Genomic DNA, 57,671 nt, shown 5'->3' on the forward strand with positions numbered 1-57,671 from the left:
CACGCCATGATTATCCGTAACGATACCATCAAAGTCACTATCCAAAGTAAACACAGCCTTCCCTCTCCTTTGTGCAGTAACATCAATCGGACATACAGAAGTCGTTGTCTCGTCGGCAAACACACCATACAAAGTTGCCTCGACGTCGGGAACTTCAGCAAAAGTTATATCTCCCAACTCGTATGATTTCCCACCTTGCAACAAAATAACTTTACATTTACCGTCCACATCCGCCGATACCTTAAAAGTTATCCCGGCATCAGTAACTTCCACGATCGTGGCATCAATAGCCTCGGCAGCTCCTTCCGGTTTCACCTGTATCTTACAATCCTGGGCGAACCCCTTACCCGCAATAGTCACATTATCCCCGGCAACAGGATTTACCGTCGGCAGTTGTAAATCCGTAATCGGCATCTCGGGCTCCTCCGGATTATCCTTATCATCGGAACAAGCAATAAAACTCGCCAACAAACAAAATAATAACATTAATCTTTTCATAGTCTTTCATTTTTTTCACCTTGTACCCCAAAAGGTTCTGTTAGTGTTAATATTGACAAAGAGGTAGGGTCTGAATAAACCTCTTTCTATAATTATTCTTCTAACTTCCTGACATACTCCTGCACTGCCGCCGACAAACCAGGATTATTAAATTGCAGGGAAATCACGTAAGCTTGGTCATAGCATTTCTTCGCATCCTCCTTGCTCCCCGAAGCCTTATAACAATCGCCTAACATTAACAAACAACGCATCTGCGTTTCCGGCTGCAACTTGCTTTTCAGAGCTTCGTTCAACCAACTGATTCCCTGACGAGCCACTTCCGGCGTGATCTTTTCCCCTAGCACCTCGTACAGCGACTCCAACGCCCCGATATAATCTTGGGAACGAATACCCTCACCCAAACCCGCGAAATATTTCTCCATGTACAAACAGTACTTTTCGACATCTTTCTTGTTGTACAAATAATACTCCGCATCCAACAGCAACTTTAAACCGGAATACACGTCCATCTCTCCAAAATTCATTACAGAATCGTACACCACCTTCAAATCCCCCCGCACACGTTCCAACTCCATCTCGTAACTTGTATCTCCTTTTTTCGCCAACTCCTCCATCCGTGAATAACTCAACATAAACAGAAAATTGGAAACCTCGTTTCGATCAATTACCCGTGTATAATCATCAAAATGTGACAACACAAATTCAAACACCTCATCTTTCTTCTCCATCCCCGTATGATACATAGAGAAAATCTTCAAATCATTCGCCGTGATACAATCTTCCAACCGCATTTGTTTCCGGTAATCGGCATACAACCTCTCGATCCGATACTCCCATTTGTCATGATCTTGACCGGACAAGCGAGCGATATATTCCGGGCCCTCCAACAAGATCTCCTGCATCAGCAATTGATTCTTTTTATCCTTCTTTAATTTCTCGTAAAGCTGGTCCACGGGCAACACTTCTTTCAACGCCAACTTGGCAAAACGAAGAAAACCATTCTTGTCAGTAGCCCCCAATTGCCGCCCTAACACGTTGCCTTCCGTATCCAAAATCAACATATTCGGATATGCAGCAACTCCGTATCGTTTCACCTCTGGCAAGAAAGCCTTATCCTCGGCATTAATCTGGTAATTAACAAAATACTTGTTAAAATATTCCCCAACCTCAGCATCCGGGAATATATTCTTGGACATCAGTTGACAAGGTCCGCACCAAGTGGTGTAAAAATCGACAAACACTTTCTTGTGCTCGGCCTTCGCCTGTTTCAAAGCATCCTGAAAAGAGCCTTTGAAAAAACGAATCCCCTCACCTCTTGTCCCGATAGTAAAAACGCATATAATCATTAATAACACAATCTTTCTCATAGCCATTTATTTTACTATTCCACGATAAAAGTGAACACGTCCGGGATTACCTCGGAATATCCTTCGTTCGATACCCTCACCGAAACCAAGTAATGCCCCACGGGCACACTTACTTTTAAAGGAAATTCCATCCTTCCGCCTCCCCGGATTTTCAGAAAACTCTTAAACATGGCAGCGTCACCGTCCACGGACGTCACGTCCACGATCTCGAACAGAAGGGGAGCCGTACCATCAACCCCTTGACATTTCGGGGACACCCATGGAGCATTGTTCATCTTCCGGTAAGCATCTTTCAGCGGGTCCAATTCCTTGCGAATAATCATCGTGTCAGGAACGTACTGTGCATTACCCATCTCCAAGTACCCCGGCGTGGGGTTGTGACATCCCCACCAAACCAATATCAACCCGATCAAAACAAAATACTTTTTCATCTCTCCCATACTATTAATAATTAACTATTGCCCAATATTTATCCCTGTACATCTCTCCCAAATTATAACTGTACGGTAACGAATGTACCATCCCGTTCGTCGGCCTCACACCAATTGTTGCCGTACCAATTTCCTTGATCTTCTGCCCATCGTTATCAACCGATGCCATATTCACGATAACCGGTCCCATCTCGGGAATATGCATGTAGGGTTCCTGTATCGTCCACAACCACACCCGATTACCCCAACGAGTGGTAAAAACATCACCCCCGCCATCTATCTTTCCTTCCTCATTATAAGTAACTCTCGCAATATCATCACGGGAAACAATCCCTTCTATCACGTGACTCAACACGATTTTCCGGCATATCTCGACCGGTACCCGTTGTATACTTTTGTAACCATGAACCACGTATTCTTTATCCGTGTTTCCCACTCCACCAACCTTATCCCAGACAAACCATTTGCGAATAGTGATATTCGTGGGGCCCAGAAAAGTGAAATCCTCCTTTTCGAACATCTCCCGTAACCCCGCACGATCAATAATCTTCACGATAGAATCCCAATCATAATGATTACTTTGTAAATATTCATACATATTACCCCGGAACTCCTCCTCGCAAACACCCGTATCGATATAGTCGTATTTTGTACCGCAAGCCATAAACACACCTGCCACGACCAGTATAAACAATATCTTTCTCATAACTTATTTCATTTTTGACGCCCAAAACGCATTCTGGATCATTAAATCATTTTGTGAAAAGGCAGTCTGGGGCACAGGCATATAAAGCGCCCCGTCTTTCACGTCATCCACTGACAACTCGCTAAAATTACCCTGCAATTCCGTTTTCCAATACCCATTACGAACCACGTCATAATAACGGTGTCCCTCGTACAATAACTCCTTCTCCCGCTCCCTGAAAATATCATATTTCAAATCCCCGCTATCATTCTTTGCGGGCCACATCTCGGCTCCCGCCCTCTGGCGAATCACGTTCAAATCAGCCTCCGCTCCCGTCCGGTCATCCATCTTCACCCGGCACTCCGCACGCAACAAGTACATATCCGCCAACCGGAAAATAACCCGATTCACATCCATCCCACTAAGCCAAACTTCCCCTGCAACCGATGAACCATAACGAGCATACCGCCATTTATAGAGATAAGCTAATCCCGCCTCTTGCCATTCCGGATCATCCAACTTATAGAAATAAGCCTCTCGACGGGCATCCCCTACCGGGAACAAGGAATTCACCCCCGCTATCGTTATTCCCAAATCCTTACTTTTAATCTTCATCTTTTCCTCCGTCTTCACTACTGGAGCTCCAATCATGGAATAAGCGGGTAAAAAAGTAAAATAAGAACTGATATCCTGATAATTGATTTCCAACTCGAAAATACTTTCCGCACTTTTCCTGTGCATCACCTCGGAACAAACCTCTTCCGGGTTTGCCGCAAGAGTATAAACACCCACCTCATCACGATACTTTTCCTCTATCAACTTGCTCGCCCACTTCTCCGATTCTTTCAAATCTTCCTGACCACCAACCACGTGGGCTTTCCACGCGTACAAGTGAGCCAACAGGGCGGCAGCACTTCCCTTGCACCCGTATTGCTTTGAAGTCAACGCTTTGTTATTCGAATTTTTCAGATTACCGTACTTGGGTAACATATCGTACGCCTGCAATGCAGCATGAATAGCCGTGTCCAAAACGACAGAGGCCGGACTTTTAGCGTATTTATCAATGTAATTGCTCCCCTTCGTGATAACGGCATCTCCCCACATCCGTACGAGATAAAAATAACACATGGCCTTCACGAATTCTCCCTGACCACAATAAAAACGAACTCGTTCGGGAGCCACATCCTTGGCTTTCTTGTAATTATCAAAAAATAAATCCACGATAGCAAGCGTATTATAATAAGCTCTCCATTGCTGTTGAGTGGAATGATTCAAAAAATAATCGGTATTCAATCCGCGTATTTTATTCATTTCAGACCCTTGTTTCACGACATCAACCCGGAGTCCAATAAGCTCTTGTTTGGTAACCATGGCCAAGGCCGTCCTCAAATTCCCGTGCATTTGTGTCACCAACGCTTCCAAATCCTGTTCCGTCGCAAAATAATGTTCAAACGTCACCCCGTTCTTCGGTTCCAGATCGAGAAGTGATTCACAAGACGTGCATAACAGCAAGACCAGTACACTATATAAAAATCTTTTCATAATCAACCTCTTTTAAAAATTTACAGTCAAACCAAAAGTCCATTTCCGCGCCAAAGGATACGTACGGCCATCATCAAACCCTGTCCCGATATTCGTCACCTCGGGATCAAGTCCCGAATAATTTGACAACAGGAACAAATCCTCCCCCGTCACGAAAACTCGGATGCCATCCAACCACAACTTCTTCATGATCCGTTTCGGAAGATTATACCCTATCGTTAATTGTTTCAACCTGCAATAATGCACGTTTTCTAGGGCAGCCGTCGTTTGTCCGGTGATATTGATCAACGTGGAATTACCATATAAACCAAGTGTCTGGTACTTACTCCCGTCACCGGCAGACTGCCAGAAATCGGACAACGACACATTCGAAAAAACAGGATAAACCCCCAACCTTCCCTGAAGAGTACTATACTTGAACGAATTCACCATCTTACGCCCAAGCGTGTAAGTCAACAAAACATTCACGTCAAAATTCTTCCACCTGATCTCGTTGACCAATCCTCCGTAAGCCTGTGGCAACGTGGTCCCGGCATAAACCAAATCATCATCCGTGAGTTGTCCGTCACCATTAATATCCGCAATCCTACGCATTCCCTTCGTGAAAAAATACTCTTCGTCTCCCTCCGGTGACAACATTTGCTTTTTACCGGACTGGTCGAACACGTACGGGACATCGGCATCACTCTCGATCATTCCCAAATCCTTGAAAAGATAGATCCCGCTCAACGGTTTACCAATCACCTTCTCTTGAAAATCCCTCCCCGAGTAACTCTTTCGGAAACGATTCCAATTCCGAGATACATTGAACCGTGTACGCCATTTCACTTCCGTGTCCCTCAGTATATCGATTTTTGCATCCAACTCCAACCCCTCGTTTGAAATTGCCATGGTATTTCGCCACTGTACCCCATTAAACCCGTACATGTCTCCGGGCAACACCTCTTTATTTATCAAAGCACGCGTGTACTTGTAATAATAATCTATGGTTAGGTTCAGACGGTAATTAAAAAAATCCATATCCAACCCGAAATCATATTGGTCCGACTCTTCCCATTTCAGCTTCCGGTTTATCACCCCCTCGGGTTGCATCCCCTGTACCCCGTCAAAGATCGTTCCCGGGGACATTAGCCCTTGTGCCAAATACGGGACCGCAAACTGGCTACCGGAACGTCCCCAGCTTGCCCGCACTTTTCCGTAATTCAACCACCATGCCCACTTCATGAAACGCTCGGTTGAAAAGGCCCACCCGGCCGCCACGGACGGAAAGGTAGCCCAACGTACATCTGCACCGAACAGCGAAGACCCGTCCCGCCTCACCGTGACTTCCAACAAATACTTCTTGTCATAATTGTAAGCCAATCGACCGAAATAACTCACCATGGCCGTTTCCGAAAAACTGGAACTATAATCTTTCATCGCACGATAGTCATCGACTTTCGGATCGTAAACCAAATCCGGGAACCCACTCCCGACATACTCAATCCGGTCACTCGGCCCGCGTAACCCGTGACCGCCATTACTCCAACTTTTACTACCATCATACGCCAACCCGAACAACAAGTCAAAATTATGCATCTCGTCAAGCGAGAACCCGTAACTCAACAAATTCTCGTTGGACAACAACATATCCCGGGCAATCTCACCCGATGATTTACTTTCATTATAACCACTCGCATCCAAATAACTGGGAGTAAATTGATTCTGGTTCGCCTGCGTGTAATCCAACGCCAAGGAAGTCGTGATCGACAATCCTTTTAAAATCTCGTACCCCAATTGCAAGTTAGCTCTTAAACGATAAGAAGTGTTATTTTCAACCTGTCCGTTCAGCATCTGCAACATTTTCTTCTCTACCGCTCCACCCTTCAAAAGTAACGAAGAGGTATAATTAGGATCGACCGTGAATCCCTCGTATTTAAAGGCATCTCCCGATGTCGCCCCCCGACTTCTGTCCGTGTATGCCAAATAGAAACGACTATCCACGGTCAACTTCTTCACGGGATTGAAAGAAAGATTCGTCAACAAATTCACGCGTGAAAAGTCACTTCCCGGCATAATCCCCGTTTCCTTGTAATATCCAGCCCCAACCATATACGTCATCCTCTCCGTACCGCCACTCGCTTGGATATTGGCATTCAGAATCTTTCCCGTGCGAAAAATATACTTGTACCAATTCGTGGAATTATTGAAAAAAGGATTCAAAGAATCTTGAATTATATTTTTAGCTTCCAACCCCAAGCCACGATCCCAAAATGCATCATATATCGCCTCGTTATTAGCAGCCTCCTCGTATGAAGTCGGGTATTTGTAATATCCCTTCCCCTTCACCTCGTAGGCTCCTTTTTGTGCCCGCATGACGGCTATGTGATAAAGGCGTTCTGCCCGCCCACCCAACTGTGTCGGGGCCTCCGGCAACACGGACGCCGAATAGGACAGGTTCACGGAAAACTTTCCCTCACCTGCACGTCCTTTTTTCGTGGTAATCAAAATCACCCCGTTTGCGGCACGTGAACCGTAAATGGCTGCCGAGGCGGCATCCTTCAACACTTCCACCGACTCAATCGTCGAGGGATCAATTTCCGCTATCGTGTTCGTTCCCGTCACCGGGGAAGTAAACGAATGAACGGGTACCCCGTCTATCACGTATAACGGAGAACCATCACCACCGCCCGCTTCATCCAACCACAAGGAATTATACCCGCGTACCGCCACGTTCGTACCCCCGCCACCGGGAGAACCCGACTGGATATTCACCCCGACTCCCGACATACGTCCTTGTAGCAAAGTTTCCAAACTCGCCGCCGGAATCTCTTTTATATCATCCGCCTTGATCGACGACACGGAAGTTATCAACTCCCGTTTCTTTCTCGCCCCGTAAGCAATAACGGTCACTTGATCCAAGTCGGAAACCTCTTCTTCCAATTTCACGATCATATCTTTATCGGGAGTAATGGCTACTTTCTTTGCCTTAAAACCGATAAACGAGAAAACCAAATTCCCCTTGGGCTTGTCAACCACAAGTGTAAAAGCCCCGTCAACAGCCGTAGCGGTCCCTATCGAAGTGCTATCCAAACGTACCGTCACGCCAATCATAGGTTCTCCTTTCACGTCCACCACCACACCTTTTAATACATATTTTTTAACCGTACTATCGGCTTGTTTAGGCCTGATAACCACCATAATTCCATCTACCCTGTAAGTAAATGGCATATCCTTCAATACTATATCTAATATTTCCAGTACTTTTTTATTCTTCACATCCAAACTCACCTTTTTCCCCTTCACGTCATCGTAATTGAACATGAATTTGTACACATCTGCCTTCTCCAACTCTTTGAACACGGAAGATAACTCTTGATTCACGAACTTAAAAGAAACTTTATTCTCCTGCGAGAAACCGGAAAAACCCAGTAATATAAAAAACACCCACAATACCATCCCACGCCACCTTTGTCCCGGTCTTAAACAAAACAATTTTCGCTTTCTTTTCATGATTTTATCTGTTTTAGTATTTCAAATATGACATACAATATCCTGTTTGAGAAAATATTTTTCTCAAAACCCCTATATTTCAAAACATTAATTTTCTATCTACAAACTACTATACAATTACCCTGATCCTCTATCTTCAATTTTTTCATCTCATTCAAATGCTCCAGAACTTTCCGGAATGCATCTTTCCGATCCGCCCAAAACTGAAAACGTAACTCTTTCAATTCTAAATCTTCATAAATTACCGTGAAATTATACCAGCGTCCCAATTCTGTCAAAATATCCTCCAACCGCTCGTTATCATAGTAAAAATACCCTTCTTTCCAAGAAATAAACTTCATCACATCCACTTTCGACACCCTCACTTTCCCCTGACTATACAAGGCGTTTTCGTTCGGTTTCAGTAATATCTCCCTTGAATCTTCCGGAACTTTCACGGCCACCCGCCCGTTCACCAAAGTAACATTCACCTTGTCTGTCAGGTAAGCCTGCACGTTAAACTCCGTTCCCAGAACACGGGTTTGCAAACCCCGTGTTTTCACGATAAACGGACGCTTTTCATCCCGAACCACTTGAAAATAAGCCTCCCCGGACAATTCCACCACCCGCCTCTCATCCTCGAAAGTAACCGGATAACGAAACTCCGTTTCCGAATTTAACCACACTTTCGTCCCGTCATCCAGAATCACGAAATATTCCCCGCCACGAGGCACTTTCAACGTGTGTAACTCTTCCGATTTCCCCATTAATTGCTGCGGTGTATAAACCAGTCCTCCCAAAGAATCCGTGGACAACACTTTAAATGTTTGTGGCAAACGTTGCATCAACAAAGCCTCATTCTCCCGGTTCAGACGAATCTCCTCCCCATCATTTAAAACAAGTGTCACCCCTTCACTCTCGACATGATCCTCTTCCACCGGCACCATCACTAAAGCCTCCTGCATCACAGGAGACGGGCGGCTCCACAACCAACCCACCGAAATAAGTATCCCGATACAAGCCGTTGCCATCGCGATCCGGTAAACCCGTAACATTCTTTTTCGGAAAAGTTTCCGACTCAACTTTTCCCACTCCAAATTCACATCCGGCCGTAGCCCGTCAACAGTTCTCAGACTCCCCTCCCGTACCCGGCGCAACTCTTCCAGCAGCCGGCAATGCCCTTCATCCCGCAACCATAGCCTCATTTCCTCATTATCAATCAGCTCCGGATGATTTAGTACCCGAACGGCAAAGTCAATATCTACATAGTTATACTTTCGTCCCATTTTATCTTGTTCATATATCCATACACGTAGACACTGGCAAAATGGGTAATGCCGAAAACCACTTTTTTTATCTTTTTTCAGCTCTTTTTTTCATGCACAAGAAAAATAGAATAAAATCCTCTCCGGAAAACTGTTCTCTTAACAATCGTAACGCTTTCATTACATGAGCTTTCACCGTATTCACCGTGATCCCGAATTCAACCCCGACCTCCTGGTATTTTTTCCCTTCCAAAAAACACATTTTAAACACATTTCTAGTCTGGACAGGTAATTCTTCCACGGCATGATGTATGCGTTCTATCAACAATTCGTACTCCTGCAGTTCCCTCTCATCAAACGCCTCCGGTTGCTCCTTCATGTACGCCACGAAACGTTCCGTCGTCTTCTGATGCCTCAACTCGTCCAAACAAGCATTACGAACGAGCCGATATACAAAAGGAACCAGAGAACTGGAAAATTCCAACCGATCCCGTCCCGCCCACACGGCCTCAAACGCATTACTCACCACATCTCTAGCAAGTTCGCTATCATTCAGAAAACTAAGGGCATAATAATACAACCGGGTATAATTTTCCCGGAACAATTGTTCGAAATAACGTTTTTTATCCAATATAGTAAACATATGCCCCACGTTAAACGTTGGCAAATATAGGGCAAAAAATAAAAATATGAAACTATACCAAAATAATAACATTCAAATATTTCATTCCCGTATCCTGTCAATCCGACATCCGAAACCGCCAACTCGTCTCTTCGTGTCACTGACAGGCCGTTTGGCACACCCTTTGTTAATCCAGCCCGTGAATAGGACCAGCTATTTTTTAATAACCGATCTCTACTCATTTAATCACTTAAATATTTAACACTTAAATTATAGGAGATTTTATCATGGGTGCAGCCGGAAACAAAAAACCGAAGAAAAGCAAGAACAAAAAAGATGTTCCGTCTTATTTAGTCGAAGAAACGATACACGAAACACCTCTAAAAAACAAAAAGCACAAATAAAATATGCTTACGGGAAAACAGAAGAGGGGATCTTGGGATTTTCCCTCTTCTTTGCTATAATCACGTCCTAAGTTTCGCGATAGCTCTATCAAAAAAATTATCACTCGCCCGTGACCTTTCGTGTCACAATTATGCGTATATTTGTCATATATTCAAATAAAATACTTATCTGCCATGGCACGAGAAAATTATGTACGATTCGACTGGGCAACCAAACGATTGTTAAGACAAAAATCAAACTTCGTGATTCTCGAGGGATTCCTCTCCACGTTACTGGGAGAACGTATCAAAATTGATCGTATGCTGGAAAGCGAGGGCAACCAGCAACATGCTGAAGATAAATTCAACAGGGTCGACATGCTGGCTGAAAACAGTAAAGGTGAACTCGTTATTATCGAAGTACAGAACAACCGGGAGCTGGACTATTTTCATCGTATGTTGTATGGAGTATCAAAGGCTATTACCGAATACATCACGAAAGGAGAACCCTACTCGCAAGTTAAAAAAGTATACTCCATAAACATCGTGTACTTTGACCTAGGACAAGGGGAAGACTACGTATATCACGGGAACACTTCTTTTGAAGGAATTCATAAACATGATACACTTAAACTATCTTTACGACAACGAGAACAGTTCATCAGAGAGAATGCCGGAGATCTTTTTCCTGAATACTACGTGCTACGTGTCAACGAATTTGATAAACTGGCTAAAACTCCCCTTGACGAATGGATAGCTTTCTTGAAAACAGGTGAAATTGCCGACAACACAAAGACTAGCGGATTATCCGAAGCCCGAGAATTACTACGTCTTGACAATCTTAGTCCCAAAGAACGTGCCAGCTATGAAGCACATTTGAGCGCCCTACAATATCAACGCAGCGTGATCCAATCCGGCTGGATTGAAGGAAAAGCAGAAGGGAAGGCAGAAGGATGGGCGGAAGGAAAAGCAGAAGGAAAAGCGGAAGGGAAGGTTGAAGGATTGGCTGAAGGAGAAAAAAAGAAGGCTTTGACGATAGCGAAACAAGCAAAAGAAATGGGTATGTCCATCGAAAATATTCTTTTACTAACAGGATTAAAAAAAGAAGAACTCCCATTTTAAACCAGAAATTTCACCCTCATTTCAAAGAACAACAACCAAAAAACACGAATAACCAGCATATTAAAATCCCCGGACAAATAGATTCCGAGGATTTTCTACTTGATACGCCAAAGCTCCCACGATCTAAAACATTTAATCCCCTATTCTATAAAATATATGATATTTTACATGAATTTTTATCGTATTTTTAATATCCCAACTCCCATTTAACTCCCATTCATTTCCTATTCAACGCTATTTATAATAAAAAATAAGTTATTATTTTATTGTTTTTATAAATATAATGTATTATCTTTACATCGATTTATATACATATATAAATTACAATAAAGATTGAATCACCTTGTGAACCGGGTTTGGTCACGTTTATAAACCGAACTTGAAAAATAAAAAAGTATGGCATCATTGAAAGACTCTCTACTGGACGGTATGTCGGGAAAGCTGGATAAATACATCATTTACCGGGTGGGAAACGAAACGTTTATCCGGAAAAGGCCCAAAAAGGTAAGCAATCCTAAAAGCGAGAAACAACAGATGCAACGGGCAAAACTTCCGGGAGCGCAAACCATGTATAAAGCTCTGGAAGGTAACCTGTTAAAAGAAATCTGCAATCTAGCAGCCCGGTATAACGAGAAACGTTCAGGGTATCACTGGTTCCTAGGTAAAAACATGAACCTGTTCGGGGCGAACAATTACATCGACTATTCCCGTCTGGAGTTTTCGGACGGTAGCCAACAATTGCCTTTCGGAACCACGATGAAACAGACCCAACCCAATGCCGTGGAACTGCATTGGACGGACAACTCCAGCTCGATCACTGCACAATCCACCGATCGGTTAATGGTAGCCGTAATATTTGACAACGAACCTTATACCCCAGTATTACTGGAAGATACGAATACCCTACGAAAAGATGGTTACGCACGAGTTACTCTACCAGAAGGCGAATGGCAAACTGCACATCTATACTGTTTCTTCGGACGGGATGATTTGAAAAACTTCTCTCCCGGAATTCATTTTCAAGTGACGAAATCTTAACACGAAAGTATTATGGCAATTTTTGAATCTACTATATTCGAGAACCTATCGGGAACCGTGGGTAACGTGACCAGCTACAAGCTGAAAGACAAACAAGTGGCAAGAGCGAAAATTTTCTCCCGGAAAGACGCGAAGACTCTTCAACAATTAAAGCAAAGAACTCGCATGAAAACCATATCGCTCTTCAAACACCATCTGACCCCGATCTTACCCTCCGGATTCTGCACCTCTTCAAGAAAGGAGGCATCTAACCGTTTTTTGGCTCTAAACATGGGGAAAGTTGAAGTCGATGACGAGTTAAACGTAACGATTGACCCGCTACAACTAGCCATTTCCGACGGTCCCTTGGCTTTACCGGCAATCGAGGCAGAAATTGACCATGCCGGGCACCGGATCATCTTCCGGTGGAAAAAACAGCCGTTAATGCCTTATATGTATAAAAACGATTGTTTACACGGGGCCATCTATGAAACCCAGATGGGGCGGAGCCGGAAAGTGATATTGGGAACCAGAGCCGAGGCCGGAGAAACAACCTGGGAGCTGCCTAAAGATTGGGATTCCCATCATCTGGTAATTTATGGTTTCGCAACCACCGCAGACGGTCAAAAGTCCTCTCCTACCTTGGGTGTATTGAATAGTGAAGAGTAGTAACGATATAACCTTCCTGTAAGACCCACTTTATAAAATTAATCTTTTTTAAAGACATAAGGATAACCCTGCCCGATTTCGTGACGTATACGCCATAGAATTTGAATATTCTATTAGTCATTCTTTCAAGGACTAGCAGAAGATGGTGAGGGGATATGTCAATTCGTAAACTAAACTAATCAGAATAAAATAAAAAAGAGACGCTATGAAAAAAATTATTTTTTTATTGGCAATGACTACATTCCTGTTCAGTGACTTTGCAATGCAAGCACAAACAAAAAAAGAACTACGGGCTAAAAGAAAAGCTCACAGGGAATGCATGAGGATGCACAACAGAATGGTTCGCGAGCAACAAAACATGATCGCCTACCAAGATGCGGTTAAAGCACTTAAAAGTAACAGTTGGGTATTACAGGCCAACACATTGTTTAACAATTTCGGGGCAGCTATTCCCGTAACGAACAATTTGAACTTCGTGGCCATGGACAACAATCAGGTTTCATTGCAATTGGCATTCAACGGATTTAATCCCGGACCGAACGGTTTAGGTGGAATCACGCTCACCGGCTGGCCTTCCAGCATTAACGAAAGAGTTGACAAAAACGGAAATATCACTTACACGTTCAACGTGATGGGCGCCGCTTTATTCGCTCAAGTTACCGTTCGCCTCGGCTACGGGAGTAATTACTCGACAGTAACCGTAAGCTCAAACACAAATGGAAGAGAGTTGACTTTCTCCGGGAATTTAGTTCCTTACAGCCAGTCCAACATTTTCCAGAGTGGATTCAGTTTTTAAGTAAGCAATTAAAAAAACTCTCGTTTAATATTCAATTACTCAGTCACACTGATGTGAAAAAAGGTTCCCTTGGGAACCCTTTTTCTTTAGAAAAAATACAAACTTTATGAACATGCAGGGCAAAAGCCCGTTTTTTATTTTAATCGAGTCAGCACATTTCGTATCTTATCGCCTGAAGAAGGACGATCCGCCTTGTACTGCATCAAAGTCCCGTCTTTACTATAAAGCAGGAAATGAGGTATTCCTTTGATGTTCATCATCGTGGCGAATTGATCTCCGGTCACGATATATTGATGACCATGCATCTTTAATTGTTTCATCTTGTTCTTCCACGCCTCTTTATTCGTATCAAGCGAGATACTGATAAATTCTACCGCAGGATTCTTCAATTGTTTTTCCAACTTCTGCAAATAGGGAACTTCCTGACAACACGGGGCACACCACGAGGCCCACAGGTCGATATAAAGATATTTTCCTCGAAAATCCGTTAGCCTGTGAATTTTACCATCCACGTCTTCCAACGTCACGTCGGGCAAAGCGGCTCCTTCCATGGAATATTTTTTGGATTCGAAGTCTTTTACCAATTTTTGCCCTTCATCCCCTAAATCGGCTGTCATATTTTTCAAACGCAGCAAGCCTTCTTCAAAACCATTTTTGTAATTATAGTTTGTCACGAAATTTTGCACAATCAGCCGACTTACAGAGGCCACTATAGACGGAACGGTAAAACGTTCTTTCAATAGTTGAAGTTGTTCCTCCGGAGTCTCCCGTTCCCTTTTCAGGTAATTGAATACGAAAGTATTTGTGTTATAAAAAAACAAGGCGATCGGATTATCCAAGATTTCGTAAACTGGGGGTAAAAATTCATCCATTCCATCGGGTAACGTTTCTCCGTTACGGGAATACATATAAGTCACGCCATCCAAAGCCTGCATAAAAGATAAATATGCCTGTATCCGTAGATAGTTTTCCACCATATTCGCAGGGCGAAATTCTTCCATCACGTCATTTACACGAGTATAAATTTCACTCATGCTATTTTTCAATTCATTCGCCACGGGTGGATTTTCCCATATAGACCGACTTTTATCCAGGTAAAAACAATTATAAGTTATCAATGCCGCATTGTTCCGGTCCTTCTTATCAACCTCGATTTTCGCCCGTCTACTCTTAAATCGAATATCAAGCTTTACTTTTCCGCCCGGTTCAATATACAACGCCTGTTCAAACGGCCACTTGTTTTGCTCGGTTCCCACAACTCCCATCAAGGTTACCATCCGAGGAGCATCACCATCCAGTTGAAGCGAAAAAAGTCCTGTTTGGCTATCAACCAACAAAGAATCCCTCTTATCCCCATCAACAATAAACAATTGAAACCCCGAGTATTCACCTCGATCCACCGATCCGGTGATCTCAGTGGGTCCTTTTTGCTTGCAACCGATAGCTGCAAGCAAAAGGAGGATACTGATTATATGTTTCATTTTACTTTATACATTATTTTGACTGGCTTGTAGGCTACGTTTTTATAAGAATCGATCAACTGACCCGTTCTCGTATCGTAGATATAGATATACCCGTTCTCTCCGGATTCATTCGAGCGGTAAGCCCCCACGTATATCTGGGATTCATCCGGACTGATCGCCATCGTCGTGATCTCTGCATTCGAGATATCGTCAATCACTGTCCACGATTCTGTCGGGAATGAAGTGGACGAATAGTACCAGCGATAAATCTTGTTACCCTGTGCATAGAACAAACACTGGTAAGAAGAACTGGCAACTTTCGGGTCTTCTTTCTTGAGTACCGGATTAGCAATCACTCGTTGTACATCACGATAATCAACACCAATTTTTTGATAATTCTCGTTAAGCTTATAAATCGTATTACTCAAAGAAGTTTTCCATATCTCTCCATTCAATTCGGTCAACACGGTAAAAGATGATTTTTTTTCGTTTTCAAAAATAGCGATCACCTCATGTGCCCCGTTCCAGATCGGTCCGAATTCTTGACAATAATTAGCCGTATAGCCATTGTAATAACAAATCGTATGCTGATTCACATCCCACAGATAATAATAGGGTTGATATCCCCCGAAGTAACTGTGTTGAACAGAGGAATAAGTCGAGGTCAACGTGGTATGGGTAAGGATCAAACCTTCCATACTGGCCAGATTATAAACCTTGCCATTCTCAGATATGGCAACTGCCGTACGAGCCGTGTTATCCGGTAACATCATAGCCACTGGAAGGAAATCCGAAAACTCGGGAGCCTTCACGATATTCTCCAATTCAAACGTTTTGGCATTGATCACGTAAACGGAAGGATCATTTTTATAACTGATAAACAACTGAGATAATCTTTTTGCCATGTCCGTGGGAGATTTCGGGAATACTTCTCCGGGATTATTCATTGTCAAACAATGCGTTTCAAAGTTTCCCATGGTTCCGTCTGCCATCTGACGCATGAAAGAGAGCATTCCCGTCCCATCGCCGCTTTCACTTAACACCGTAATTCCTTCTTCATAAGGAGAATTTATATGCAACTTGAACTCATAGAACGCACTACTATGCTCGTTACTCACTTTCACCCGCATCGGGAAGGTTCCCAAATCCTGACAGTCCACGTACAGGACGGACGAATCCGAATAAAACTTGTAATCCATGTCCCACTGGAACGTCAACGGAAGGTCTTTTTCCTTCTGGGTCACATAAGGAGTGATGTCAATCACCAGAGTTTGATTTTTGTCCCTGTTATACTCTTTCTGTAAACTATTGGTATCAATGGCGATCTCGGAGATCCGAACCGTGTCAACAGCCGTGTCATCATCAAAACAACCGATTGCTAATAAGCCTATTAGCCATATATATAGATATTTCCACTTCATAATAATCTGTTTTTACTACATGAATAATTCATTTCATCAATACGGTTTCGGAATATCATTTTTCCCGCTTTGCAATAATTCCGGGTTCGCGGCAAAGAAGTCATACATCGGGGTCAATATGTACTTGGTCGCGGCGTAATTATACTCGTCCATCCACCCGTATTGTACATTTTCCAGATTCGGCCCGTACATATCCACCATTCCTTTGTAAGTAGCCGGAACGGTCTCTTCCATTGCCCGGAAATATTCCATGAATTTAACCCATTTCACGGGATCCCATACCCCCAATTTATAATCCGGCCACGTGACCTTACCAGACCAATCTTTCCATTGCGGAGGTTCCACGACATTATTGAAAGAAGCGATAGACACGGTTCCGACCTCTGTCTCCGGTTCAAAATCATCCGTTGCCAGTAAACGGAAAGCCACCTGCCAATACCCGTCACTTCCCAAATGTTCACGCAATACCGTTACCGGTAACACACCATTCACGGAATCCGGTTCGATAATCAATTCGGCTGGCAAGGTATAATGTACACCTGCCTCTGCCGTGGTCTTGGCTGCCACGACTTCCACCTTGAAAGAACGCACTTCTTTAACCGGAGCCCCCATGATTTTCATGGGGAGTTTCATCTCGTAGGAAGTAACTTCCAGTTTCGTCACCCCGAAAGAATACACCACGCTGTCTTCCGTGAAGTAAATTCCCGTACGGGAAGAATCGAACAACTTGTAATCCTGTTCATTGCAGGAGATCAATCCCATGCCGAATATCACGAACAGGCAACCGGTGAATATATATGTTATGTTTCTCATATGTTTTCTATTTACCATTTCATCTTCTAAATTCGAACTCTTGTGACGGGATGTCCACCACGTAGATTTTCTTGTCGGCAGTTACGGTCTGTCCCTCGACATTAAGAATATTCAGGTTCAATCGTTTCATGTGGTAGAAGGATTGTCCTTCCCCGACAAATTCTTTATAACGATCATCCGTGATCTTGTCGATAGTCAGAGTTTCGGCCGGAAGTCTCTCGTCCAAAGCAACTAATCCCCGACTTTCCAACAACTCGTTAAAATAATCAAGAGCTTGATCGTAATTACCCAACCTCAAGGCACTCTCGGCCGCGATATAATACATTTCGGGTAAGCGTATCATGTTGATTCCGCGGATCTCACCTGCCGGACGGTTATATTCCGTGTTATTCAGCACGTAAGTATCTGTCAGTTTATCCAGTTTCCAGTATTTTCCCGTGTTGTTATACGTGTACCATGCACCCCAGCGGTAATCATTCCCGGCCCCGTCAATCTGGTATAATTGTTGAATATTATAACGCATTTCAAAAGAATACGCAGACTGGGAGTTGTGCAATATCTTAATCACCGGTTCGGCAAAATTCTTTGAATAAATTCCGAATACCGTTTCCTTGGATGACAATTTTCCCGCCAGATCTCCGGCAATATCCGTGTAATCCAACAGGGAAAGACCGGGAGCTTGTATCACTTGCTGCGCGTAATACAAGGCACTATCGAGTGTTCCTTCCGTCAAGTAAACCCTTGCCAGAGTCGCTTGCACGGCCTGCAAGTTAAAATGGATATTCTGGTCTTTCAGGAAATTAGCGTTCGAAGAGACTGACGCATACAGTTCCTCGTCATCCAATAATTGCTCTGCCGACCTCAAATCAGAAATAATCCGCTTGTACACGTCTTTAGATTTCAGAATGTCCGGGGCAAACAAGGAGAACCGGGTTGAATAAGGAATCCCGTCAGCACTTTCGTTCTCCGTGATTTGCTCGCTGAAAATACGCAACAGGTCAAAATGCATGAAGGCACGCAGCCCCAAAGCCTCTCCTTTATAGATATTGTAAAATTGCATATCCGAAGGGGAGAATTTGTCCAGATGTTCCAACACGTTATTCGCATAGGCGATATTGGAATACATATCACACCAGATATTATAAAAAAGATCTTCCGCTTTCGTATTCTTATAGTCATATTTTATAAGTGGTTCAACCTCTTCGTTATTTGTAGAGGTATAATATTGAGCCATCAAATCCAAGGCGGAATAACTCAGATTCTGCCCGTACAAGTTAGTTGCCCCCATCTTGGCATAGACCCCGTAAAGGGCATTCTCAAATCCCTTCGCATCTTTCAGTAAATCACCTTCCAGTACCTCACCTTTAGGTTGCACGTCCAAAAAACTGTCACAGGAACTTCCCCCAAGGAGTAAGGCTAAAAGTACCATTATATTTTTAAATCCTATCTTCATAATCTTTCCTTTTAAAATGTTGTACTAAGCGTGAATTCAAACCCGTTACTATATAGATAAGTGGTTCCCCGTTCTATTTTCACGTTTGACCAACGCACGATGTCCGTCAAGTTCACTCCGACACGTAAATTTCGTACCCCAATCTTGGAACAAATGTTCGGTCTGAATTCGTAACCGAAATTCACGGTTCCCAGCGTGAACACATTTTCTTTTTCCACGAAACGGTCTGTATGTTTCGGGTTCGACCCCCATCCTTCAGAATCTGCGATGTCCTTGTAGAAAGCAATATCGCCCGGATTTTTCCAACGACTGCTGAAAACTCGTTTATCTGCATTCTTTTTCGGGTCCGCACCCTCCACTTTCGTGGCACGAGTCGTGTTATACAAGTAAGCACCACATTCATACCGACCTAACAGATACAAGCTGAATCCCTTGTAAAACAAATTAGTTGAAACGGTTCCCCGGAATCTCGGTTCAGTATCCCCGATCACGAATTTATCATCCGCGGAGTACTCGAAGGTTCTCTCCCCGTTCAATTTAATAAATACTTCCTGTCCTGTCGCCGGATCAATTCCCGCTGATTTAACCACTTTCAATGCCGAGGTAGATTCACCTTCCTCATATTGTGCCAGCGGGGTCTTCGAATCTACCTTGTTAGCATCTTCATTCGCTTTCTTCAAGGCGCTGTTTATTTTCAAGATCCGGTTCCGGTTCATACTTCCGGTAGCCGCAACCTGCCAGTAAAAATCATTTCTCTGCACGAGCATACCATCCACCTGGAATTCCAGTCCCTTGTTTTCCATCTCCCCGATATTTTCTTTGGCAGAAGTCGTTCCGGTAGACGGCGCACGAGAGGCATCCAATACCAAGTCGGTTGTCTTTTTCAAGTAAACATCAAACGTGAAATTCAATCGACGATTAAAAAGACTGATGTCTGTTCCCACGTTATAGGAAAGTTCCCGTTCCCAACCTAAATCTTTATTACCGATTCCCTGCGGGATAGCTCCGATACCGTTCAAATATTCCAGATCACCGGAATATTGATACATGGTCATTGCTTGGAAAGGAGAGAAATTCACCTTACCCGTGTATCCCAAGCTACCCCGGATTTTCAGAATATCAATCTTACTTGAACTAATGAAACTTTCGTTATGTATGTTCCATCCTAACCCGGCAGACCAGAAACTACCGTAACGGTTGTTTGCCCCAAATTTCGACGATCCGGTCACACGGTATACCACGTCAGCATAATAACGATTGTTATACATATAGTTTCCATTCACGAAAAATCCCAATTCCGTACTGACGGCCTGTGTTCCCGTCGGTTTTTGATCAGAATAACCAGCAGCCTGCCCCATGAAATTCAACGCGTCATCATAAAAGCCCACTCCTGTCATGGTGGAGGACTCGCTGGTTTCCTTCCGGATTTCCACACCCGCATTCACACTATACAAACTGTTATTATCGGTCATCAGGTTAAATGCCCCTGTCAAGGTTCCGGCGTATGACACGCCACTACCATTTTTCTGGGTCAAAGAACCTTTTTTAGAAAGTTCTGTCTCGTCTTTAAAATCTTGAGAATCGGGAGATTTAAACACCTCGTTATTAGAATCTGTTACCGTGATATTAAAGTTTCCCGACAAACGGAACATTTTGTTGATTTCCCAACGAAAATCCGTGGTATTCGAGATGGATTTATCCTTTGAAATATCATAATTACCCAAGCTCGCCTCATACAAAGGATTGTCCAAGTTCCAAGAAAGATTTTTATTATATTCCCCGTACTGGTCATAAATCCGGTCATAAGGATTCATTTCCACGTATTTAGAAAAAGCACCGTAAGGTGATTGCTTGTAATTCACCTCGCTATAAGTGGTACGATTCGCCATCGTCAACTTGTTCTGCACGTGATATTCCAATTTGAACCCCAAGTTATAACGACGACGGTAGTCCTCTTTCATAACTCCCTGCACGTTATTGAAACGTCCGGACAGTTCATAACGAATATTGGAGGCTCCACCATACAAACGCAAAGAATGATCGTGAGAAAAAGCCGTTCTGGCAGGTTGTGACAACCAATCTGTGTCTACTCCTCGCTGCACTTCTTGATAACGCTCGTTATATAATTTATCTAACGCATATTGCTCTCCTTCATTCGTGATATTTCCCCAAGCATCTTTTTTTACTTCCGACGTGTACAAGCCTGCTAAACGCTCGTATTCCAATTTCTGAGCCGCATTCAGCATATCATAATCTTTCAAATAAGGGAATTGCACGTTACCCGTAAAATTATAGGCTACTCGCATACTGCCTTCCGTCAGTTTCTTTCTTTCCACCACGATAACTCCACTGGCAGCACGAGAACCGTAAAGAGCCGTTGCCGATGCATCTTTTAACACCGTGATATTTTCGATCTCGTTAATATCCAAATCGTACAATTCCTGCATACTGATTTCAACTCCATCCAGCACGATCGTCGGTTGATTCACTTGAGTCGTCCCATCAGAGAAAGAACTCATTCCGCGTAATAATAATTCCGGAACGTGATTCGGGTTAGACCCTAACTCACTTCTTTCTACCAGATTCAAACCGGGCGTTAAGGCTGCCAGAGCGGCAACCACGTTCGTACCGGAGATGGTTTTCAACTGCTCGGCAGTCACGCTCTTCACGGCTCCCGTGTAACTGGACTTTGATTTCGTGAAATAACCGGTCACAACAACCTCATCCACCTCACTCACTTCTTCTTCCATACGTATGGTCATTTCCTTATCCAATTCTACCGGAACAATGGCCGTTTTATACCCTACAAAAGTAAACGTCAAGTCACGTATATCTGCAGGAACCACGATCTCGAACTTACCGCTCCCGTCGGAAGCCGCTCCCGTCACCAGAATTTCTCCCCGTTTGGCCACAACGGTTACTCCCGGAAGAGGTTCCCCGTGAGCATCCACGATGACACCTTTTATTTTATTCGTTTTTACCACACTGTCCCGCACGGCAACCGGACGGGCCGGACGGATTATCACGTAATTCTGTTCCAAGTCGAAATCCATGTTCGTACCTTCCAACACCTTACGAAATAATTCATTCAAAGTATATTTACGAACATCAAGAGTTATTTTACGATTCACATCTAATTCGTTATTACTGAACATGATCAACAAACCGGTCTGTGATTCGACTTGTTCAAATACAGTTTCCAAGGTCTGGTGCTGTTTTTCGATCTTCACGCTTTGTGCCACACCCGTTGCTGATAGCTGAAACACAAAACCGATCATAAGTAGTAATGTTAATCTCATGATACATAAACTTTTTTTACATGGTATTTTCCCGTAGCGATACCAAGTGTTTCTCTTTTTTTTCATACTTTTGTATTTGAAATTAGTACTCTCATGCTCTTGAAAAAAAGCATGAATCTTATTTAAACAAAGCGGGGAGTATGGCCGTACTTCCTGCTTTTTATTTTTCTTGTATTATTATATCCTTCTGATTTATAATAAATTTCACATTTGTCGTCCGTTCTATCAGACGGATAAATTCGTTAAAGTCCACGTCTTTACGGATTGCCCCGGTGAAACGATAATTTTTACAAACTTCATTCGAGAAAACAAAATGTACATCATACCAACGTTCCAATTTCACCGTCAATAAGTCCAACGGCATATTATGGAAACGGAACATTCCGTCAATCCATGAGGTATATAGTTTCACGTTTACAGGTTTCACTTCAATCTCTTCATTTGTCGTGTCTAATTCGAACTGCTCTCCCGGATGCAAAAGGTAGGTCTCGTCGTGATGTTTCACTTCCACGCCACCTTGTTCCAAGGTCACCTGTTCAAGAGAGTCTTCTTCATAACTGCAAACATTGAAAGAGGTTCCCAATACTTTCACGCTGGAGCGACAAGTACGCACGATAAAAGGCCATTCTTTACTTTTAGTAACATCGAAATAAGCCTCTCCTTTCAATTCAACCACCCGTTCTCCTTTTTCAAAGTTCATCGGGAATGTCAATTCACTCCCCGAGTTAATCCATACTTTCGTTCCATCACTCAAGACCACCCGGTATTCTCCCCCTTCCGGGACCCTCACGGTACTCCTTTGCTCGCTGTTACCCCCTTGAATTACCAGGGTATTCAAAGAGTCCTTACCAATCGTGGCTCCCCCGCTGTTCGTGATATCACGTCCCAGGCTTTCGCTTAACTCATACTTCTCTCCACCTTCTAAAACCCAGACGGCTTTCAAACTCCCCGGGGTTATTTGCGCTAACTTCTCCGGCTCGGTTATTACAGGTGATTGTCTAAACAAAAACCATCCCGCAGTCAACATAATCACTACCGTTGCAGCGACACTCCAACGAATAGTCAAATGACGTTTTCTCCAACCCGGTCGGGAAGAAAGTTTTTGTTCCATATTTTGCCAAGCATCTCTAATCTGAATATCCTCAAACAAACGAGCAGCCTGTACCACGGAACCACACTCTACCAACTGGTGAAATTCTTCCTGCAATTCCACGTTCTCCAAAAGCCACTGATCCAAAAACTCCCGTTCTTTTACAGTCAATCCCTCTTTACGAGATTTCAAAGCTAATTGTACTATATTTTCTGGTAACATGATGATTTATTCTCCATTGGTTCTATACTTATGACAGGAGAAAAGAAAAAATAGATGACAAGAATTCGAAGAAAAAATCAAAAAAATTATACGAAGAGTAACAATATCGAATATGTTTTTTCGCTTAACTCGGCTCGCAAAGCCGCTAATGCTCTCGCCAAAAGAGTTTTTACCGTAGTTACAGAAATTTCAAATTCTTCTGCTACTTCTTTATGTCGTTTCCCGTCCAGCACGATTCTTTTAAAAACTTCCCGCGTCCGATCGGGTAAACGATCTACCGCTTTATATAATTGATCAATGCGGGTATTCCATTCCGACTCATCCAAATATTCATTCTCTGCCATATCCATGTCCGAGTTGATAGGTTCCGTAAGAACCACTTTTTTTCCTTCCAACAAATTCAAACAATAGTTACGCACGGATTGATACAAGTAAGGACGCAGGCTATTTTTTATAGCGTGAAAACGCTTTCCCTCCCAAAACTTAATAAAAACTTCTTGTACGGCATCCTCAGCCTCCTCTTGTTGCGCAAGAAAATTCATGGCATAAAATACCAATGGCTTATAAAAATGGTGGAACAATAGTTCTAACCCTCGTCGATCTCCTTTTTTCAAGAGTTGCAATATTTTATCTAACTCGTCCATCCATTACACCCCTAACTTCATTTATGTAAACTTCATTTTTAATAATATATACCCTCAACAAACGATCAATTAATGATGTTCAGAGGATTACTTTCTTATCGTTAAGACAAAATTTCAAACGTATTAATAATTAGCCATTAAAAAAAATAGCATCTTTTTACAAGTGTCAAAAAATAATGTAAATTTGTATTTCAATAATTGATCGTTTATTTATATTTCACACCACTTGACTACTACATTCTTATTCTCCAAAAGATAAAACAATTTCCCAGTACTAATATCTATTAATACTCTTCATATATATATATGGAAAAACACACTAAAATGTTTCAAATTCTCTCTTTTATTGACGTAAATCTTCTATTGTTACGTTTGTTGGTAAAAATTTATTGGCATTTCCTCCATTCATGAATATATCGCGCACGATGGTCGAACTGATAAAAGTATGTTCGGGAGAAGTTAAAAGGAAAACAGTTTCCACGGAAGAATCCATCGCTTTGTTTGCCTGACCGACAGCACGTTCGTACTCGAAGTCAGCGGCAGTACGTAAACCACGAATAATGAAATTAGCACCCATTTGCTCGCAAAAATCTACAGTCAAACCGGAATAACTCATGACAATGACATTATCTACATCTTCGAAAACTTTACGAATAATGGCAATCCGGGTATCCACGTCCAAGAACTCTTTTTTAACCGCGTTAATTCCCACGGCAATAACGATTTTATCAAACATTTTTAATCCACGTTTCACGATTTCTTCGTGTCCGATTGTGAACGGATCAAAGGATCCCGGGAATATTGCGATTCTTTCCATGACGTACTTATTTAATTTCACCAGAGTTACGGATAAAACATCCGATCTCAAGTTACAAATTAAAATCATATTTTTGAAGATTCAAAAAATTTGTTAGTTTTTCTCAGATATTTCAGGTATATTATTAGGAAAATTATTTTCTTTTGAATAGATTTGGTCCAGAATTTAAAAGAACACATAACAATTAATTCTTATAAAACATGGCACGAAAATTACTAATTCGAGATCTTACACTTAGAGACGGTCAACAATCTTCATTCGCAACCCGGATGAACCAAAATCAAGTGGACCGCGTGTTACCTTTTTACAAGGATGCTAAGTTCTACGCGATGGAAGTATGGGGAGGAGCTGTACCCGATTCCGTAATGCGTTATTTGAACGAAAATCCATGGGATCGTTTGGAAAAAATCAAAGCCGTTATCGGTGATGTTTCCAAGTTGACCGCCCTCTCCAGAGGTCGTAACTTATTCGGTTACGCACCTTACACGGATGAAATTATCGAAGGTTTCTGTAAAAACGCTATCGAATCCGGTTTAGGAATCATGCGTATTTTCGACGCCTTGAACGACGTGAACAACGTGAAATCGACCATCAAATACGTGAAAAAATATGGTGGTATGGCTGATTGCGCTGTTTGCTACACGATTGACCCGAAATATCCGAAATTAAGTTTGATGGACAAGTTAAAAGGGAAAAAGAATCCCGAACCCGTGTTCACGAACGAATATTTCTTGAATAAGGCAAAAGAAATGGAGGCTCTCGGAGCTGACATGATCACGATCAAGGATATGAGTGGTTTGATTAACCCGGCTCGTATTTCCGAGATGATGCAGTTATTCAAGAGCAATTTGAAGATTCCGGTAGACTTCCATACTCACTGTACCCCGGGCTACGGATTAGGTGCCGTACTTTCCGCTATTGTACACGGTGTTGACATCGTTGATACCAATATCTGGAATTTCGCGGGTGGTCCTGCTGCTCCGGCTATTGAATTGATTTACATCTTCTGTAAGAAATTAGGTATCGAACTGGATGTAAACATGGAAGCTGTTGCCAAGATCAACAAAGAGTTGTACACGATTCGTAAAGAATTGGAGGCATACGATGCTGTTAAACAATTCCCGAATCCGTTCAACCCGCTTACAGATACACTTCCGGCTAACATTGACAAATTATTCGATGACGCTATCGCTGCTGCCAAGAGTAACAACGAAGAGGCATTGTTGGAAGCTTGTCATGCAATCGAAGCTTATTTCAACTTCCCGAAACCGAACGAACTCGTGAAGAAAGCCGAGGTTCCCGGTGGTATGTACACCAACATGGTAGCCCAATTAAAACAATTGAACTCAATGGATATTCTGGAAGATGCCATGAAATTAATCCCGACGGTTCGTTTAGCTGCCGGTCTTCCTCCTTTGGTAACTCCTACCAGCCAGATTGTAGGCGCTCAAGCCGTGAACTGTGCCTTGGACATCAAGAATGGTAAACCGATGTATTCTAACGTATCTAATCAATTCGTGGCTTTGGTAAAAGGTGAATACGGAAAGACTCCGGTACCTGTTGATCCGGAATTCCGTCTGAAAATTGCCGGAACCCGTGAAGAGACCCCGTATGATACATCAAAATATCAAATGCAGGAAAATCCTGTTTTGACCGAATTCGGTGGAGTAAAATTGGCCGAGAACGAGAAAGAAGTCCTTTTGATGGAACTTTTCCCGGCTGTCGCCAAAAACTTCTTGACAAAACAGAAAGAAGCCCGTTATATGGCCACGCATAAAGGGGAACAAACACAACAAACCGCTGAAGTTCAAAAAGAAGAACCGATTACCGGAAAAGTGGTTGAAGCTCCGATGCCGGGTAACATCTTCAAGATCCTCGTTAAACCGGGTGATGTTGTAAGTAAAGGACAAAACGTACTTGTATTGGAAGCCATGAAGATGGAAAACAACATTACAAGTGATTACGCCGGAAAAGTAAAACGTATCCTGACTCAAGAAGGAAAATCCGTTACTGCCGGAGCTAAATTGATCGAGATCGAAATCTGATTGGATTAGCAATATAATAAAGGAAGAGTGGTAAAAGTCAATGAACTTTTACCACTTTTTTTATTCTAGCAACATACCATAAAAAAATTTACTCCTGCCATCATGACAGGAGTAATATAATTAAAATTCAAACCATTTTCTCTCGGATCAGCGAGGATTAATATTTAGGGAAACCGATCTCTTCCCCATTCTCTGCGATGTACTCGTCCAATGTCTCACAACCTGTATCCTCGTCTTCTTCGTACTCCATGGAGAGATTATTTACCCGGGCAAACTGATGACAACTTTTGAAATCAGCATATCGTTCCTCAATCTCATCTTTAAATAACGCACCCCGTTCGGTCTCCGGCATCTCTTCCAATTCCTCTTCATGCTCCTGCAAAATATCCAGAATAAATTCTGCCGCCCAACTACCCAATTCACGTTCCAACACCCAATCAGATGAATGTTCATCCAGTATACGGTATATTTCATGTAAATAGGGAGTATCCCCCCAATCTTCATATAGCTGAATCAGGTCGTCATCCTCCCCATATTCTTCTTTTAGCCTTTCTAACACCTCATTATTCATGTCTCTTGATTTATTGTATTCGACGGCTAAATTAAGAAAAAATATTAACATTACATCGGCCAGGCAGAATTTGGTTCAACTGCAGTCTCAATCCACATATACGACTCTCGATACCAAAGAATCGAATCTGTAAAAAAAGGCTGAAAATTTCACATGAAGTATAGTAAACAATTAAAAATAAGCACTTCAATACCACATTTGCAAATTCTCGTTAAAAGCCGAAGAACGTATGAAATATTTCTGTAACTTTGAGTGCGGCATAACTCTTCACGAGAAAGCCGATGTGCGATCTTTTATTAGTTTAGTTTAAAACACACATAAATTTGAATATCATGATGAAGAATTTATTACTCATTCTTTGCTTTTTTCCCATGTTGGCATTAGCCCAGGAAGAAGATCAAAGCAAATACATGGTCGGAGCCGTTCCGGAAGTAAACGGAAAAGTTGTTTTTTCACAGGAAATTAACGCTCCGAATCTTTCTAAAGACCAGATTTTCGATGCTATCCTAGCATGGGCGAATACCCGTTTCAAAACAGATAAAGGGAATTGGGGAATGGTTGCCTATTCGAACAAGGAAGAGGGACAAATTGCTTGCTATGGAAACGAATACATTGTTTTCGCAGATAAGACTTTTTCTCTGGACCGGGCAAAAATAAACTACCGGATGAATTTTGTTTGCACTCCCGGTAAATGCAACGTGGAAGTAACCAATATCACCTACCTTTACCCGGAAGATAGCCGGGAACGTCTGGCTGCCGAAGAATGGATCACTGACAAGCAGGCAATGAATAAAGATCAGACCAAACTGATCAACCGGATTGCAAAATTCAGAATCAAAACCATTGATCTGGTTGAAAGTTTGAACGAAGGAGCGCAAAAAAGTTTAGGCGCACAAAATGCCCCCGTAGCCACAACGACAACCACAACGACCCAACAAGTTGCTCCCGTGCAAACCGTTGCCACCATATCTGCCGCCCCGGGAGATGCTTTACAAGGCTACAAGCGTATCGCTCCCGACAAGATTCCGGGAAATATTATTAAAATGTTATCCGAAGACTGGATGTTAATCACGGCTGGAAACGACCAGCAGTTTAACCCGATGACGGCAAGCTGGGGAGGTCTCGGAAACCTGTACAACAAACCAGTGACATTCTGTTTTATCAATCCCGCTCGCTACACTTATGATATCATGGATAAAGGAGACACCTATACATTAACTTTCTACACGGAAACTTACCGGGAAGCTCTGAATTATTGCGGGCATAATTCCGGTAAAGACAAAAATAAGGTAAAAGAGGCCGGGTTAACCCCGATCACCACTCCTTCCGGTAGCAAGGCATTCTCGGAAGCCTGGATGATTATCGAATGCCGCAAAATGGTTTCTCAAACTATCAACATTGACGGTATTTCTGACCCGGAACTAAGAAAACAATGGGCCGGTAAAGCCATGCACAAAATGTTTATCGGAGAGATTTTGAATGTATGGGTAAAATAAATCCATAACTGAATTATCTTACTTTTATAATAGCTTTGGAAAATCACGATAGCTAATCTATCGTGATTTTCTTTTTAAAATCTTTCTTACCTTTGGTCTCCCTTACAAAATCAAACGTTATGAACAAGGTTAGTTACTGTATTCGTGTAGTTTTATTGCTAATTACCGTTTTGCTTTTCAACCGGCTTGATGCACAAGAAATACGTTTAAAGGTTATCAATCCCAAAGGCGAGCCTCAATTTGGAGTATATGTGGTCAATCCTAGAAATCATTATTTACTGACTAGCACCGATATTGAAGGGGAATGTGTTATCAAGACCTACAAACTACACCCTAGTGATTCGTTACAATTCCAAGGCATGGGGTATCAAACCGTAAAATACAGTATGAATGATTTACTTCGCATGAAACGCCTTGTACTTGTTCCCCTGGCATACGAACTGGAAGAGACGAACGTGGAAAAGGGGATCTCAATGAAAGAACTTTTAAAAAGAGCCTCCTCAAAACTCAAGAAACAGGCTCCCGGCCTCGAACCGATATGCAAATATTTTGGTAAAGCCTTATACGAAAAAATTACCGAATGTGAAGAGAATGTTGTAGAATACCGCCGGGAGTACGGTTATTATTTCTCTTCAGGTGATGTTAAATCACGAAACACGTGGGATACGGATTTCCGATCCTACATCGTCCCGTTCTATGTTGCCAGAAGTTACAACCTCTCGAACGATGGACAAGACACGCTTAAACCCACATTCATTACAGACGAAGAAACCCGTTTTGATATCGGAACTCGTAAAATATTCACGTTTATGCGAAGTATTCAATTATTCGCTCCTTTATTCAGCGACATTCGCAATTACGATATTTATCCCCTGGAATCAGAAAATTCTGACTACCGGTTTGCTTTCAAGACTAAAAGTAGCGCTTATCCTCAACGAACACGCCTCACGTGTAAAGGGACTTTCACCATTGACGGGAACCATCATGAATTGAAGTCCATGGATTTTGATTACGTGGATTACCAATTACTCCGACAAGTCCTTTTATCCAAACACCGTAAAGTAAATTCCCCATTTTCAACAAAGGCCAGTCTTTCTTTTGCCTACACTCCGACCAAAGAGTATTACATTCGTTCCTGCACGCAAGAGACCACTTGGAAAGATGATCTTGGGGAAGATTTCATTGTACTGGAACAACCTTCCCGAAGTTCTCCATCTGCCAATCATTTAGTTGAAAAAGAAGCTTTCTACTGTTTCAACTACCAGCAGGTTCCAGCCAGATGGCAGACAACCCGCATATTATCCAAAATTCACCTGGCACAACGTTATTCCATGGGCACTTACGATCCACAAGTTTTCCAAGAACTTACACCATTACTAGATAACCGAAAAGCCATACAGGATTTGAATCGATACATGGATATTGAACAACAATTTGAATTGAATTCAAATCGCCCCTACTACGAACAGTATCTTATCATCGGAATTAAAAGTGACAAGATTCCAAGAGTGGATATTCACGGGAAATTGACCTCAAACCGGGAAAATTTGTTCTCCCTGATAAAAAAATTCGAACAAGAAACTGAATAGTTTATTCCGGAATTTCAATCTTTTCGCCTAAATGACGAGGTTGTTTGTTGACAAAAAAATCGACAAATACTTTTACCCGGGCCAACAATTCCCGTATTTGCGTCTTTAGTCCCTCGTAAGCACTCACGTCTTTAGCATTATACCCGATAGCATGTATCCCGTAGTGACGAGCCAGATAGATCGCCCGTTCATTGTGAAATTGCTGAGAAATAACCGTCACGCTATCCTGTCCGAAAATCTCTTTCGAACGTACCATAGAATCAAGCGTTCGCAATCCGGCAAAATCCAGCACCAATGATTCTTTCGGGATACCTCTATTCACCAAAGAATCTTTCATGGCCTGAGGTTCATTATAATTATGGCGGCGGTTGTCTCCACTGATCAATATATACTTAATTTTACCCGATTCGAACAACTCCTCTGCCGCATCAATACGATTCTTGAAATAAGGATTAGTTTTTCCGCCTTTCACCCGGGGAGAAGTACCTAACAACAAACCAACTTTATTATAAGGTATGAATGTTGTATCTCCAAAGACTTTTCCTTCTCCGTATTTGGAAATCCGATAATTACAAAATAATATTCCCAGACAACACACGAACACAGGCAAAATAATACCATAAAAGAACACACGCCTCACCACTCTCCACCATTTATGAGCTTTCACCCGGGAAGGGCTGTCTGTTGAAATATGATCCTGCCGTCTTTTCAATACCATTTTTACCTTCTTTCCTACAAAGATACGGATTTATCTCCCAACTCTCTCAATTTCTTATAAATAACCAAGCAAATTTTGAGATCATACAACATACCCGTCCCATTCTTTCTGCAAAAATCCTTACTTACGTTCGATTTCATTTATGGGCTGCCCAAAAAGTCATTTTATCATCAAAAAACTCCTCCGTCACTTCGTGCCACCTCCTCTATAAACAGAGGAGGAGCTGGTGACTTCTCCCGAAGACAGGGAGTATTTCAACTCTCCCTCTGTTTATAGAGGGAGTACCCCGAAGGGGGGAGGGAGTAAAAAAATGACTTTTGGGAACAGCCCCTTAAAATCAACCCGCAAGATATGGTTCGTCTCGTCCGGATTACTATTCTCCCGGATGAATGTTTCGTGTAAACAAACCGATCCGGTTTCCCTCGGTATCTAAAAAGTAAGCAAAATAATCTTTTGATTCCTCACAAGTTTCACAAGGTTCCGTGGCAATCTTTCCCCCGGCCTTCCTCACCAGGGCTAAAGATTCATCCATATTTTCCGTGTAAAATGAAATCGTAATACTGTTAGAGGTTGGCAGGTATCCTTTTAAACTAAAAATACACCCGATCGGTTGCTGATTACCAGAAGAAATAAAAGCCATCTTCTCTTCCCCGTATTCGACAATCTCCAGTTTCTCTCCGAAAATTGTCCCGTAAAACTGAACAGCCCTCTCCATGTTGACAGCAGGAATCTCAAAAAAAGCTACGAATGTTTTCATGTTGTATTTATTTTATTGATTAACACAACAAAAGTACACCCTCATCATCCCTCAATTATTGGAAAAAAGAGACATTCTCTGTTCCGATAAAACTTTTATTTCCTTCTATGCACCTAGAAACCATTCAATACTCTCGACATCCTCGGAAAAACACATCAATTGAAAAAGAGTTGACGAAGTATGACCGGTTAAAGCCTTGATTTCATTCGCCAGATGAGCCGCATCGTAATATCCGGTATGGAAAGCCAACGTTGCCAAATCAACCTCCGGCATTCGATTTCGAAATTCCACGGCATACAGAAAACGAATCACCCGTAAGTATTGTTTCGGCATTAATCCCACGTAAGCCGCAAACACCCGTTCAAATTGCTTTTTACTCAAACAAGCATAACCGGCCAGTTGTTCCACATTAAACATACCCCGACCCTGTAATAAACGAGTCATGACCATCCGCATCCGGTTATTCTCAAATTCATTTCTTCGTTGCAAACGACCTAACAAAAATGTCTCCAAACTATCCACCCGTTCGTCAAAACCGGCAAGATTCATCATTTGTTCTTCCATATCTTTCCCCTCTCTTCCCAACGCCTCTTCCAGAGAAACGTATCGGTTTGTCAGCTCATTCAGCGGCAAATGCAAAATGTCCCGTATCCCCACAGGGGTAAACACGACCGACATCAGCCCCACCCTACCCGTGGGTAAAATATCTATAAATTCGGTTCGCTGCCCGTAAAGTGTCGCCCGGGGATGAGATTCTTCTCCATCGGACCGAATAAGTTTGTACGAATCCCGATAATAAAAAACGATTTCCATGAATCCCTGCGGCGTAAGACGATGCGGCTCACACGATGGACATACATCCTCAAGATCCAGCATCCAATAATACTGGACATACCCGGATAATTCCCGACAAGGCGGTCTGTACTGGTATTTACTCATTCGAGGAGGAATAACACATGAACCAGTGCGTCACTTTCTCACTGTAAGTCTTTGAAATCGGAATATCGGGAACTTTCTCAACCCCAAATTCTAAATAGACCCCATCTTTCTCCCGACGAATCACTTTAACATGCTCAAAATTCACCATATAGGAACGATGGCACCTCAATACATTCGTCCCTTCAAATGTCTCTTCCATCGCCTTCAAAGTATTACGTAACATGAATTTTGTCACCACGCCTTTATTCAAATACCAAATCTGCACGTAATTATCCGCAGACTCGATATAAAGCAAATTCGAATGTTTAATTGATAAACGTAATTCACCTTTTTCATCCCGAAAAGAAATAACACTCGTCCCCCCGGTATCTCCCTTCATCTCTTCAAGCATCTGCAATTTCTGTTCCTTATCCCGCCAGGAAAAATAAAGCATTAAGATCGCATAAGGTAATAAAAGGATTAATGACGTGTTTTCAGAGGCCTCCCAAAAAGTTTCCATCACGTCCCTCTCCGGCCGTAAAAAACAAGAATAAACCGTGTAGAAAGTCGATAGAAAGAAAATTTCCAACACGATCCAAATGCCATACTCTAAATAATTAAGGGTATGTTTCTTCGTGTAAAAATACATGATCACACGACTGATCGCCACGGCAAGTACTCCGGTAAGAATGACCAGACTCGAAAAAATGAAAAACTTAAATTCCGATACCGGATACCACGTCAGAGAACTGAAAGGCTTGTAGATATTGATAAAAATCAGATCAAAAAAAGCAGTGAATAATACCAAGCGTATTAAATTTGATTTATCGTAATAGTAAGCTGGTATTTTTCGGATCAACACGTTCATCTCTCTCTAATTTTTATAAATTTCAAACAAAGATACATTTTTCCCGTAAAAAATTTCACCCCTAAAGAGCAAATTTCATCCCTAAATATGAGATTTTGTCCCTTTAGGTCCAGGTACACACCATTAATTTTGAAAACAAAGAATTGTGGTGTTTGTTTGTATTAAAATTAATCGCAAGAGCTATGGAAATCTCAACTAGAACAAAACAATTAAAGGCTATTTTTTCTTATGACAAGAAAGTTATCCTAGAAGACCAACCACTGGAAATTCGTCCTTATCATTTTATCCAGAACATGGGAGTAAATGAAATAGAACAATTTCAGCAATTGATCCCGACAAGTGAATTTTGTTCTATCCCGGACAATAATATTCAGGAGAACAAGAGTTTTTCGTATACCATATTCACGCCTAAAGGATCACGAAAAACGAACCAGGCAATCCTGTTATTACACGGGCTGAACGAACGTAACTGGGACAAATACCTCACCTGGGCAGAATATTTATCCTTAGCCACGGGTAAAGCGGTTATTTTGTTTCCGATAGCTTTCCACATGAACCGTACTCCCGGTAACTGGTATAATCCAAGAGCCCTTATGCCTTGGGTGGCTCGTCGTAAGCAAGAAGTGGAACATCTGGATAATTCCACGTTTGTCAACGTGGCATTAAGTTATCGCCTCTCGGACACCCCTTTGCGTTTTTACATATCCGGAAAAGAGTCCATGTTCAATTTATGGCAGTTATTCCGGGAAATAAAAACCGGCCAACACCCCCTATTTGAAAAAGATTCATCCATAAACATTTTCGCCTATTCCATCGGAGCGTTCCTGTCACAGATTCTGATGCTTGCCAACCCGGAACATCTATTGGATGACAGTAAACTATTCCTCTTCTGTGGAGGCTCCATATTCAGCCAAATGGACGGAAGTGCCCGGGATATTATGGATCGAGAGGCGTATCGAAGAGTTAAGAATTATTTTCTGAATGATTTTCTGACAAAAAATGATGAACAGCGAATGCTCCCCGTTTTGTATGAAGAGGATTTCATGGAAAAAGCATTTAAAGCGATGATACGTCCCGAGGTAATGAAGAATTACCGGGAATCATTTTTCGAGCGAATTCAAGACCGTCTACGGATTGTCACGCTCAAAAAAGATACGGTAATGCCAACACAAGGAGTTATTGAGGCTCTAGGCCCCAAATGTGTTGATACTATATTGGAAGAATTAGATTTTCCGTACGAGTATTTCCATCAAAATCCATTTCCCACCAACACGGGAGCCACACCTGAAATGCTTTATCAATCTTTTACCGGGATATTTAATAGGGTAGCAAATTTTTTGTAACAGAAAAGAAGATTCATACGCATATCTAAAGCCTGTTTAAATTTCGCATTGATAAGATAAAAAATTAAATGACCATGAATAAGATTTATCTAACGACCTTGCAGGAAGTGGGATTTTCGAGCCTATACGTCTTTTTTAAGATCAACTATCTCAATATAAGAAAGTTAATAACAACAAGTGCTTTACTACTTATCTAGTACGCTGTTACTCTATTGTTTAGCTAGGTCTTCTCCGTGCTTTCTCCGTGCTTTCTCCGTGTCACTTGCGAGTGATCGCCGGAAGAAATACATTTGAATGCGGCACGAATCGAAACGGAGACATATAGGAACACCAAAGGAACATCGAAGGAACATTGGCATGATCTAGAGGTAATCAAGCAACGCAAAGATTTTGTTCAACAAAATTTAAACAGACTCTTAAATTTATTAAATATATTTATCGTACTATTTTGCAGACAAATAAAATAGTACGATATTTGCACTATATAGTTTTATTCGTGCAACAAGTAAGTATAACATATAAAAGGATCAAGAAAATTGCAACAATATGCCTCGTTTTCATGGCATACCTTTCCACGACTCAAGCCCAAATCACAACGTCATCAATGAACGGGTATGTTTCCGACGGCAAAAACTCTTTACCCGAAGCCACGGTAATCGCCACCCACTTGCTTTCGGGTTCCCGTTACAGCACGATCACCAACCAGCAGGGCTATTATCAATTACAAGGAATGAGAACGGGAGGGCCTTACCAAATAGACATCTCTTACGTGGGATTTCGTCCTTCCACGGGCAAAGGAATTTATCTTCAACTCGCGGTCCCGTACACATATAACACCGTGTTAATTCCCTCAACAGACCTGGAAGAAGTCGTTGTAAAAAGTACTATATCAAAATATTCCAACGGAAAAACGGGAGCGAGTACTCATGTCGGTTCCGCCCAGATAAAGTTACTCCCCAATGTCACCCGGTCGCTCACCGACATACTGAAACTCACCCCTTACTCCAATGGAAATGGTTTCGGAGGACGAGATCAACGCATGAACAACTTCAGTGTAGACGGGGCAAATTTTAATTACAACATGGGACTGGACGGAAAGGTTCTACCCGGGGGAGGTAGTCCGATCTCGATTGATGCCGTTGAGGAAACCATGATCAATATAGCAACTTATGATATTCGGCAAACTAATTTTATCGGTGCCGCTATTAATATCGTTACCAAAAGTGGGACAAATGATCTGAAAGGATCGTTATACACATATATAAAAAACGAACATCTAAGAGGTAATAACGTAGATGGTCACCATTTGGGAGAACGTGAAAAAGAAGCTCGTGATATATATGGATTTACATTAGGAGGACCTGTAATAAAAAATAAAATCTTCTTTTTTATCAACGGGGAGTATGAATATTCCCCCTTTCCTATTCATAAATGGAAACTTTCCACGGATGGACAGGAAGATCTGGTAAATCATATCTCCAGAGCAACCTCAAAAGACATGGAGCGTTTTTCCAATGATTTAAGGGAAATGTACGAGTACAACACGGGATCATGGACCAATTTTAACGGCCAAACAACTACCTGTCGTCTCTTGATGCGCGCGGACTGGAATATAAATGATCATCAGAAATTCATGATTAGATATAATTACACGACACAAAAGAAAGACAACAATCTCGTAGGCGCAGCTCTTGGCATTAAAGGAACCCCTGTAAGTCGTTATTCCATGAGTTTCCGGAATTCCATGTGGCAAGACATGAACGACGTACATTCTCTCACTGCAGAATTATTCAGTTATTTATCAAAAAACATAACAAACCAAATTCTCGTGAGTTTCACGTTCAACAATGGAAACAACCGGAAATGTAAAGGAGATTTCCCCACGATTGACATTATGAAACCGGATGATTCAGGTACCAATAGAGCTTTCATGAATGCCGGTTATGAACAACACGCATGGAACAATGGGATTACTGAAAGAGTCTGGGCAATTACAGACAACCTTTCATTTCAAATGGGACGGCATAATTTCACAACGGGAATGAGTTTTGAATCCCAAAACCTCTCAAATTGTTATTTACGTTACGGGGCTGGTTATTATCGTTACGCAAGTTACGAAGATTTTATAAATAAAGCCGCACCGGTTGCGTTCGCTCTCGGCTATTCCCTTTCCAAAGACAAACGAGCCCCGGCTAAAGTAAACTACCGACAATTTTCCATCTACGCGCAAGATGATTATCAAATCACCCAAAATCTGAAATTCACATACGGGATTCGCGTGGACATTCCCATATACGCAAACAAACGTTACGAAAATCCTTCTATCGCGGAATATACTTTTTATGATACCAAATTAAGTACGGCCTACTGGCCCGAATCTTTTCCCCTCTTCTCCCCCCGGATTGGTTTTACTTACGATCTGTCAGGGAACAATATTATAATTCTCCGGGGAGGTTCAGGTATTTTCTCCGGACGCTTCCCCATGATATTTCTTTCTAAAATGCAAGAAGGCAGCGGTATGTTAAAAAACACCGTATCTACTCAAAAAAACGGAGATCCATTGTTGGCAGCTTTAGCCGGAGGGATACGCACCCGAGAAAAAATATTACAAGATATTGCCCCTCTGTTTCCGGATCGTTTCCCAACAGAACCCGGTGCCGTAAACAACATTACAACAATAGACCGCCATTTTAAGATGCCACAAGTTTGGAAAAGTTCATTAGCGGTAGATTACCAACTTCCCTTACCATTCCCTTCTCTACTCACACTAGAAGGAACTTTTATAAAAGATATTCATGCCATCATGCAACAGGACGTGAATACAATTCATGCGGATGATCCTAGAATGACTCGTTTTATTGGTCCGGACAATCGCTACCATTACCCGGGAGATACCGAAAAACGCTACCATGAAGACATTACGAACGCAATTCTAATGAGGAATAGCGGGAAAGGATACAGCGCTAATTTCAATATCACATTAAACGCTCACCCCTGGAAAGATGTTGAGTTCATGGCTGCTTACACTTACAGTAAATCAAAAACAATAACGAGTAATAAAAGTAATCAAGTCGACAACGCTTGGACACAAGAACCATCCGTGATGGGCCCTAATTATCAAAAATTACATACAGCTCAATATTTACAAACCCCTCATCGGGTTATCGCACAATTCAGTTACACGAGACAATACGCCCGTCTCTTCAGTACCTCATTATCTCTTTTCTACACGGGAGAATACGCCGGTAATTATTCGTACTTGTATGATGGAGACATGAATAACGACGGAATCGAATACGACCTGATTTATATTCCGCGCACAAAAGAAGAGTTACACTTTGCAGACCGACAAACCGGAGAAATCACGTTCACGGCAGAAGAGCAGAAAGAAGCCTTTTGGACATTCATTAATCAAGACCCCTACTTGAAAAAACATAAAGGGGAATATGCTGAAGCGTATGCGGCTAATCTTCCCTGGTATGATCGGTTCAATTTACGTGTAGTTCAAGATTTCAAAATACAAACGGGTCAACACGTAAATACCATTCAATTTTCTGTTGATATTATGAACCTGGGTAATTTACTTCATAATTCATGGGGAGTAACACAAACGATCTCCGCGTGTAATAACGGCAAATTACTCGAACTAAAAGAGGTGAATGAAACGGGAGAACCTGTTTACACCATGTGTCCGATAAAAAAAGACGGACAAGATATTTTGCCAAACAAAACCTTTGAAACCAATCGTTCATCGGAAAATTGTTGGCAATTACAAATTGGAATACGTTACATTTTTAACTAATGGTTATGAGTATTCAATTCAAAATTATATTATTTCTTTCACTCCTTTTCTTCGGATGTGGTAAACCGGAGAAAAGGATTCTCGTTATCCACTCGTACGAGGAAAATTTTTTTCAGTATTCCGAATACAATGAATTGATTACTAAAAACTTCAAACAGAAAGGTATAAAAACAGATATTAAAACTTTCTATCTGGATTGTGAAAAATACCGGGAACAAGAAGAAATTGATAGAATAAACCTTTTTCTGAATTCGATCTCCAACTGGCACCCGGATATTATTTTAGTTAATGAAGATCAAGCAACCTACTCGCTACTTAAAACCGAACATAAATTAGCCAAAAGTACCCCTATCGTTTTTGCCGGTGTAAATTATCCCAACTGGGACCTTATCCAAAAGTATCCCAATGTAACAGGACTTCATGACAAGATCGACATAATAAAGAACTTGGAAGTAATGGAAGAGCTGGATGATAAGAAAAAGTCTTTCACGATACTCGATTATACCTTCATCGACAAAAAAATCCGGGAAGATATAAAAAAACATCTTAATACGGACTCCCCTATCATCTCTAATATTGACGAGCAAATACCTCAAACCGATTATGAAACCAAATTCAAGGATAAACTTTTTTTACATATTCTTTCAGCCAGAAATAACCATCTCTACGACAAAGATTCTGTTCAAATTCCCCAACTCTCTCTTAAATTTCTGTGGGGAATAAGCAAATACAATGTTCAAATGCCCTACCTGCAATTAAAATATGATTTTACAACTGTCACTCTTGCAAATTTTCACATGACAAACCGATATTCAGCCATCTACGAAATGTTCGGGTGTGGGTTTGACTTTAGGGCCGGATACATGACCACGTTACCAACACAAGTGAAAGAAGAAGTTGACCTTGCAGCTAAAATACTAAACGGCATAAAACCGCAAGACTTACCTATCCGGGAAAGTGCCAAAGATTATGTTGTAGATTGGCAAGTCATGAAAAAACTAGGAATTAAACAAACAGAAATTCCTGCCAAATATCAAATGATCAATCTACCATTCAAGGAACATTATCCCGTAGCCTGGTACTCGATCATCATCAGTATAATCACGATTCTAGTCACTCTATTTAGCTGGTTGACCTATCTATACATACATGAAATGAATATGCGCCGTCAGACATTCTATGCCTTAGAAGAAGAAAGAGAATCTTTGGCATTAGCCATCGAAAGCGGTAACACATTTGCATGGAGATTTCAAAACGACTGCCTGCAATTCAAGAATTCTTTCTGGAAATCCATTAACATGAAAAATGTACCTCTATCGGTAGAAAAATTTACAAACTTTATTCACCCGGATTATCGTGAAACATTCAAACATCACTGGCAAGAAATCTTCATACAAGGTACTCATGCAATAGAACTTCTATGCGATTTCACCGGAGACGGTTATCAATGGTGGGAACTTCGTAGTAGTACAATGGAAAGCGTCTCCGGTCAACAAAGAACCACCGGATTAATATTGAATATCAATGAACATAAAAAACGAGAACAAGAATTAATAGAAGCCCGAGAATTGGCAGAAAATGCAGAATTAAAGCAATCCTTTCTAGCAAATATGAGCCACGAAATACGCACACCTCTTAATGCGATTGTGGGTTTTTCCAATATTTTGGCATCAGATTCGGAAATCCAGGAAGAAGAGAGGACAACATACATCAACACGATTAACACGAATAGCGAGTTACTTCTCAAACTCATTAACGATATATTGGAAATTTCCCGAATCGAATCCGGATATATGTCCTTCGAATACCAAAACTATTCCGTGAATACTTTAATAGATGAGGTCTACAACACACATCGGGTTATCCTCCCCTCTCATTTACAATTCCTAAAAGAAACGGCAGAAGAAGATTTGGAGATATACGTGGATAAAAATCGTTTAACTCAAGTTCTCACGAATTTCTTAAACAATGCCAGTAAATTCACCCCCTGCGGGTATATCAAACTAGGTTACCATTATTTACCAAAAGAACAACAAGTTCATATATTCGTGGAAGATAGTGGGAAAGGCATCCCTCAAGCCGAACAAAAAATGATATTCAGCCGTTTTTACAAGCAAGATGAATTTGCACAAGGTACCGGTTTAGGATTATCTATTTGCCAAGTGATTATTGAAAAACTTGGTGGGCATATTCATCTTTGGTCCGAACCCGGTAAAGGCAGCCGTTTCACCATTATCCTCAATTGCGAAGATCCATTAAAACGGAAACAATAAAGGCAACACAACAACCATCACGATACCCATAATCACCTGCAAAGGTAAACCAACCTTCACGTAATCCATAAACGTGTACTTCCCGGCAGACATCACCAGGGCATTAGGCGGTGTCGAGAAGGGTGATGCAAAACACATACTTGCTGCTACTGTCACAGCAAATAGGAATGGATAAGGACTTACTCCAATATCTAGTGCAGCTTTCAAGGCTATCGGAGCTAAAAGGACTGCTGTCGCCGTATTACTGATAAACATGGTTAACAACGAAGTTGTAAAGTAAATCCCCGCCAATAGGATAATAGGCCCGAAATCACCCAAATAACTGACCAAACCGGATGAAATCATAGCTGATGCCCCCGTTTTCTCCAATGCTAACGACATTGGCAACATGGCTGCAATCAACACGATACTTTCCCAATTAATCGTTTTGTAGGCATCTTCCACGTTACGTAAACATCCGGTCAATACCATCAATAAAGCAGCAACAATCACGGCAGCCACGGGAGCCACTGGAATGGAATCGAAAACCATCGCAACAATCATTAGGATCATAATCGTTGCCGCAATCGGGGCTTTGTGATCCAATGTCACTTTTGCGGCCTCTGCCAGTGGTTGACCGACAACAACCCATTCCGATTGCATTTCATTCAACCGGGCAATATCTTTCCACGTCCCCTGTACCAACAAAGCATCCCCCGAATGCATCTTTTCATCCTTCAAATCCTGTAAAAGATACTTTCCTCCCCGCTGGATTCCCAATATGTTAATATTGTATTTTTCCCGAAAACCAGAATCTTTTACAGCTCGATTGATCAATTGAGAATTCGGCATCAATAAAACCTCGGCAATACCGATCTCCCCGAACACCATATCCCGGGGAACTTTTTCTTCCGAAACTTCCGCCGTATGTGTATCCAATAAATCTAAATTATTATCTTTCGTCAATAATTCGATTTGAGCAAAAGCACCCAAAACATACAACACGTCACCTGTCTGCAAGGAAGTATTCGGGCCTGCCAGCTCTTGATCAATCGTCTTCATAAAAGGATTCTGAGACTTTGATTCTCGCCGGATTTCCAAAATCGTGACGTTATATTTCCCAGTTATATTCAATTCGGCCAATGTCTTTCCTCGAAATATAGAGTCCGATTTCACTCCTACCCGGAACAGATTCTGAGCAATCTGGTATTCATAGGCCAAATCTTTTAATGATTTTTTCCGTGCTTTTTTCTCCGTCTTCTTCTCGCCCTTCTTAACCAGAAATATCCGACTTAAAGGTATCAACACAACAATTCCAATCAACACGCAAATAATTCCAACCGGAGTAAACGAAAAAAATGACAACCCCTCAAATCCACCCTCTAACAAAGTATTTTGAATCACAAGGTTAGGCGGAGTACCTATCAGCGTCGCCATTCCACCCATACTGCTCGCAAATGCCAAAGGCATCAAAAATCGGCTAGGACTAACATTCGCACTAACCGCCATACTGACTACAATCGGTAACATCAGAGCCACGGTTCCCGTGTTACTCACAAACGCACCGATGGCAGAAGTAACCAACATGATTAAAATAAAAAGCTTCAACTCGCTCTTACCTGCCAATTGAAGTATTTTACTACTGATCATTTTAGCCAATCCGGTTTGAAATATGGCACCCCCCACCACGAACAACCCCACCATCATAATCACAATGGAATTAGAAAAACCTGAAAGCGCCTCCTCCGGGGTTAATATACCACATAGTATCAAAAGTACCAACGCACAAAGCGCAACTACATCAGACCGAATTTTTCCATTTACAAAAAAGAAAGCAGATAATGCTAAAATAATCAGCGTTATACCCATAAATTAAACTATTATATCATAAATCACTCTATCGACCCACCCACAATGTCCATCAACTCGGCCGTAATATTCTGTTGTCTCAACTTATTGTATTCCAATTGCAAGTTTTTCAACAACTTAATAGCATTATCATTTGCCATTTGCATAGACAAGATACGAGAGGCCTGTTCAGAAGTCTGATTTTCCAGTAAGTACCGATACATCGTGGAATGGATAACCAACGGATAAATCGTCTCCAATATCTCTTCGCAATCCGGCTCGTAAATATATACTTTATTTCGTTCTTTATCCGAAAGAGCTTTCGTTTCCTGAGGTACCCACGGAAGTAACTGCTCCCGACTAATGATCTGTGTTCCCATACTCTTATAATGAGCATAAATAACTTCGACCCGATCCACATCCTTCTCCAAAAAACGACGAATTAATTCATCTGCCAATGCCGTTGCTCCTTCTGCATATTGTTTTTTTTCGAAAAGATCGGGGATCGGCATAACCTCCACCCCCCTTGTCCGTTTTATATCGTTCACGAGCTTTCTCCCCACGGGATAAACGGAAATAGGCGATTTAACCTTACCATCATACTCTTTTAATGTCTCCAATAATTTCTTGTATAATAGCAGGTTAAAAGCGCCACATAAACCTTCATTGGCAGCAAAAATAACAATTGCGACCCGTTGAACCGGACGATCCTGACTCAACGGAGACTGATAATCATTAATTTCACTTGCAATATGATCCAGTATATTTTGCAACTGTTCCATGTAAGGACGGGCATGATTCAATGCATTCTCAGACTTCCTCAACCGGGCAGAAGAGATCATCTTCATGGCTCCGGTTATCTTTTGAGAAGAATGTACCGAACTTATCCTTCCTTTCAATTCACGTGTTGATGCCATAATTTTTACTTTATGAACTAATTAAAAGTCTGCCCCACTTCCGTGGCTACTTCTTCTAATAATTTAGATACATTTTCATCCAGAACCCCCTCCCGCAATGGCTCCAAAATCTCTTTTTGGTATTTGGATCGCAATATCTCCAAGAACATCTTCTCAAACTCGGCTATATGTTTCAACTCCACGTTACGCAACAACCCTTGTGTACCGCAATAAATCACGGCAATCTCTTCCTCCACGGGCATCGGTGCATGCTGGGGCTGAATCAATAACTGAGCGTTCTTACGCCCTTTATCGATCACCATTTCCGTCACGGAATCCATATCTCCTCCAAACTTAGAGAAGGCCTCCAATTCCCGGTACTGGGCCTGATCGATCTTCAATGTTCCGGCAATCTTCTTCATAGCTTTCACTTGGGCATTACCACCGACACGGGATACTGAGATTCCCACGTTAATCGCGGGACGTACCCCTTCGTTGAACAATCCGGCCTCAAGGAAAATCTGCCCGTCCGTGATAGAAATAACGTTGGTCGGAATATACGCCGACACGTCTCCTGCCTGAGTCTCGATAATCGGCAATGCGGTTAATGAACCACCTCCTTTGGCCGTGGGTTTCAACACATCCGGCAAATCATTCATCGTCTGTGCCATCTCATCACTGGATATAATTCGCGCTGCCCGTTCCAACAAACGAGAATGTAAATAGAATATATCTCCCGGATAAGCCTCACGCCCAGAAGGACGACGCAAAATCAAAGAAATCTCACGATAAGCGACAGCTTGTTTGGAAAGGTCATCATACACAACTAATGCGTGACGACCACTGTCCCGGAAATACTCTCCGATCGTCGCTCCCGCAAAAGGCGCATAGTAACGCATAGCTGCCGAATCGGATGCGTTTGCCGCAACAACGACCGTGTACTGCATCGCACCTCTCTCCTGCAACGTGTTCACCAACATGGCTACTGATGATGCTTTCTGACCGATAGCCACGTAAATACAATAAATCGGATCACCGTTATCGAAATTTCTTTTCTGGTTCAAGATCGTATCCACAGCAATAGATGTCTTTCCGGTCTGGCGGTCTCCGATGATCAGCTCCCGCTGTCCCCGTCCGATCGGCACCATGGAATCAATCGCCTTGATCCCTGTCTGTAACGGTTCTTTCACCGGCTGACGATAGATTACCCCCGGAGCCTTACGTTCCAATGGTAACTGTATCAATTCCCCTTCAACGGGTCCGGCTCCATCGATAGGTTCACCCAGCGTGTTGACAACCCGTCCGAGCAATCCCTCTCCCACCTTTACGGAGGCAATACTTCCCGTACGTTTCACCGTGTAATTTTCCTTCACCCGATCACCGGCATTCATCAGAATCACTCCCACATTATCTTCCTCCAAGTTCATGGCAACTCCACGAACCCCGTTCTCAAATTCCAGCAACTCGTTAGCCTGCACATTATCCAGTCCGAACACGTGGGCCACCCCGTCACCAACCTCCATCACGGTTCCCACCTCTTCGAAAGCCATCTTCGTATCGACCTCCTTGAGTTGCATTTCTAAAATATCTGATATTTCATTCGCTTTCAACATAACCCTAAATAATTTTAGATTTAATGATTTTAGATTTTAAATTCCGACCTCACAAGGCTAACACCTTCCTCTTGTCATTCTCCCGAAAGATTCATTTATAATCTAAAAATCCAAACTGGAGACTCATCTCCTTCAGCTCTTTCATCAGCGAGGCATCTAGTTGTCGGGACCCGATCTGTAATATAAAACCTCCGATAATCGAGGGATCAACCTTATGGACAAACTCTATTGTCTTATCAGTATGACGCCGCACGAACTCTTTGATTTTATCCATCGTCTCGTCCGACAACTCCATCGCCGTGATGATCTTCACCCGGATAATCCCGTTTGCAGCCCGGTAAATCTTCTGAAACATCAGGCAAATTGACCTGACATACATTTCCCGGTGGTTTCTTATCAACAAACGAATACCCTTGATGTACGCCTCTCCCGGTTCTATCCCGATAGCCGTGGAGAGCAGCATTTCCTTATCCTCGGGTGATAACAACGGATTTAACAAAGCTTTCTGCAAGTCGGGATGAGCGATATAATTTTTCTCGAATAATTTCATCTTCTCATACACTGCATCAGCAGCATTTAACTCCTGCGCGTATCGAAACACGGCCTTTGCATACCTTCGAGCAATCAATCCTTCGTCCATACTCTCCTCCTTTACTCTTTATTCTCAAGCTCGTTCAACAACTTACCGATCAGTTCCATCTGGTTCTTATCGGTAGCCAAGTCCTTACGCATCACTTTCTCTGCAACCTGCAAAGACAGGGATGCCACTTGTTTACGCAATTGTAATTCTGCTTCCCGTTTTGCCTGCTCTATCGACAAATTGGCAGCCTCCCTCACTTGTTTTGCCTCGTTTTCTGCCGCTTTTCGGGCCTCCGCTATCATCTCCCGTTTCAGCCGTTCTGTCTGCTGCAATACCTCTAATTGTTGCTTACGGGCTTCCGTCAGCAAATCTTTGGCATCCTCTTGTGCCTTTTCACGATCTCTTTTAGCCTCCCGGGCATACTCTACGCCTTTATCAATAAAATCAGCCCGCTCGTCCATCATCCGGACAATAGCCGGCCAGGCGTATTTTGCCAGAATGCCGAAAAGAATCAAAAAGACAACCAGCATCCAAAACACTAATCCGAATTCCGGTGTAAATAATGACATAGCTTCTTTTTATACAAACAATGCTAATAAACAAACGATAATTGCAAAAAGAGCAACACCCTCGATCAAAGCCGCAATCACGATCATATTGGTTCTGATATTGTTAGTCTCTTCCGGCTGACGGGCAATAGCATCCATCGCCGAAGAACCGATCTTACCGATACCAATACCTGCAGCAATAGCTGCCAAACCAGCTCCAACACATGCACCTATCTTAGCCAGACTTAACCCGGCTGCTGCTACTTCCAATAAAATCAAACTTTCCATAACCTTATTTATTAATTTTAGATTTGATAATTTTAGATTTTAAATTCAAACTTTTAGATTTAAGTTTTTAGCTTTTAACTTTCCTCACTCTCGCCAACCCGATAAAGATTGTTGAAAGCAACATAAACACGTATGCTTGAATAAACCCGATCAACACGTGAATCAAGTTCATAAACACGGCAAACAATACCGAAAATACCGTTGTAACGCCCAATACCACCTGTCCCATCACGCTAAACAGAAAGATCAACGAAATTAACACCAACACAATCAAGTGTCCTCCCAACATATTAGCGAAAAGACGAATCATCAAAGCCACCGGTTTCGTGAACACTCCGAATATCTCGATAACAGGCAATAAGGGTACCGGACATTTCAATCCCATAGGCACATCCGGCCAAAATATCTCTTTCCAGTACTCTTTCGTCCCGGAAACATTAATCACCACGAAAGTACATAATGCCAAAACCAGCGTGATTGACATATTTCCCATCACGTTCGCCCCTCCCGGGAATACAGCTATCAACCCCATCATATTGGATACGAATATAAAAAAGAACAACGTCAACAGATAGGGTGCGTATCGCTTGGATTCCTTTCCCAGCACACTGACAATAACTTCTTTATATAACATTTCGATGATCATTTCCAGACCACCCATTCCCTTACGCGGGGCCTTAAACTTTTTCCTTTTATAAAATCGAACTAACGAGAACACGATCAACATCGTGATCAGCCCGCTAATCATCACGGAAAAAGCGTTTTTGGTGATAGAAAAATCATAAGGACGATATTCGTTTCCGGTAGCATCTACCCCCACGATCTTCCCTTCATAAGCTCCTTCCCCGGCAATATGAAATCCTTTATATGTTTTCCCGTCTGCTAAACGTGAAGAACTGAAAAAATACCATTCCCCTCCATTATCCCGAACAATCACGGGCAGAGGTATGGTTACCTTTCCGATAATCGTCCATCCATACTCGTCCCCCAAATGCTCGAAAATAGTCTTTTTAGGGTCAAAAGCCTTATCCTCTCGTTCCTCCTGCTGCATCACGGAATCCACCCGTACGGCAAGCTCGTCCTCGACCTGTTGCGATTCTTCCCCGCTAACACCCGTTGCGGCCACTCTAACCGCACCCGCAGTTAGCGTTCCGACCAACAGAACAAGTGTCAACAATATATATTTCAAATCATTCTTCATAGGTGCATTAATTTATACAAACCACCACATTATTGTCCCGAACTTCCACAACTCCCCCGCGAATCTGTACACTCTTTTCCTCTTCTGACCCTTTATAGACAATTTCTCCCGGAGTCAACGTAGATACTAACGGTGCATGATTTTCCAACACGGTAAACTGACCCACCGTACCAGGCAATTTCACCATTTGCACCTCACCTTTATAAATCACTTTTTCCGGAGATACTATTCTTAAAATCATGACCTTAATTATTTTAGATTTTAAACTTTAGATTTTAGATCCTATCGATTAATTAATTTAATGATTTTCGATTAAGTGATTTTAATCATCGAATCGGCAATCACGGAATCTTTTGCATTCTAAACTCTAAATTTTACATTCTCTAATTTCTTTTCTTCGCTTGTTCAATCATCTCTTTCCCTTTCTTGATCACATCATCAATGGTTCCGGTATTCATAAATGCCTGCTCCGGATATTCATCCATATCCCCATCGAGAATCATCTTGAAACCGCGAATCGTTTCTTCCAATGGAACCATAACCCCGGGAATTCCGGTGAACTGTTCTGCCACGTGGAAAGGTTGCGATAAGAAACGTTGCGCCCGACGAGCCCGTGCCACCACGATTTTATCCGAATCAGATAATTCATCAACACCCAAAATTGCAATAATATCCTGCAACTCGTTGTAATGCTGCAATAATTCGACCACTCTTTGCGCGGTTTGATAATGTTCTTCTCCAACAATTGCCGGATCAAGAATACGCGAAGAAGATTCCAATGGATCTACCGCCGGATAAATACCCAATTCGGTGATCTTACGACTCAACACCGTCGTGGCGTCCAAGAAGCTGAACGTTGTGGCCGGTGCGGGATCTGTCAAGTCATCTGCCGGAACATAAATGGCCTGAATAGAAGTAATTGAACCATTCTTCGTAGAAGTAATACGTTCTTGTAACTTACCCATCTCCGATGCCAATGTCGGCTGATAACCCACTGCTGACGGCATACGTCCCAACAGGGCCGAAACCTCCGACCCGGCTTGCGTGAAACGGAAAATATTATCAATAAAGAACAAAATTTCTTTTCCACCAGCATTCGAATCCCGAAACATTTCCGCAACCGTCAACCCGGACAAAGCCACTCGTAAACGAGCCCCGGGAGGTTCATTCATCTGTCCGAAAACCAATGTTGCCTGCGACTGGCTCACCTTCTCCATATCCACGCTCTCCAAATCCCACTTCCCCTTTGCCATCTCCTCCTTGAACTTGTCACCATAGTTGATAACCCCCGATTCTATCATCTCCCGCAACAAATCGTTCCCTTCCCGGGTACGTTCTCCAACCCCGGCAAACACGGAATATCCATTATGTCCTTTGGCAATATTATTAATCATCTCCATGATTAACACAGTTTTACCAACTCCGGCACCCCCGAACAGACCGATCTTTCCTCCTTTAGAATAAGGTTCCAACAGATCGATCACCTTAATTCCCGTAAGCAGCAATTCCTCCTTAATAGACAAATCTTCAAATTTCGGTGCCTCTCGATGTATAGAACTCGTTTCCTTGTAATCCAATGGGGCTAGGTAGTCGATAGCATCACCTGTCACGTTCAACAAACGTCCCTTTATCTGGTCCCCCATGGGCATCGTCAAGGTCCGTCCTAAATCCAAAACCTTCATACCGCGATATAAACCGTCGGTTGTATCCATTGCTACACAACGCACGGTATCTTCTCCCACGTGTTGTTCCACCTCGACAATCAACTTCGAGCCATTCTCCCTCTCAATCTCCAGAGCCTCGTAAATAGGAGGTAAGTCAACCCCTCCACCTTCAAAAATGACGTCCACAACAGGACCAATCACTTGTGTCACGTATCCGACTTTCTGTGTCATAATATATGATTTAAACGTTCTTTAAATACTAACTTATAACTTTAACGTATATTCACTCGGAATAGTTTCCTCCCAGCCATATTATATTCAGGCCATGTACTGAATTCCGATAATACGTTTATATGATTATTACAAATTAAATAATCATTTTATTCATCCAGTAAATATAAAATCCCTGGATATGTTTCATAGACAAGTAATCAAAGATTTCATCACGCCACGCGTCATGACTATTCTTTCCATCAATACCTTGTTTAAGAATCTCTTTCGCAGAACTCACCCGTTTGTCTTTTTGAATTTCTACATCCTCGGGTAAATCCACAATATCCGTCAACATAAATGACTTCTCCAGAAAATCATACACGTCCGTCAGATCAATTGCCGAAAAAGTAGCTGTAATCTCTGAACTATTCATCGATTCCCCGGTGGTCTCCACTCTTCTTTCTCTTGGCATGTCCTCCGGCATAGCCTGCCCTCCAAAACAAACCATCAAAAGTAAAATTGGTATCGCCCGCAAAATCCACTTCATAATTCAATCTATTTAAATATTCAATAAACAACTCTTCCGCTATAAAGCAATTTCCGTACCAAAACTTAATCTTTTACGAATACTAAATTTTCATTTTATTAAAATTGGGGATATTCTAATACAAGAATACCCCCACAATCGACACACTTTTACCGATTCACAGCTTAATACTCTCAAGAGCTTTCAATGCCACCTCATCCTTGGCATCCAACGTTAATACTTTAGAGAAAAATGACTTTGCCTCCCCGTATTCTCCTTTTGCCGGATCAGGATTCCCATTATTTTTTGTGGTAATAGCATCAGCAATCACGTAATGATAATATCCCAAGTATTTATAACTTTCTATCAGTTCCCGTTTATAACGTTCCGGTTGTACTGATCCTATTTCTATCACTTTCTCATAATATGGTTTTGCCAACCCCTTCGTTGTTTCCGGATCAAGCATGGAATTTACCCGGGCCCGCCAAAAATAACTCACGTAACTATTAGGAACTTGGATACTTAACTCTTTGAATAAAGTATCTGCTTTTATCAGCTCTTCCTTTTGCAATTCCGGCACCGAATCCTGGCAAGCCAGATTATAGTAACATTTCCCCAGTTTCAACAAATCTTCCGCGGCCGGTTCCTCCACAAAATCAAAATATTGCTGATAATAGACCACGGCCGAATCCAAATCTCTATTTTTCACGAAAAGATCCGCAATATCTTTCAATAACTCCTGACGCTTGCAATCCGCATTCAATGCCTTTTTATAATAAGTAATTGCCTCATTATATTCTTTTTTCACGGTCAACTGTTCCGCGTAACAAAGATAATCCTGACAAATCTGACTCTCTTCGGGAGTAGATTCTATAAAATGCTTTATAGCCTCCAGACATTTTTCCCCATTCTCCCGTTTAGAAAGACAATAAGCATATAAACGTTTTGCCACCAAATCTTCCGGCTTTTCTTTCAACACGGATTGAAGTACAGGCAACATCTTTTCATACTGTTTATCGAAATACAATATACCGGCATACCGCAACAAATGATCCTGATCATAATACCCTGACTGAATAAATTTAGAATAATTATCAGCAGCAGCCTTACTATCTCCGGCCATTTCATACAGCTCCCCTAATATACAATAGATACCACAAAATTCCGGGGATTCTTCCCGGGCCTTATCCAACTTTTCCAACGATAAGGAACGATTGGCCGACATATACAAGCGAGCCTGTTTTAAGTATGCTCCCACACAATCCGGACTAAAATAAGCGGCCATTTCGTATTTGGCACAAGCCTCCCCAACTTTCCCCTGTGCAGCCAGAATATCTCCTTCCACCAAGTATGGCAACCCACTTTTAGCATCCAACTCTCTCGCCTGATTCACGTGTTCCATTGCTTTTGTCATATTACCTGCATACAAATATGCTCTGGCTATTGCCAACTGCACGCCGGCATCTTTCTTGTCTTTTTTGCTTGTAAACACCTCTTTGAACAACTCTTCACCGTCCACATCTTTCCCCAATTTCAACCCAACTACCCCGATCCGGTTGTAAGAATAGTCAGGCATAAACTCTATCCCTTCCTGGTAGTATATCCCGGCAGAATCACGAAGTCCCAACACCAGATAACATTCTCCCAGATAGTAACAGGTTTCTGCTTGCAAAACACCCTCTCGTTGTTGCTGCAAATTATCGAGGAAAAAAGCCTTGGCAGCCCCGATCATTCCCGATTCATAAAGATCTATTCCGACCTTATTGTCTGCTGCCTTCACGCTCGTCGCTGCCAGCAAGCAAAATAATCCGCATATAATTAATTTCGTTTTCATGATCTTAAAATTATTCATTAAAGTTGGTCCCTCACGTTCACGATATTCACGGGCATCGTGGCAGGTAACAATCCGGCTTTCAATATGATTCGCTGTCCTCTTGCTCCTGCAAAAAAGGAGGTTAACCCGGTTGGGAGTGCGCTCCGGGGATCATTCAGTAAAATGTATATATCACGAGACAATGGATATTGCCCCGTGTAGAGATAATACTGGTAAGGCTGGTAACTATTCCCGTAAGTAGGTAACTCCGCACGACTGATCCGTGCCACCTGTATTTCTTTTCGAAAATCCCGGCATAAAGAATCCTGTTCGTCACTAATCCAATTGACCCCGATTACCCCCATAGCACCGGGAGTTCGAGTAACATACTCGATGACATCCCGATTCGTTCCGGCGGCATGACATCGATCAGACAAGTTACCCCGCCCGCATATCGAATCCAGCACGTAACGTACTGTGCTGGAATTCCGGTGGTCAAACACGACTTGTATTTCTCCCAATTTCGAGTCCGCCGACAATTGGTTCCAACGTGTTATCTCACCGGAAAATATTTTCTTTAAAGTACTCACGTTAAATATCGAATCGGCATTTTGCCTGTTTACAATCAAAGCAACACCATCAGTAGCTATCTTGATGGACTCCGGAAAAAACTTATTGCTGTGGAATGACTCTAATTCGTCCCCCGATAAAGGGCGTGTGGCCAACACCCAGCGCACGCTGTCGCGTAACAACAGGGTTATTGCATCCACTTCACTCGTATATATCGGGACGATACCTGTCTGATTATATTGCGCTTCGAAAACTGCAATCTCTTCCTCGGCCAAGGGAGACAGCGTTTCATCGACTGCAACTCGAATTACCCCGCTAAACAAGGTATCTTGTACTCCTGAAGTTTTCCCTTTACAAGCCACAAGGGAGATCAGGCATAACAGCCAAAAGCCGATTCGAATATTCATACCTTTTTAATTTTAGATTTACGATTTTAGATTTAGTAATTTTCACTCGCTGTCCAACGCTTTCTTTTAATCACCTAATCGGCAATCACTAAATCTCAGAATCATTTCTTTTATTGTTGTAATTTAAACGTGATCGGTAAAGTGAACCGCACGGAAACCGGTTCACCCCGCTGTCTTCCGGGAATCCATTTACGCATGGCCTTTACCACGCGAACAGCTTCTTTATCCAGCGTCGGGTCGACCGTACGCAACACTTGTACATCACGTACCGACCCGTCCCGTCCGATCACGAATTGTACGATTACTCTTCCCTCTATATTCATTTCTTGGGCAATAGAAGGATACTTGATCTCTTTACCGATCCATTTCATCAAGGCAGCCATACCTCCCGGATATTCGGGAGCTTGTTCCACCACTTGAAAGACCTCATCTTCACTTGCCACGATCAATTTATGGTCTTCCAGATCAGCAATATCCTTACCGTTTTCCTCGTCATTACCCTTCACGTCCGCCACGGAAATCGCTGCTTTCGCCTGGTTCACCTCATCCTGCGTTTTAATCTCGTCTTCCTCACGAACCTCTTCATCTTTCTTAATCACGGGAGCCGTGAACTTAATCGTTGTCTTCAACGTCGGTGGCGGCGGAACATTCACCGCCACGATCTTGTTCTCTTCCTTCACCTCCGGCAAATCCATCTTCAAATCAGACAATTCCGTCACCGTAACCATCTTTTCCTGCGCCTTAACGGGTGTCAGGAAACGAACAAAAGCCGGAAGAACCATTGCCAGAACCACACAACCTATAATCACGACATAGGCCGTCAAGTGACGCCGGGGAGAGTGTTTACGCAACTCGTAAGCCCCATAATCCTTATTCTTTCCTTCGAATATCAGATCACACCACTCTACCGAATTTACATTTATATCCTTTGCCATGGTCTTATTGTTTTAACTCCCGGTACTCGATGACTTCTTTCAAATCATCGGCATACCCGTCGTGTGTCTTATCCTGTAACAATCGCAAATCCCCCGGAGTTATATCCATGATCGCGTACCGTCCGATATTACATATCTGCATCTCATCGAGCACATCAATCAAATTTTTGTAATTCGCAAAATCGGTAGCCTTGATCAATATAACGGGAGAATCCTTATCTTTTCTGATCTCGGCAGCCTCTTTCAGGTATTCCTCGTTCGAGATCTCCAAGTTTGCTTTCTTTTGTTTCAATTCCCGGATCTTCTGCATCACCACCTGATTACGTCCTAACAAGATTGCACGCAAACCGTTCGGGGAAAAATCGGTTTCCTGCACCATATCGGGATTCTCGTAGTCCGGCTCTCCCATATAATAGTACACTCTCCCCTCCTTACCCAACAAAATAGTCATTGCCTTGGAAGCCTTCACCTTGTTCTGCTCCTGCTCATTCAACAAATCTTTCCTCGGCATACTGATTTCCATTGTCTGGGGTTTACTCATGGACGTGCAGAGCATAAAGAAAGTAATCAACAACATATTCATATCCACCATAGGCGTAAAATCCACCCGGATACTGAATTTTTTCTGTTTCCCTTTCTTGCGTTCCCCGCTATCCTTTTGTTGTATTTCTGCCATAATAAATAAATTACAAGTTATAAGGTTCTATCATACCTCCGGCATATTACGCAACGAAGTAATCAAGTTATAACGATTCTCTCGCAGATCCTGCAACGTTGCCATAATATCCTTAATCAACGGGTAAGGAGTTTTCTGATCCGCCTTGATAGCGATCACCAAGTCCTTGTTCACCTCCCGGGCAAATTGCATCCACGATTTAAACTGGTTATTCGTGCTATCACAAGGAATTCCATAATTCATGATCACTTTATCCTGTTCTTCCGATGATAATGCCAAGAATTGTTTCATTCCCTGAATAGGCACCCCGAATGAATTACACAGACTGAATTTTTTCAATTCCTGATCCGAAAATTCAATCTGATAACTCTCTCCCATCTTTTTCAACACCTCGATACGATCCTGTGGTTTATCCAGTCCCATGAACACCTTTCCCGTTGGCTCGACTAAAATAGAGACGATATTTGATTCGGGAATCTTGATCTCAGAAACCGACTGCGGCGGGTTCACCTGCACCGGTTCTTTCTGGATAAACGTGGAAGTCAGCATGAAAAACGTCAACAACAGTACCGTCACGTCGCTCATGGCCGTCATGTCGATGAACGTTGATTTCTTTTTAATTTTCTGACTCATAACGTATATATTAACAAGTGTATACTAGCGTTGTTTAATCGTGAAACTCTGTACCAAGTAAGCTCCGATCTCGTCAATACTATGCGTGATCCCGTCTATCTTACTAGTGAAGAAATTGTAAGCAATCACAGCACACGCCCCGGTTGCAATACCGAAAGCCGTGTTCACAAGAGCCTCCGAAATACCGGTAGAAAGGGCAATAGAATCCGTTCCCCCGGCAGAAGATAATGCCGCGAAAGACTTGATCATCCCGATTACAGTTCCGAGCAATCCCATCAACGTCCCTAAAGTCGTGATCGTGGCTATTACCCCCAGATTCTGTTCCATCGTCGGCAACTCAAGCATGGTAGCCTCTTCCAGATCTTTCCGTACTGCCAACTGTTTCTCTTCTTTCGACAACGTGTCACAAACTGACACCTGTGAATAAGTAGAAAGCGATGCTTTAATCACGTTTGCCACGGTTCCTTTCTGTTCGTCACAAGCTTGGCGAACAGCCTCAATATTCCCCTCCTCAAGATCACTCTTCACCTTCGTCACGAATTGTTGCAAATTCTTCTTTCCTTTTGCTCTTTTTAAGGCAATCAACCGCTCCACGCTTAAAGTCAATACCGTAAATAACAAGGTCTGGATAACCGGAACGATGATCCCCCCTTTATAAATCGTACCTAGCAAATTTCCCTGAATAGGATGATTATTCGGGTCATTATTAATAAAATTAGCCGGATTACCATACACGAAATGATAAATAACCATTGCCAGTATAAAACACAGAATGATTATCGGAAATGCAGAAATACCTAAACTTCTTCTTGTTCCTTGTTTTGTTGCAGTCTTTTTCATAGGAGTATTTTTTATATTTTAAACGCTTTAATATTATAATGCCACGTATAATGCCAAGAAAACCAAACCAAATATGACTAACATGATCACGATCGGGTACAATGTCTGAAATAATGCCGAGTTGGTAAAACCCTTGGCATTTTCTTTACTATTCTCCATAGGTCTACTATTATTATTCGTTTATGAATAAATTCAATTTTATAATACACTGAAAAATAAGGATATAATTCGTCCGTCCGTATCCGAAGAAAGATACCATAATTACATTAGTCACCTCTATACCAGCATGTCATATCAAAACACGCTTTCAATGAGCGAGTACAACTCACCGGTATCACCATTCGTGACACTGGACAAAACGGACCTAGGAATAGCTAAATAATGATTTTACACAAATCGAACACGTAGAAACCTTGAAGATGTCGAAGTCCCAGCAAATCGGAAAAATACCCGTAAGTCTTTTCTTCCATCATCCGGAATTCACTTCTACGTGACGCAAGTTCTGTTTTCCGATAGAACGAGAGGGAGAATTGTTCCCGACTTCCATTATTAACAATCTGCCGACTTGAAAACTCTAAAGTTCGTTCAAAAACTCCATGCTGATCAAACGGGGTAGTGGAAATCTGGAATTCTTCTGACGCTTTTTCTATGTTCTCCTTATCAGAAACAGGAATATTCCCCTTGGAACCTTCACTTCCAAAGAGATTTACCCCGATGACCAAAAAGAGGAGTAACAACGAAAAATATCGAAATATCAATCCTTTCATTTCTCTCTATTTACGAAACCAAAAATACACATATTTTCCAATTCTCGCAATTTTTTGACTTAATATATAGTTAAATTTCTCAAATTTTTGCGTTTCACTTATTCATTATACGGAAACGATGATTAATCTAGTTTCATTTCCCGCAAAAAGATTTCAACATTTTTATTTGTGACAATAAATGTACATCTTTGTCCCCGTTTTTAA

The 57,671-nt window shown here is 42.1% G+C and carries 49 protein-coding genes (1 of these 49 only partly in view); 10 read left to right on the forward strand and 39 right to left on the reverse strand.

Annotated features, from left to right (window positions below; genetic code table 11):
- The 8 genes from I2I33_RS04180 to I2I33_RS04215 form a co-directional block, all read right to left on the reverse strand.
- A protein-coding gene (locus I2I33_RS04180; protein ID WP_087419852.1) for an IPT/TIG domain-containing protein crosses the window boundary here: on the reverse strand, window positions 1-498 show its beginning. Its footprint begins 732 nt before the window's first position; the window shows 498 of its 1,230 coding nt (coding positions 1-498); its start codon is at window positions 496-498; the stop codon falls past the left edge of the window.
- A gap of 92 nt (window positions 499-590) precedes the next feature.
- Window positions 591-1,865 (reverse strand): thioredoxin family protein, encoded by a 1,275-nt coding sequence (locus tag I2I33_RS04185; RefSeq protein WP_162613709.1) that lies wholly within the window; start codon window positions 1,863-1,865, stop codon window positions 591-593.
- Window positions 1,866-1,879: 14 nt separating this feature from the next.
- Window positions 1,880-2,305, reverse strand: a complete 426-nt coding sequence (locus I2I33_RS04190) for a hypothetical protein (protein WP_229128182.1) — start codon at window positions 2,303-2,305, stop codon at window positions 1,880-1,882.
- A 4-nt stretch (window positions 2,306-2,309) separates the two neighbouring features.
- Window positions 2,310-3,002 carry a hypothetical protein gene (locus I2I33_RS04195; RefSeq protein WP_087419850.1) on the reverse strand — a complete coding sequence of 231 codons (693 nt, stop codon included), beginning with the start codon at window positions 3,000-3,002 and terminating at the stop codon, window positions 2,310-2,312.
- 3 nt (window positions 3,003-3,005) lie between these two features.
- Window positions 3,006-4,523 (reverse strand): RagB/SusD family nutrient uptake outer membrane protein, encoded by a 1,518-nt coding sequence (locus tag I2I33_RS04200; RefSeq protein WP_087419849.1) that lies wholly within the window; start codon window positions 4,521-4,523, stop codon window positions 3,006-3,008.
- 12 nt (window positions 4,524-4,535) lie between these two features.
- Entirely contained in the window at window positions 4,536-8,015 is a 3,480-nt protein-coding gene (locus I2I33_RS04205; protein ID WP_087419848.1) for a SusC/RagA family TonB-linked outer membrane protein, read from the reverse strand.
- A 95-nt stretch (window positions 8,016-8,110) separates the two neighbouring features.
- Entirely contained in the window at window positions 8,111-9,280 is a 1,170-nt protein-coding gene (locus I2I33_RS04210) for a FecR family protein (protein WP_087419847.1), read from the reverse strand.
- A gap of 67 nt (window positions 9,281-9,347) precedes the next feature.
- On the reverse strand, window positions 9,348-9,902 hold the full coding sequence (locus I2I33_RS04215) for an RNA polymerase sigma-70 factor (protein WP_162613708.1): 555 nt from the start codon (window positions 9,900-9,902) through the stop codon (window positions 9,348-9,350).
- Window positions 9,903-10,459: 557 nt separating this feature from the next.
- Between I2I33_RS04215 and I2I33_RS04220 the strand changes: the two genes are divergently transcribed.
- The 4 genes from I2I33_RS04220 (at window position 10,460) to I2I33_RS04235 (ending at window position 13,868) form a co-directional block, all read left to right on the forward strand.
- The gene (locus I2I33_RS04220; protein WP_087419844.1) at window positions 10,460-11,386 is read left to right on the forward strand and encodes an Rpn family recombination-promoting nuclease/putative transposase; all 927 of its coding nucleotides are present in this window, start codon (window positions 10,460-10,462) and stop codon (window positions 11,384-11,386) included.
- Window positions 11,387-11,782: 396 nt separating this feature from the next.
- Entirely contained in the window at window positions 11,783-12,424 is a 642-nt protein-coding gene (locus I2I33_RS04225) for a DUF6266 family protein (RefSeq protein ID WP_087419843.1), read from the forward strand.
- A gap of 12 nt (window positions 12,425-12,436) precedes the next feature.
- Window positions 12,437-13,072, forward strand: a complete 636-nt coding sequence (locus I2I33_RS04230) for a hypothetical protein (RefSeq protein WP_087419842.1) — start codon at window positions 12,437-12,439, stop codon at window positions 13,070-13,072.
- Between the two features lie 205 nt (window positions 13,073-13,277).
- Complete coding sequence (locus I2I33_RS04235; protein WP_087419841.1) at window positions 13,278-13,868, forward strand: DUF4251 domain-containing protein; 591 nt, start codon at window positions 13,278-13,280, stop codon at window positions 13,866-13,868.
- 134 nt (window positions 13,869-14,002) lie between these two features.
- Here the strand turns inward: I2I33_RS04235 and I2I33_RS04240 are convergent, their stop codons facing one another.
- From I2I33_RS04240 to coaD, 8 genes are all read right to left on the reverse strand, one after another.
- On the reverse strand, window positions 14,003-15,349 hold the full coding sequence (locus I2I33_RS04240) for a TlpA family protein disulfide reductase (protein WP_087419840.1): 1,347 nt from the start codon (window positions 15,347-15,349) through the stop codon (window positions 14,003-14,005).
- Window positions 15,346-16,752: a hypothetical protein gene (locus I2I33_RS04245; protein ID WP_087419839.1), complete on the reverse strand. Its 1,407-nt coding sequence runs from the start codon at window positions 16,750-16,752 to the stop codon at window positions 15,346-15,348. The genes I2I33_RS04240 and I2I33_RS04245 overlap by 4 nt, the downstream gene beginning before the upstream one ends.
- 36 nt (window positions 16,753-16,788) lie before the next feature.
- Window positions 16,789-17,565 carry a DUF4843 domain-containing protein gene (locus I2I33_RS04250; RefSeq protein WP_162613707.1) on the reverse strand — a complete coding sequence of 259 codons (777 nt, stop codon included), beginning with the start codon at window positions 17,563-17,565 and terminating at the stop codon, window positions 16,789-16,791.
- 19 nt (window positions 17,566-17,584) lie between these two features.
- A complete protein-coding gene (locus tag I2I33_RS04255) occupies window positions 17,585-19,018 on the reverse strand; it encodes a RagB/SusD family nutrient uptake outer membrane protein (protein WP_087419837.1) in 1,434 nt (477 codons plus the stop codon).
- Between the two features lie 11 nt (window positions 19,019-19,029).
- Entirely contained in the window at window positions 19,030-22,383 is a 3,354-nt protein-coding gene (locus I2I33_RS04260) for a SusC/RagA family TonB-linked outer membrane protein (RefSeq protein WP_087419836.1), read from the reverse strand.
- 94 nt (window positions 22,384-22,477) lie between these two features.
- The gene (locus I2I33_RS04265; protein WP_087419835.1) at window positions 22,478-23,629 is read right to left on the reverse strand and encodes a FecR domain-containing protein; all 1,152 of its coding nucleotides are present in this window, start codon (window positions 23,627-23,629) and stop codon (window positions 22,478-22,480) included.
- 86 nt (window positions 23,630-23,715) lie between these two features.
- On the reverse strand, window positions 23,716-24,243 hold the full coding sequence (locus I2I33_RS04270) for an RNA polymerase sigma-70 factor (RefSeq protein ID WP_229128183.1): 528 nt from the start codon (window positions 24,241-24,243) through the stop codon (window positions 23,716-23,718).
- Window positions 24,244-24,616: 373 nt separating this feature from the next.
- Window positions 24,617-25,090, reverse strand: coding sequence for a pantetheine-phosphate adenylyltransferase (gene coaD / locus I2I33_RS04275; RefSeq protein WP_027202944.1), 474 nt, complete (start codon window positions 25,088-25,090; stop codon window positions 24,617-24,619).
- A gap of 200 nt (window positions 25,091-25,290) precedes the next feature.
- Here coaD and I2I33_RS04280 point away from each other — a divergent pair, with 200 nt between their 5' ends.
- Window positions 25,291-27,135 carry a biotin/lipoyl-containing protein gene (locus I2I33_RS04280; RefSeq protein ID WP_087419833.1) on the forward strand — a complete coding sequence of 615 codons (1,845 nt, stop codon included), beginning with the start codon at window positions 25,291-25,293 and terminating at the stop codon, window positions 27,133-27,135.
- Window positions 27,136-27,292: 157 nt separating this feature from the next.
- On the opposite strand, the gene I2I33_RS04285 is transcribed toward I2I33_RS04280, so the two are convergent.
- Complete coding sequence (locus I2I33_RS04285) at window positions 27,293-27,706, reverse strand: hypothetical protein (RefSeq protein WP_087419832.1); 414 nt, start codon at window positions 27,704-27,706, stop codon at window positions 27,293-27,295.
- Between the two features lie 332 nt (window positions 27,707-28,038).
- On the opposite strand from I2I33_RS04285, the gene I2I33_RS04290 reads away from it, so the two are divergent.
- Together I2I33_RS04290 and I2I33_RS04295 are read left to right on the forward strand one after the other, a co-directional pair.
- A complete protein-coding gene (locus tag I2I33_RS04290; RefSeq protein WP_087419831.1) occupies window positions 28,039-29,202 on the forward strand; it encodes a DUF4468 domain-containing protein in 1,164 nt (387 codons plus the stop codon).
- 119 nt (window positions 29,203-29,321) lie between these two features.
- Window positions 29,322-30,791 carry a hypothetical protein gene (locus tag I2I33_RS04295; protein WP_087419830.1) on the forward strand — a complete coding sequence of 490 codons (1,470 nt, stop codon included), beginning with the start codon at window positions 29,322-29,324 and terminating at the stop codon, window positions 30,789-30,791.
- Between the two features lies 1 nt (window position 30,792).
- On the opposite strand, the gene I2I33_RS04300 is transcribed toward I2I33_RS04295, so the two are convergent.
- The 4 genes from I2I33_RS04300 to I2I33_RS04315 form a co-directional block, all read right to left on the reverse strand.
- Window positions 30,793-31,431 (reverse strand): vancomycin high temperature exclusion protein, encoded by a 639-nt coding sequence (locus I2I33_RS04300; RefSeq protein ID WP_370819164.1) that lies wholly within the window; start codon window positions 31,429-31,431, stop codon window positions 30,793-30,795.
- Window positions 31,432-31,882: 451 nt separating this feature from the next.
- Entirely contained in the window at window positions 31,883-32,266 is a 384-nt protein-coding gene (locus tag I2I33_RS04305; RefSeq protein ID WP_087419828.1) for a VOC family protein, read from the reverse strand.
- Between the two features lie 105 nt (window positions 32,267-32,371).
- Window positions 32,372-33,205 (reverse strand): helix-turn-helix domain-containing protein, encoded by an 834-nt coding sequence (locus I2I33_RS04310; RefSeq protein WP_087419827.1) that lies wholly within the window; start codon window positions 33,203-33,205, stop codon window positions 32,372-32,374.
- Window positions 33,198-34,052 (reverse strand): LytR/AlgR family response regulator transcription factor, encoded by an 855-nt coding sequence (locus I2I33_RS04315; RefSeq protein ID WP_195666737.1) that lies wholly within the window; start codon window positions 34,050-34,052, stop codon window positions 33,198-33,200. The genes I2I33_RS04310 and I2I33_RS04315 overlap by 8 nt, the downstream gene beginning before the upstream one ends.
- A 182-nt stretch (window positions 34,053-34,234) precedes the next feature.
- Between I2I33_RS04315 and I2I33_RS04320 the strand changes: the two genes are divergently transcribed.
- The 3 genes from I2I33_RS04320 to I2I33_RS04330 all read left to right on the forward strand — a co-directional run bounded on the left by I2I33_RS04320 (window position 34,235) and on the right by I2I33_RS04330 (window position 41,470).
- Complete coding sequence (locus I2I33_RS04320; protein ID WP_195666738.1) at window positions 34,235-35,395, forward strand: DUF6051 family protein; 1,161 nt, start codon at window positions 34,235-34,237, stop codon at window positions 35,393-35,395.
- A gap of 475 nt (window positions 35,396-35,870) precedes the next feature.
- Window positions 35,871-39,197 carry a carboxypeptidase regulatory-like domain-containing protein gene (locus I2I33_RS04325; protein WP_140402546.1) on the forward strand — a complete coding sequence of 1,109 codons (3,327 nt, stop codon included), beginning with the start codon at window positions 35,871-35,873 and terminating at the stop codon, window positions 39,195-39,197.
- A gap of 5 nt (window positions 39,198-39,202) precedes the next feature.
- Window positions 39,203-41,470, forward strand: coding sequence for a sensor histidine kinase (locus I2I33_RS04330; protein WP_087420601.1), 2,268 nt, complete (start codon window positions 39,203-39,205; stop codon window positions 41,468-41,470).
- Here the strand turns inward: I2I33_RS04330 and I2I33_RS04335 are convergent.
- From I2I33_RS04335 to I2I33_RS04415, 18 genes are all read right to left on the reverse strand, one after another.
- A complete protein-coding gene (locus I2I33_RS04335; protein WP_087419824.1) occupies window positions 41,453-43,318 on the reverse strand; it encodes an SLC13 family permease in 1,866 nt (621 codons plus the stop codon). The genes I2I33_RS04330 and I2I33_RS04335 overlap by 18 nt on opposite strands.
- 23 nt (window positions 43,319-43,341) lie before the next feature.
- Window positions 43,342-44,214 (reverse strand): ATP synthase F1 subunit gamma, encoded by an 873-nt coding sequence (gene atpG, locus I2I33_RS04340; protein ID WP_087419823.1) that lies wholly within the window; start codon window positions 44,212-44,214, stop codon window positions 43,342-43,344.
- A gap of 17 nt (window positions 44,215-44,231) precedes the next feature.
- Window positions 44,232-45,806 carry a F0F1 ATP synthase subunit alpha gene (atpA, locus tag I2I33_RS04345; RefSeq protein ID WP_087419822.1) on the reverse strand — a complete coding sequence of 525 codons (1,575 nt, stop codon included), beginning with the start codon at window positions 45,804-45,806 and terminating at the stop codon, window positions 44,232-44,234.
- A 91-nt stretch (window positions 45,807-45,897) separates the two neighbouring features.
- A complete protein-coding gene (locus tag I2I33_RS04350) occupies window positions 45,898-46,446 on the reverse strand; it encodes a F0F1 ATP synthase subunit delta (RefSeq protein ID WP_027202957.1) in 549 nt (182 codons plus the stop codon).
- Window positions 46,447-46,457: 11 nt separating this feature from the next.
- Window positions 46,458-46,955 carry a F0F1 ATP synthase subunit B gene (gene atpF / locus I2I33_RS04355; RefSeq protein WP_027202958.1) on the reverse strand — a complete coding sequence of 166 codons (498 nt, stop codon included), beginning with the start codon at window positions 46,953-46,955 and terminating at the stop codon, window positions 46,458-46,460.
- A gap of 9 nt (window positions 46,956-46,964) precedes the next feature.
- Window positions 46,965-47,222, reverse strand: coding sequence for an ATP synthase F0 subunit C (gene atpE / locus I2I33_RS04360; RefSeq protein WP_027202959.1), 258 nt, complete (start codon window positions 47,220-47,222; stop codon window positions 46,965-46,967).
- 67 nt (window positions 47,223-47,289) lie between these two features.
- On the reverse strand, window positions 47,290-48,423 hold the full coding sequence (atpB, locus tag I2I33_RS04365) for a F0F1 ATP synthase subunit A (protein WP_087419821.1): 1,134 nt from the start codon (window positions 48,421-48,423) through the stop codon (window positions 47,290-47,292).
- 7 nt (window positions 48,424-48,430) lie between these two features.
- Window positions 48,431-48,664 (reverse strand): ATP synthase F1 subunit epsilon, encoded by a 234-nt coding sequence (gene atpC, locus I2I33_RS04370; RefSeq protein ID WP_087419820.1) that lies wholly within the window; start codon window positions 48,662-48,664, stop codon window positions 48,431-48,433.
- A gap of 142 nt (window positions 48,665-48,806) precedes the next feature.
- On the reverse strand, window positions 48,807-50,318 hold the full coding sequence (gene atpD, locus I2I33_RS04375; RefSeq protein WP_087419819.1) for a F0F1 ATP synthase subunit beta: 1,512 nt from the start codon (window positions 50,316-50,318) through the stop codon (window positions 48,807-48,809).
- Between the two features lie 136 nt (window positions 50,319-50,454).
- Window positions 50,455-50,847 carry a hypothetical protein gene (locus I2I33_RS04380; RefSeq protein ID WP_087419818.1) on the reverse strand — a complete coding sequence of 131 codons (393 nt, stop codon included), beginning with the start codon at window positions 50,845-50,847 and terminating at the stop codon, window positions 50,455-50,457.
- Between the two features lie 157 nt (window positions 50,848-51,004).
- Entirely contained in the window at window positions 51,005-52,660 is a 1,656-nt protein-coding gene (locus I2I33_RS04385) for a tetratricopeptide repeat protein (RefSeq protein ID WP_140402545.1), read from the reverse strand.
- Between the two features lie 17 nt (window positions 52,661-52,677).
- A complete protein-coding gene (locus I2I33_RS04390) occupies window positions 52,678-53,616 on the reverse strand; it encodes a PstS family phosphate ABC transporter substrate-binding protein (protein WP_162613706.1) in 939 nt (312 codons plus the stop codon).
- Between the two features lie 110 nt (window positions 53,617-53,726).
- Complete coding sequence (locus I2I33_RS04395) at window positions 53,727-54,551, reverse strand: energy transducer TonB (protein WP_087419816.1); 825 nt, start codon at window positions 54,549-54,551, stop codon at window positions 53,727-53,729.
- Window positions 54,552-54,555: 4 nt separating this feature from the next.
- Window positions 54,556-55,227, reverse strand: a complete 672-nt coding sequence (locus I2I33_RS04400) for an ExbD/TolR family protein (RefSeq protein ID WP_027202967.1) — start codon at window positions 55,225-55,227, stop codon at window positions 54,556-54,558.
- 30 nt (window positions 55,228-55,257) lie between these two features.
- Complete coding sequence (locus tag I2I33_RS04405) at window positions 55,258-55,860, reverse strand: ExbD/TolR family protein (RefSeq protein ID WP_027202968.1); 603 nt, start codon at window positions 55,858-55,860, stop codon at window positions 55,258-55,260.
- 24 nt (window positions 55,861-55,884) lie between these two features.
- Window positions 55,885-56,700: a MotA/TolQ/ExbB proton channel family protein gene (locus tag I2I33_RS04410; RefSeq protein ID WP_027202969.1), complete on the reverse strand. Its 816-nt coding sequence runs from the start codon at window positions 56,698-56,700 to the stop codon at window positions 55,885-55,887.
- 33 nt (window positions 56,701-56,733) lie between these two features.
- Window positions 56,734-56,859: a hypothetical protein gene (locus tag I2I33_RS20420; RefSeq protein ID WP_255378860.1), complete on the reverse strand. Its 126-nt coding sequence runs from the start codon at window positions 56,857-56,859 to the stop codon at window positions 56,734-56,736.
- Between the two features lie 215 nt (window positions 56,860-57,074).
- Complete coding sequence (locus tag I2I33_RS04415; RefSeq protein ID WP_087419815.1) at window positions 57,075-57,467, reverse strand: hypothetical protein; 393 nt, start codon at window positions 57,465-57,467, stop codon at window positions 57,075-57,077.
- Window positions 57,468-57,671 lie beyond the last annotated feature (204 nt).

This window comes from Butyricimonas sp. BSD2780061689_150309_C8, assembly GCF_015560935.1.
In the GTDB taxonomy this organism is placed as follows: domain Bacteria; phylum Bacteroidota; class Bacteroidia; order Bacteroidales; family Marinifilaceae; genus Butyricimonas; species Butyricimonas paravirosa.

What these genes read in the sequence shown, in the direction of transcription:
- I2I33_RS04185 (WP_162613709.1), bottom strand. Translation starts at nt 1,865, where the DNA reads ATGAGAAAGATTGTGTTATTAATGATTATATGCGTTTTTACTATCGGG.
- I2I33_RS04190 (WP_229128182.1), bottom strand. Translation starts at nt 2,305, where the DNA reads ATGGGAGAGATGAAAAAGTATTTTGTTTTGATCGGGTTGATATTGGTT.
- I2I33_RS04195 (WP_087419850.1), bottom strand. Translation starts at nt 3,002, where the DNA reads ATGAGAAAGATATTGTTTATACTGGTCGTGGCAGGTGTGTTTATGGCT.
- I2I33_RS04200 (WP_087419849.1), bottom strand. Translation starts at nt 4,523, where the DNA reads ATGAAAAGATTTTTATATAGTGTACTGGTCTTGCTGTTATGCACGTCT.
- I2I33_RS04205 (WP_087419848.1), bottom strand. Translation starts at nt 8,015, where the DNA reads ATGAAAAGAAAGCGAAAATTGTTTTGTTTAAGACCGGGACAAAGGTGG.
- I2I33_RS04210 (WP_087419847.1), bottom strand. Translation starts at nt 9,280, where the DNA reads ATGGGACGAAAGTATAACTATGTAGATATTGACTTTGCCGTTCGGGTA.
- I2I33_RS04215 (WP_162613708.1), bottom strand. Translation starts at nt 9,902, where the DNA reads ATGTTTACTATATTGGATAAAAAACGTTATTTCGAACAATTGTTCCGG.
- I2I33_RS04220 (WP_087419844.1), top strand. Translation starts at nt 10,460, where the DNA reads ATGGCACGAGAAAATTATGTACGATTCGACTGGGCAACCAAACGATTG.
- I2I33_RS04225 (WP_087419843.1), top strand. Translation starts at nt 11,783, where the DNA reads ATGGCATCATTGAAAGACTCTCTACTGGACGGTATGTCGGGAAAGCTG.
- I2I33_RS04230 (WP_087419842.1), top strand. Translation starts at nt 12,437, where the DNA reads ATGGCAATTTTTGAATCTACTATATTCGAGAACCTATCGGGAACCGTG.
- I2I33_RS04235 (WP_087419841.1), top strand. Translation starts at nt 13,278, where the DNA reads ATGAAAAAAATTATTTTTTTATTGGCAATGACTACATTCCTGTTCAGT.
- I2I33_RS04240 (WP_087419840.1), bottom strand. Translation starts at nt 15,349, where the DNA reads ATGAAACATATAATCAGTATCCTCCTTTTGCTTGCAGCTATCGGTTGC.
- I2I33_RS04245 (WP_087419839.1), bottom strand. Translation starts at nt 16,752, where the DNA reads ATGAAGTGGAAATATCTATATATATGGCTAATAGGCTTATTAGCAATC.
- I2I33_RS04250 (WP_162613707.1), bottom strand. Translation starts at nt 17,565, where the DNA reads ATGAGAAACATAACATATATATTCACCGGTTGCCTGTTCGTGATATTC.
- I2I33_RS04255 (WP_087419837.1), bottom strand. Translation starts at nt 19,018, where the DNA reads ATGAAGATAGGATTTAAAAATATAATGGTACTTTTAGCCTTACTCCTT.
- I2I33_RS04260 (WP_087419836.1), bottom strand. Translation starts at nt 22,383, where the DNA reads ATGAAAAAAAAGAGAAACACTTGGTATCGCTACGGGAAAATACCATGT.
- I2I33_RS04265 (WP_087419835.1), bottom strand. Translation starts at nt 23,629, where the DNA reads ATGTTACCAGAAAATATAGTACAATTAGCTTTGAAATCTCGTAAAGAG.
- coaD (WP_027202944.1), bottom strand. Translation starts at nt 25,090, where the DNA reads ATGGAAAGAATCGCAATATTCCCGGGATCCTTTGATCCGTTCACAATC.
- I2I33_RS04280 (WP_087419833.1), top strand. Translation starts at nt 25,291, where the DNA reads ATGGCACGAAAATTACTAATTCGAGATCTTACACTTAGAGACGGTCAA.
- I2I33_RS04285 (WP_087419832.1), bottom strand. Translation starts at nt 27,706, where the DNA reads ATGAATAATGAGGTGTTAGAAAGGCTAAAAGAAGAATATGGGGAGGAT.
- I2I33_RS04290 (WP_087419831.1), top strand. Translation starts at nt 28,039, where the DNA reads ATGATGAAGAATTTATTACTCATTCTTTGCTTTTTTCCCATGTTGGCA.
- I2I33_RS04295 (WP_087419830.1), top strand. Translation starts at nt 29,322, where the DNA reads ATGAACAAGGTTAGTTACTGTATTCGTGTAGTTTTATTGCTAATTACC.
- I2I33_RS04305 (WP_087419828.1), bottom strand. Translation starts at nt 32,266, where the DNA reads ATGAAAACATTCGTAGCTTTTTTTGAGATTCCTGCTGTCAACATGGAG.
- I2I33_RS04310 (WP_087419827.1), bottom strand. Translation starts at nt 33,205, where the DNA reads ATGAGTAAATACCAGTACAGACCGCCTTGTCGGGAATTATCCGGGTAT.
- I2I33_RS04315 (WP_195666737.1), bottom strand. Translation starts at nt 34,052, where the DNA reads ATGAACGTGTTGATCCGAAAAATACCAGCTTACTATTACGATAAATCA.
- I2I33_RS04320 (WP_195666738.1), top strand. Translation starts at nt 34,235, where the DNA reads ATGGAAATCTCAACTAGAACAAAACAATTAAAGGCTATTTTTTCTTAT.
- I2I33_RS04330 (WP_087420601.1), top strand. Translation starts at nt 39,203, where the DNA reads ATGAGTATTCAATTCAAAATTATATTATTTCTTTCACTCCTTTTCTTC.
- I2I33_RS04335 (WP_087419824.1), bottom strand. Translation starts at nt 43,318, where the DNA reads ATGGGTATAACGCTGATTATTTTAGCATTATCTGCTTTCTTTTTTGTA.
- atpG (WP_087419823.1), bottom strand. Translation starts at nt 44,214, where the DNA reads ATGGCATCAACACGTGAATTGAAAGGAAGGATAAGTTCGGTACATTCT.
- atpA (WP_087419822.1), bottom strand. Translation starts at nt 45,806, where the DNA reads ATGTTGAAAGCGAATGAAATATCAGATATTTTAGAAATGCAACTCAAG.
- I2I33_RS04350 (WP_027202957.1), bottom strand. Translation starts at nt 46,446, where the DNA reads ATGGACGAAGGATTGATTGCTCGAAGGTATGCAAAGGCCGTGTTTCGA.
- atpF (WP_027202958.1), bottom strand. Translation starts at nt 46,955, where the DNA reads ATGTCATTATTTACACCGGAATTCGGATTAGTGTTTTGGATGCTGGTT.
- atpE (WP_027202959.1), bottom strand. Translation starts at nt 47,222, where the DNA reads ATGGAAAGTTTGATTTTATTGGAAGTAGCAGCAGCCGGGTTAAGTCTG.
- atpB (WP_087419821.1), bottom strand. Translation starts at nt 48,423, where the DNA reads ATGAAGAATGATTTGAAATATATATTGTTGACACTTGTTCTGTTGGTC.
- atpC (WP_087419820.1), bottom strand. Translation starts at nt 48,664, where the DNA reads ATGATTTTAAGAATAGTATCTCCGGAAAAAGTGATTTATAAAGGTGAG.
- atpD (WP_087419819.1), bottom strand. Translation starts at nt 50,318, where the DNA reads ATGACACAGAAAGTCGGATACGTGACACAAGTGATTGGTCCTGTTGTG.
- I2I33_RS04380 (WP_087419818.1), bottom strand. Translation starts at nt 50,847, where the DNA reads ATGAAGTGGATTTTGCGGGCGATACCAATTTTACTTTTGATGGTTTGT.
- I2I33_RS04385 (WP_140402545.1), bottom strand. Translation starts at nt 52,660, where the DNA reads ATGAAAACGAAATTAATTATATGCGGATTATTTTGCTTGCTGGCAGCG.
- I2I33_RS04390 (WP_162613706.1), bottom strand. Translation starts at nt 53,616, where the DNA reads ATGAATATTCGAATCGGCTTTTGGCTGTTATGCCTGATCTCCCTTGTG.
- I2I33_RS04395 (WP_087419816.1), bottom strand. Translation starts at nt 54,551, where the DNA reads ATGGCAAAGGATATAAATGTAAATTCGGTAGAGTGGTGTGATCTGATA.
- I2I33_RS04400 (WP_027202967.1), bottom strand. Translation starts at nt 55,227, where the DNA reads ATGGCAGAAATACAACAAAAGGATAGCGGGGAACGCAAGAAAGGGAAA.
- I2I33_RS04405 (WP_027202968.1), bottom strand. Translation starts at nt 55,860, where the DNA reads ATGAGTCAGAAAATTAAAAAGAAATCAACGTTCATCGACATGACGGCC.
- I2I33_RS04410 (WP_027202969.1), bottom strand. Translation starts at nt 56,700, where the DNA reads ATGAAAAAGACTGCAACAAAACAAGGAACAAGAAGAAGTTTAGGTATT.
- I2I33_RS20420 (WP_255378860.1), bottom strand. Translation starts at nt 56,859, where the DNA reads ATGGAGAATAGTAAAGAAAATGCCAAGGGTTTTACCAACTCGGCATTA.
- I2I33_RS04415 (WP_087419815.1), bottom strand. Translation starts at nt 57,467, where the DNA reads ATGAAAGGATTGATATTTCGATATTTTTCGTTGTTACTCCTCTTTTTG.